Raw genomic sequence first — 56,501 nt, forward strand, 5'->3', positions numbered from 1 at the left:
CGATGGCGCGGACTCCTGTTTTAACCGTCTCATGACGGCCGGGTCAGTGCACCTGCTAGATGCGGATGCGGCCAAGCTTGTCCGGGTTCCGGATGAGGAAAATTTCGCGGACCAAGCCCTCATCGATCCGGAAGCCGGCGACCGTGTCCACCGCACCGTCCGCGTCAACGGCCACCAACCCGGGCAGCCCGTTGACGTCGGCGACGTGCAGGTGGAAGGGGGCGTCCGGCTTGCCGGTGATGCCGAGCAGGAAGCGCAGCACCTTCTCCACCCCGAAAATGGGCCGCAGCGCCGAGGTCTTCTGTCCGCCGCCGTCGCTGGTCAGCACAACGTCCGGGGCCAGCAGGCCCAGCAGAGGCTCGATGGCCCCGGTGTTGGCCGCCTCCAGGAACTGTTCGGTGATGCGCCGGTGCAGGGCCGGATCCACCTGGTTCCTGGCTTGCCGGCTGGCGACGTGGCCGCGGGCACGCGAGATCAGTTGCCGCACCGCCGCGGGCGAGCGGCCCAGCGTCCGGGCAATCTCCGGTGCCGGGTAGCCGAAGACCTCGCCCAGGATGTAGGCCGCACGCTCCAAGGGGGAGAGCTGTTCCAAGACCACCAGCATGGCCAGCGAAACATCGTCGGCCAGCACGGCGGCGTCGTCCGGCGCGATGGCGGTCGGGGCACCCGGCAGGGAACTGACCGGCTCGGGCAGCCAGGGCCCGACGTAATTTTCGCGACGGCGCTGCTGGACGCGGATCTGGTTCAGCGCCAGATTGGTTACCGTTCGAAGCAGGAAGGCGCGCGGTTCCCGGACATGGTCCTGCGGCACGTCGGAGAACCGCAGCCATGCCTCCTGCAGGACGTCCTCCGCGTCGGCGGCGCTGCCCAAGAGGCGGTACGCCGCCCCAAAGAGCAGCCCGCGGTGCTGCTGGAACACGGCCAGGTTTGCCTGGGTCGCCGTCATCTCAACCTCCTACGCTGCAGGTTTCCGTGAAGCCCTGGCTGGCCAGGCCTAGGCCTAACGCGGCGTTGACCCTCGACCGCTGGTGCTCCACACACCGAGCACATCGCGCTCAAGCTGAGTGTAGACGGTAGCCGGTGTGCCAGCGCGGAACCTCCCGCAGTTTCTCCGGGTCCACGCCCTGGTGATGAAATTCCCAGTATCCGAAGTCGAGACACTGGAGCCCGGAGAGGGGAGTGGCCGGTAAAATCGCTGGAGCCGCGGCACGTTTGCCGGCAAAGAAAAATGCAGCCCGGTCGATGACCGGACTGCATTTCGTTGGTGCGCCCAGAGGGATTCGAACCCCCGGCCTTCTGTTCCGTAGACAGACGCTCTATCCAGCTGAGCTATGGGCGCTTGGCCTCGCGGCCGGATACAACTGTAGCGTGTTTGCCGGACAGTCGCCAAATCGAGGGAGCCCCGCCCGCCTCCGCCCCGGAATTCCGCGCATCGCTGCTTGTGGGAGCGCCACCTCACCCCCCGAGGCCCGTCTGCCTGACCCAGAGGAGTCGCCATCGCCGGCCCGCCGGACGGCCGCTGATCGCGGGAAGCCGCGTCGCGCAGCCCCTGAAGGGGAAACATGAACTAGACCGGTCTATATGACCTTAATCACACCTGTGGGCCTTGACACGTAGAAAAAGCCCGGATTTCCGGGCTCAACCCATCTAGCCAGACCTATTTTCCTTTTTCTGCAGCCCGCTGGTCTAGCCATCGACCCATAGCATCTAGAAACACCACTGGCCCAGGAAAGGGATGAGTCATGGGCGATATCACGCGTCAGCCGGTTCTTGAGGAAACACTTATGGATGCCCCAACTACACACGCAAAGCTTCTGGCCTGGGTTGCCGAAGTTTCGGAGCTGACGCAGCCCGACTCTGTCTATTGGGTGGACGGCTCCGAAGAGGAGTACGCCCTCCTGACCGACCAGCTGGTCGAGGCCGGGACGCTCAAGCGGCTGAACCCGGAGCTTTTCCCGAACTCTTTCGTGGGCTTCTCCGACCCAAAGGACGTCGCCCGGGTCGAAGAGCGGACCTTCATCTGCTCCGAGAAGGAGGCAGACGCAGGGTTCACCAACAACTGGATGGACCCCGCGGAGATGAAGTCGATCCTCACGGAGCGCTTCGCCGGCAGCATGCGCGGACGCACCATGTACGTGATCCCCTTTGTCATGGGGCCCCTGGACGCGGAACAGCCGCAGTACGGCGTTGAAATCACCGACTCGGCCTACGTGGTCGCCTCCATGCGCATCATGGCGCGCATCGGCACTGACGTGCTGCGCAAGATGGAGCAAGAGGACGCCTTCTTCGTCCCCGCGCTGCATTCCGTCGGCGCCCCGCTGGAACCAGGGGAAGCCGACGTCGTCTGGCCGTGCAATGAGGAGAAGTGGATCGTGCACTTCCCCGAGGAGCGGTCCATCTGGTCCTACGGCTCCGGCTACGGCGGCAACGCGCTGCTCGGCAAGAAGTGCTACGCCCTGCGCATCGCCTCGGTCATTGCCCGCGACGAAGGCTGGCTGGCCGAGCACATGCTGATCCTCAAGCTCACCAGCCCGCAGGGCAAGGCGTACAACATTGCGGCCGCCTTCCCCTCGGCCTGCGGCAAGACCAACCTTGCGCTGCTGGATCCGACCATTGAGGGCTGGAAGGCCGAGACTCTCGGCGACGACATCAACTGGATGCGCATCGGCAAGGAGGGCGAACTGCGCGGTGTGAACCCCGAGTACGGCCTGTTCGGCGTCGCACCGGGCACCGGCTGGAGCACCAACCCCAACGCCATGCGCGCCATCGCCAAGGGCAACTCCATCTTCACCAATGTTGCGCTGACCGACGACGGCGGCGTCTGGTGGGAGGGCATGACCGACGAAGTGCCCGATCACCTCATCGACTGGCAGGGCAACGACTGGACGCCTGACTCCGGCCGGCCGGCGGCGCACCCGAACTCGCGCTTCTGCACGCCGATCTCACAGATCGACATGCTGGCCCAGGAGTACTACAGCCCCGACGGTGTGGAGATCCATGCGATCCTCTTCGGCGGGCGCCGCAAGACCACCATTCCGCTGGTTACCCAGGCCCGCTCGTGGACCAACGGCATCTTCATGGGCTCCACCCTGTCGTCGGAGACCACCGCCGCCGCCGCCGGCGAAGTAGGTGTGGTCCGCCGCGACCCGATGGCCATGCTTCCGTTCATCGGTTACAACGCCGGCGACTACCTCAAGCACTGGGGCACCATCGAGGGCAAGGCCAACCCGGACCGCCTCCCCAAGGTATTCCTGGTCAACTGGTTCCGCCGCAATGCCGACGGCGGCTTCGCGTGGCCGGGCTTCGGGGAGAACTCCCGCGTGCTCAAGTGGGCCATCGAACGCATCGAGGGCACCGCGGACGCCGCGGAAACCCCGATCGGCTACATCCCGACCGGCGACTCCATCGACCTGACCGGGCTGGACATGACCCAGGCTCAGGTGGAAGAAGCCGTCAAGGTGGATCCGGCGGAGTGGAAGGAAGAGCTCAAGGGCATCGAGGAATGGTACGCGCAGTTCGGCGATTCCCTGCCCGATGAGCTGGACGCCGAACTCAAGCAGCTCCAGGCCCGCTTCGCCTGAGTGACTGAAGGCGGGACGCCATCACAGGCTCCCGACATGAGGCCCCCGCGCACCTGCGCGGGGGCCTCATCCGCTTAACTGCGGCCACACCGCGCGTCCGGTCTAGACCGGCTGCCCCGATTCCGCGCTCCCAACCCCGAAAGCGCTTCGGACCGTGGAATCGAATGCCGCTCGTTGGTATGTTGAGCCCTCCCACGCACGCTAGGAGCAACGACCCAAGGAGGGGCGTCATGGCCGATACCCAGGGCGGGGATGTCATCGATATCCTCACGACCGATCACCGCGAAATGATTGAACTGCTCAGCCAGATCGAGCAGACCGCCGACCCGGGCCAGCGCCGGGACCTGGCCGATACCGTCATCGCCGAGGTGATGCGCCACGCCGTCGCCGAAGAGATGCTCGTCTATCCCGCGATCGAAGAGCACGTGCCGAACGGCAAGGAAGAGGTTGAGCATGACAAGAAGGAGCACGATGAGATCGTCCAGCTGATGAAGCGGATGGAGGACGTTGACTCCTCCGACCCAACCTTCATGGAGCTGGTCAGGGAACTCGAAGGGCAGTTGCGCCACCACGCCAACGACGAGGAGACGGATCAGTTCCCGAAGCTGCGCGCCCACATCCCCCCGGAGCGGCTCGTTGAGCTGGGTGAAAAGGTCCAGAACGCCAAGAAAATCGCGCCGACCAGGCCCCATCCCAGCGCCCCGCACTCCGAGCTGTTCCACAAGACCCTGGGCCCCGGCGTCGGCATGGTGGACCGGCTGCGCGACAAGCTCTCGGGCCGCCAGACCGGTTGAGTCCGTGGTGGTGGCCCGCTGCGGATCAAGCGGGGCGGCGGTTCAGCAATGCCATAAAGACGGGTTCCATCTGCGACGGGTGCGGCAACGAGGACACGACGAGGGGATCCAGTTCGCGGTAAAAGGCCTCGCGGGCCCGGCGCAGCGCCCCACGCAGCGCGCAGTTGTTGTTCATCGGGCAGTCGCCGCTGGCGGACTCGCAATCCACCAGATCCTCCCGCGCGTCGAGGGCCCGCAGCAGGCCGCCCACCGTCGCCAGCCGTCCGGCGGCGCTGATCCGGATGCCGCCGGAGCGGCCGCGCACCGCCTCGACCAGTCCGAGCGAGCGCAGCTTCAGCACCGCCTTGCTGACGTGGTTGTACGGGGTGCCGACGCCGTCGGCGACCGCCTGGGTGGTCATCAATTCGCCCTCCGGCGCCGCGGACAGCAGCATCAGTGCACGCAGGCACACGTCGGAGAAGGCATTGATACGCATGCCGCCAATTTTAGCCGTCCGGCGCGGCCGGAATTGCCGCCGTTCCGCGGTGCGCCGGTGGATCAGCCCCGGGGAGGCCCGCCTTCTGCGTCGGGTTCCTCGTCCGGCCAGACGAGGCGTTCCTGCGGGTCCACGAAGGGGTCCGGGTAGCTCCAGGCGCCGTCGTCGTCGTGATGGTAGGGCTGGATGGCCGAGACCGCGATGCCGGCCGAGTGCTCCACGGCAATCTGGATCGCGTCGGCGTCCTCTTCGGGCAGGAAGATGTCGCTGATCACGGCGATGGCGCGGAAATCGGCGCGGTCATGGCGCAGGGTGGCGTACAGGTCCTCGATCATGCCATCCACGTTGACCTCGGCTGCCTCGGCGTCCAGGTCATCGGGGGAGACCACGACGAGCCGCAGGCCGCCGTCGAGCGTGGTAACCAGGGCCGCGGGCAGGAACGCCCCATGCTCGGTCAACTGTTCCTGCGCCACCCCGAGCCCGGTTCCGAACAGCGTGTCGATATCGGCCAGGATCTCCGCGGGGAGGCCCTCCCGCCACGAGGCACTCATGCTGTTTCCCGGACGCGGGCCAGGACGTGCCCGCGGAGGGTGTCGAGCAGGCCGGGGCTGGTCGCCTCGGCGTTCAGCCGCAGGAAGGGTTCGGTGTTGGACGGGCGCAGGTTGAACCACCAGGTGCCGTCGTCGGCGATCACGGTGGTGCCGTCGAGCCGGTCCACGCCCACCCCGGTGCCCGCGTAGGGGGCCGGGCAGCTGGCGGCGGCCGTGTCGGTTCCGGCCGCGGCGGGGTCGGACGCGAGGGCGGGGGCGAAGTCGGCCAGCACGCGGGCGATCGCGGCGTCCTTGTCTTCGACCTGGGAGTTCAGTTCGCCGGTGGCGTGGTAGGGGTCGTATTCGGCGGCCAGCTGGGACAGCGGTGCGTCCTGCTCGCCGAGGGCGGCGAGCACGTGCATGGCGGCGAGCATGCCGGTGTCGGCGTTGTAGAAGTCGCGGAAGTAGTAGTGCGCGGAGTGTTCGCCGCCGAACACGGCCTTCTCCTCGGCCATGTGCGCCTTGATGAACGAGTGTCCCACCCGGGTGCGGACCGGGCGTCCGCCGGCGGCGGTGATGGTTTCGGGCACGGCGCGGGAGGTGATCAGGTTGTGGATCACCGCCGGGCTGTCTTCGCCGGCGGCGCGGGCGCGGGCGATTTCGCGCCGGGCGACGAGCGCGGTGATTGCCGAGGGGGAGACCACCGCCCCGGTCTCATCGATCACGAAGCACCGGTCGGCGTCGCCGTCGAAGGCCAGGCCGAGGTCCGCCCCGTGCTCGGTGACGGCGGCCTGCAGGTCCACCAGGTTTTCCGGTTCCAAGGGGTTGGCCGGATGGTTGGGGAACGTGCCGTCCAGCTCGAAATACAGCGGCACGACCTGAAGCGGCAGCGCCGGCAGCAGCGTGTCGCCGAGCACGGCGGGGGTGGTCATCCCGGCCATGCCGTTGCCGGCGTCCACCACTACCTTCAGCGGCCGGATGCCGGCCAAGTCCACCAGGGAGCGCAGGTAGGAGGCGTAACCGGCCAGCACGTTGGTTTCGCTGATGGTCCCGGGTTCGGTGCCGTCGGGGATCCCGGTCTCGAGGTACTTCTGCGCCAGGTCGCGGATGTCGAACATGCCGGTGTCGGAGGAGACCGGCACCGCCCCGGGCTTGGCCATCTTCAGGCCGTTGTACTGCGCAGGGTTGTGGCTGGCGGTGAACACCACCCCGGCGGCGTCCAGGGACCCGCAGGCGTAGTAGAGCTCATCGGTGGAGATCAGCCCCAGCATTTGGATGTTGGCCCCGCGGCCGGCCGCGCCGTGGGCGAACGCGGCGGCGAATTCCGGCGAGGACGGGCGCATGTCGCCGCCCACCAGCACGGTCTGCCCGGCCAGGGACAACACGTCCACGAACGCGGCGCCGGTCGCCTCGACGGTCGCCGCCGTAATGGTTTCGCCCACGATCCCGCGGACGTCGTACGCCTTGAAGGACAGGCCAAGATCTATGCTGCTCACTTCACCAGCTTATAAGGGGCTGCTGTGGAAAAGGGCCAGGTTGTCCTCGGCGGCTGCGATACTGGGCAGCATGGCTGAGCTGATCGACGGGACAACGGACGCGGTGACGACGGGAACGGCGGGGCCCGGGCAGGACGACGGCGGGCTGCGCGGGGAGGCCACCGCGCTGCTGCGTGCCCTGGTGGGCAATGACACGGCCCAGTTCCACGAGGGCCAGTTCGAGGCTGTCGAGGCGTTGGTTTCCGGCGGGCGCCGGGCGCTGGTGGTGCAGCGCACCGGCTGGGGAAAATCGGCGGTCTACTTCGTGGCGAGCCTCCTGCTGCGCCGCCGTGGCGCCGGCCCCACCCTGATCGTCTCGCCCCTGCTCGCGCTGATGCGCGACCAGGTGGCGGCGGCCGAACGCGCGGGGGTGCGGGCCGCGGCGATCAACTCGGCGAACCAGCTGGAATGGGGCCAGGTCCAGGAGCAGTTGGCCGCCAATACCGTGGACGTGCTGCTGGTCTCGCCCGAGCGGCTGAACAATCCGCGGTTCCGCGACGAACAGCTGCCGCAGCTGGTGCAAAGCTCCGGCCTGCTGGTGGTCGACGAGGCGCACTGCATTTCCGACTGGGGCCACGACTTCCGCCCGGACTACCGGCGGATCCGGGACCTGATCGCCCGACTGCCCGAGCGGGTCCCGGTACTGGCCACCACGGCCACCGCCAATTCCCGCGTGGTCCACGACATCGAGGAGCAACTCGGCGTGCATGCCGCCCCCGGGCACGACGGCGGAGTGCTCACCATCCGGGGCCCGCTCGCCCGCGCGTCGCTGCGGCTGGGAGTGCTCCGCCTGGCCAGCCCGCGTGCCCGGCTCGGGTGGCTGCTCACGCACCTGGACGACCTGCCCGGCAGCGGAATCATCTACGCCCTCACGGTTTCCGCCGCCGAGGACACGGCCCGGCTCCTCCGCGAGGCCGGCCACGAGGTGGCCGCCTACACCGGCCGGACCGATCCGGCCGAGCGGGAACAGGCTGAGGCGGCGCTGAAGGAGAACCGGGTCAAGGCGCTGGTGGCCACCAGCGCCCTCGGCATGGGCTTCGACAAACCCGACCTGGGCTTTGTGGTGCACCTGGGTGCGCCGAGTTCCCCGGTGGCCTACTACCAGCAGGTGGGGCGCGCAGGACGCGGAACTCCGAACGCCGACGTGCTGCTCCTGCCCGGTACCGAAGACCGGGACATCTGGGAGTACTTTGCCACGGCGTCGATGCCGAACGAGGGCACGGCAACGGCCGTGCTGCGCGAGCTCTCCGTCCCGGGGACCGTGCTGTCCACCGCGGCACTGGAGACGCTGGTGAACCTGAAACGGTCCCCGCTGGAACTCTTGCTGAAGGTCCTCTCCGTGGACGGCGCGGTGCGCAAGGTCAGCGGCGGCTGGGAGGGGACCGGCCAGCCCTGGACGTACGACGCGGAGCGCTACGGACGCATTTCGCAGGCCCGGGTGGCCGAACAGAACGCCATGCTGGACTACGAGAACACCTCCGGCTGCCGGATGGAATTCCTCGCCAGGGCCCTGGACGATCCCGCCGCGGCGCCCTGCGGGCGCTGCGACAACTGCGCAGGACCCTGGTACTCGGACACCATCGCGGCCGAGGCCACCGAAAGCGCCGGCGCCGCCCTGCAGCGTGCCGGCGTCGAACTGGAACCGCGCGCCATGTGGCCCAGCGGCATGAACAAGCTGGGCGTGCCGGTCAAGGGCAAGATCCCGCCGGCGGAGGCCAACGGCAGCGGCCGCGCCCTGGCCCGGCTGACGGACCTGGGCTGGGGCGGAAAGCTGCGCGAAGTCTTCGCGGACGGGGCGCCGGACCGCGAAGTGGACCCGGCCATGCTGAACGCCTGCGTCCAGGTCCTGGCGCAGTGGGGTTGGGCACAACGCCCGGTCGGCATCGTCAGCGTCCCCTCCCGCAGCAGGCCGCTGCTGGTGCAGTCACTGGCCCGCGGCCTGTCCGAGATCGGCCGGCTGCCCTACCTGGGCGAACTCACCGTCCCGCACGGCGGACCCCGCAGCGGCCCCGGCGGCAACAGCGCCTTCCGGTTGGCCGATGTGTGGGACCAGTTCCAGGTCCCCGAGGGCGGTGAAGCCTGGTTGGCGCAAAACCGCGGCCCCGTGCTTCTGGTCGACGACGTCGCCGACAGCCGCTGGACCCTGACCGTGGCCGGACGCGCGCTGCGCCTCGCCGGGGCCGAAGCGGTCCTGCCCTTTGTTTTGGCCCTCAAGGCCTGAGCCCAAGGCGGCCTGGCCGGACGGCCGCCCTGCCTGATACCTAGAGGTGCTAGGGTAATACCTTGCAGATCTAGGTATCAGGAGGACCCTTTGCGCATTGACAAGGACCTGGTCGCCGCTTCGGCCACCCCGCTCGTGCTGGGGATATTGTCGGAGGGCGAACTATACGGCTACGCCATCAGCAAGCGCGTCAGCGAACTGTCCGACGGAGGGCTGGAGTGGACGGACGGCATGCTCTACCCGCTGCTGCACCGACTCGAACGGTTCGGGTATGTGTCGTCCTCGTGGGGCATCTCGGAGGCCGGACGGCGGCGCAAACACTACGCCATCACCGCCCAAGGCCGGGAGGTGCTCGCCGAGCGGCAGCAACAGTGGACGGTGGTCGCCGAGACGCTGCGGCGGGTGTGGCAGGCAGTGCCGCCGCCCGCGGCCCCGGTCGAGGGGTGGGCCTGATGGAACCGCATGCCGAGTTGGAAGCACAGATAGACCGGTGGCGCGGGTATGTCCGGCGGCGGCAGGCGATCTCACCCGCGGACCTCGATGAACTCGAGGACCACCTGCGCGGACAAATCGCCGACCGCCAGGCGTCAGGGCTGGACGACGAGGAGGCCTTCCTCGTCGCGATCAAGCGCCTGGGCAATCTGGATGCGATCTCGCATGAGTTCGCCCGCGAGCACTCCGACCGGCTGTGGAAGCAGTTGGTGCTCGTCCCGCAGGACGCCGACTCCGCAGCGCCGCCATGGCGGGAGCTCGCTGTCGTCCTCGCGCTCGCCGTGGGGGCAGGGGTGGCCGTCAAGGCAGGCACCCTGTGGCTCGACGGCGCGGTCCTGGCGCGCAACCTCGGCCTCCTCGTCTTCCCGTTCCTTGCCGCGTACTTCGCCTGGAAACGCCGGTTGACGGTGCCCAAGGCGGCTGCGCTGCTCGTCCCGTTCACCGCGCTGGCCGTGCTGCTCAATGCCTATCCGTTCGCGGCCGCCGGTTCCACCGAGGTGCTCGCCGTGCTGCACGCCCCGGTCGTCCTGTGGCTGCTGGCGGGCGTGGCGTACGTTGGCGGCAGGTGGCGGGAGCACAGCCGGCGCATGGACTTTGTCCGGTTCAGCGGTGAGCTCGCGATCTACTTCACGCTGCTGGCCCTCGGCGGGGCGGTGCTGATCGGGCTCACTTTCGGCGCGCTGCAGGCTGTCGGCGTCGACTTCGAGCCCGCGATGGAGGCCTGGATACTGCCGTTCGCCGTCCCGGGTGCGCTGGTCGTGGCCGCCTGGCTGGTCGAGGCCAAGCAGAACGTCGTCGAGAACATCGCCCCGGTGCTCACCCGCGTCTTCACGCCCCTGACCATCGTGATGCTGCTGGCCCTGCTGGCGGTACTCACGGCGGCAGGCGGCCTGGTGGACGTCGACCGGGGGCTGCTCATCCTGATGAACGCGATCCTCGTGCTCGTCCTGGCCCTGCTGCTGTACGCGATTTCTGCCCGCGACGCGCTGGCGCCGCCGGGCTTGTTCGACGGCCTGCAATTGGTCCTCGTCGCCGCCGCGGTCGCGGTCGACGCCGTCATGCTGACGGCGATGCTGACCCGGATCGCCGAATTCGGTACCAGCGCCAACAAGGTCGCCGCGCTCGGCCTGAACCTGCTGCTGTTGGTGCATCTGGTGTGGGCGGCGTGGCTCACCGTCGGGTTCCTGCGCGGGCGGCGGCCCTTCGCGGCGCTGGAGCGCTGGCAGACAGGGTACCTGCCGGTCTATGGCGCCTGGGCCGCCGTCGTCGTCGTGGTATTCCCGCCGGTTTTCGGCTTCGCCTGACCTGCGGGGCCGTAGGTCTGCCGCCACTTCCAATGTAGCGCGCACCGGGGGGCTTGCTGCAAGGCCCCCCTCATGCCCCAAACTGGCCCGGACGTGCGCTGAAGAGGCGCACGAAAAGGCTCGGAGAGGCGGGGTCGTGATGGTGGAGGTCATCGTTGCCGGGGGCGGTCCGTCGGGGCTGATGCTTGCCGGTGAACTGGCGCTGGCGGGCGTGGATACGGCGATCGTGGAGCGCCGCCCGACGCCGGAGCTGGTGGGCTCGCGCGCGGGCGGCTTCCACTCGCGGACGATCGAGATCCTCGAGCAGCGCGGGATTGCCGACCGGTTCCTGGCCGAGGGCCAGCCCGTCCAGGCGGCGTTTTTCGGGAACACGATGCTGGACGTCAGCGACTTTCCCACCCGCCACCCCTACACGCTCGGGCTGTGGCAGAACCATATTGAGCGGATCCTGGCCGGCTGGATCGAGGAACTGGGTGTGCCGGTCCATCGGGGCCTCGAGGTAACCGGCTTGGTCCAAGACGCCGCCGGTGTCGACGTGCATCTCGCCGACGGCGGGCCGATGCGCGCGCGGTACCTGGTCGGCGCCGACGGCGGACGCAGCGCGGTCCGCAAGGCGGCCGGCATCGGGTTCCCCGGCTGGGATGCCACGAAAAGCAGCCTGATCGCCGAAGTGGAGGTAACCGAGGATACGCCGTCGGGCATGCGCATCGACGAGGTGGGGGTCCACGGGCTGCACCCGATGGAGGACGGGCGAACGGTGCGGGTGGTCGTGACCGAGAAGCAACTGGGGCCGGCGACCGAGCCCACGCTGGCGGACCTCGGCACGGCGCTGTCCGAGGTCTACGGCACCGACTTCGGGATCCACCATCCGACCTGGATCTCGCGCTTCACCGACGCCACGCGGCAGGCCGCGGCCTACCGCAGCGGACGCGTGCTGGTGGCCGGGGACGCCGCGCACATCCATGCTCCTTCGGGCGGGCAGGGGATCGGGCTCGGCATCCAGGACGCCGTGAACCTCGGCTGGAAGCTCGCCCTGGTGGTCCGGGGCAGTGCCCCGGACAGCCTGCTGGACACCTACCACGCCGAGCGGCACCCCGCCGGAGCCCGCGCGCTCAAGCACACAATGGCGCAGTCGCTGATGCAGCGGGCCGACCCGCGCGTCGGCGCCTTGGCCGACACGGTGGCCGGACTGCTCACGATCGACGAGGCCCGGAAGCGGCTGGCTGCACTCATCTCCGGCCTGGACGTCCGCTACGACCTCGGCGAGGGGCACCCGCTGCTCGGGCGGCGCATGCCCGATCTCGACCTGGTCACCGCCAGGGGCCCGCTGCGGGTGTTCACCCTCCTGCATGAAGCCCGCGCGGTGCTGCTGAACCTCGGCGCGCCGGGCAGCATCGGGTTGGGGCAGTGGGCGGACCGGGTGCAACTGGTGGACGCCAGGTACGACGGCGGGTGGGAGCTTCCCGTCATCGGTTCGGTCAGCGCGCCGGCCGCGGTGTTGATCCGGCCCGACGGGCATGTGGCGTGGACGGGGGACGGAACTCAGTCGGGACTGGAGGACGCGCTCGCCCGCTGGTTCGGGCCTGCGCGGCCGTGACGCCGCGGCGGGGAGGAGGCGGGCCCTCATCAAGCGGCCGGGCCGCCGGAACGCGAGGCCCAGACGCAAAAACTCCCCCGGTTTCCCGGGGGAGTTGACGCGGAGACGGGGGGATTTGAACCCCCGGTCGAGTTTAACCCCGACCCTTCATTAGCAGTGAAGTCCATTCGGCCGCTCTGGCACGTCTCCATACGCTATTGCTAGCCACACAAGACTACCCAGAATCCGGGGCCAAGAGCAAAACCGCGAACGGCTCAGCCGGTCAGCGCGCGCCACAGGAACGCGTGCGAGAGCGCCTGCAACCGGGCCGTCTGCTTGTTGTCGCTGGCGCCGGCGTGTCCGCCCTCGAGGGCTTCGTGGAACCAGACGTTTTCGATCCCGAGTTCCTGCATCCGGGCGGCCATCTTGCGGGCCTGCACCGGGCCCACCCGGTCGTCCGAGGTGGCGGTCCAGATGAGTGTGTCGGGATACTCGGTGCCGGGCTGGAGCAGGTGGTAGGGCGAGAAGGTGCGGATGAACTCCCACTGTGCCGGGTCCTCGGGGTCCCCGTACTCCGCGATCCAGGAGTAACCGGCGGAGAGTCGGGTGTAGCGGGCCATGTCCAGCAGCGGCACCCCGCACGACACCGCGCCGAAGAGGTGCGGGTAGCCGGTCAGCATGTTTCCCACCAGCAGGCCGCCGTTCGATCCGCCGGCGCAGCCCAGCCGCTCCCGGCGGGTGACCCCGCGGTCCATCAGGTCCTGCGCCACCGCGGCGAAGTCCTCGTAGGCGCGGTGCCGGTTGGCCTGGAGCGCCGCCCGGTGCCAGCCCGGGCCGTACTCGCCGCCGCCGCGGATGTTGGCCACCACGTACACGCCGCCGCGCCCCTCCTCGCTGCGCTGTTCCAGCCAGGCCCGCCCCACCGTGCCGCTGTAGCCGGGCGTACGCGCGACTTCGAACCCGCCGTAACCCGAGAGCAGCACCGGGTTGCCGCCGTCGTACGCAAGATCCTTGGGGCCCACCTGGAAATAGGGGACCTGCGTGCCGTCCTTGGAGGTGGCGAAGTGCTGCTGGACCTCGTAGGCGGAGGCGTCAAAGTACGACGGCGATGCCTTGACTTCCAGTGCCGGCCCACCGATGGTGCCGCGCGAGAGGGTCGACGGGGTGAGGTAGCCGGTGGCCACCAGCCAGTAGTCGTCGGATTCGTCGTCGTCCACCCCGGATGCATCCACGGCGTGCAGCGCCGGGCAGTCACGGAGTTCGGAGGCGGCCCACTGCGCGGCCGGATCCAGCACCAGGATCCGGGACGAGACGTCCTGCAGCAGGTTGAGCAGCAGGTAGTTCCGGGTCCAGCTCCAGGACTGCAGCGAGGTTGCCGCGTCGGGGGCGAAGAGGACCTGCAGGGAACGGTCGCCGGCCAGGAACGCCTCCAGATCGGCGGCGAGCAGGGACCCGGCCGGGTGGACGGTGCCGTCCAGTTCCCAGTCGTCCCGCGGCCGCAGCAGCAGCCACTGGCGGTGGAGATCCACGTTCACGTCGGTGGGAACGTCGATGGGCAGCCACTCGCCGTCGCGCCGCAGGTAGGTGCGGTAGTTGAAGAAATCGATGACGTCCACCGCCACGTCCCGTTCGAAGCCGGGGGTGGAGTCGTGGCCCACCTGGGCCAGCATGTGGTCTTGGGGGACGTCGAAGTACTCGGTGGCAGCCTCCGGAGCCTGGCCGCGGCGCAGGATGCGGCTGGTCCGCGGGTAGGAGGAAGTGGTCAGCGAGCCGGGGCCGAAGTCGGTGCCCAGCAGGATGTGGTCCTCGTCCAGCCAGGAGACATAGCTCTTGGCCACCGGGATGTCGAAGCCGCCGGGCACGAAGGCGCGGTCCTCGACGTCGAACTCGCGCAGCCGCACCGCGTCGCCGCCGTCGGGGGAGAGCCGCAGCATGGCACGCCGGTAGCTGGTTGTGTCGGCCGGGCGCAGGAAGGACGAACCGGCATAGACCCAGTCGACGCCCTCGGCGGCGGCCAGCGCGTCGACGTCCAGCAGCACCTCCCAGTCCGGGGAATCGGTCAGGTAGCTCTCCCAGCTGGTGCGGCGCAGCAGGCCGCGGGGGTTGGCTTTGTCCCGCCAGAAGTTGTAGTAGTGCGGGCCGCGCTTGATGACGGCCGGGATCCGGTCCTCCGCGTCCAGGACTTCCAGAATGCCGGCCTCCAGCGCCGTGAACGAGTCGTCCACGAGCTTGGCCTCGGTGAGCCGGTTTTGTGCCTTCGCCCACTCCAGGGGCTTGTCGCCGTAGATGTCCTCGAGCCAGATGAAGTCGTCCTGGGGCAGATGCGCGGTGTCCTTGGCCATGGACCCATCCTAGGCATGCCGCCACGGGGAGCCGGTTTCCAACCCGTAGGCTAGACGGATGGACAATCCGGGCAGTTACCGTGTGGCGATCGTGGGCGCCGGCCCGCGGGGCACCTCCGTGCTGGAGCGGCTGCTGTCCAACCACCGGGCCCACGGCGGGGCGCGCCTGCGGATCCACCTGATCGATCCCTATCCTCCCGGCGCCGGGCATGTCTGGCAGCCGGGCCAGTCCCGGTTGTTCCTGATGAACACCCCCTGCCTGTTCCCCACGGTGGTGCCGGCCCCGGGGACCCCACAGGTGGGCCCCGATCCGGTGGCGGGCATGACCTTCGAGGCCTGGCGCTCCGCGGTCGCGGCCGGCAGCTTTCCCGAGGTGCCGCAGGACGACCGCGAGGAGGCCGCTGCGCTGGGGCCGGCCGATTTTCCCAGCCGGGCACTCTACGGGCGCTACCTGACCTGGACCTTCGCGCAGCTGGCCGCCCGGACCGGGGCGGACGTGTCCCTCACCGTGCATTCGGCGGAGGCCACCGGTCTCTCGGAGCACGACGGCGAATGGCAGCTTGAGCTGGCCGACGGTGCCACCGTGGCGGCGGACGCCGTGGTGCTTGCCCTGGGGCACGTTCCCGCGGCGCTGAATCCGGAGCAGCAGCAGCTGCAGGATGCAGCGGCCCGGCACGGCCTGAACTACCTGCCGCCGAATGTGCCGGCCGACGTGGACTGGGACAGGCTCCCGCCCGACCGCACGGTGCTGGTGCGCGGCATGGGGCTGAACTTTTTCGACCTGATGGTGCAGGTCACCGAAGGCCGCGGCGGAAGGTTCCTCCCGGCGACGGACACCGAGCCGTTGCGCTACGTCCCTTCGGGGAAGGAACCGCGGCTGGTGGCTGGCTCCCGGCGGGGCACGCCGTACCGGGCGAAGGCCAGGATCGACAGCTACATCCCGGCCGGCGTGGAGCTGCGGCATTTCACCACGCACGCGGCCAGCCTGTATGCCGAAGCCGGCGTGCAGCCCGGCTTCGACCACGACCTGTGGCCGATGCTGCACCGCGACGTCTACTGGGCCTACTACTCCACGCTCGCGCGGGTGGAACCGGAGTGCCTGAGCGTGCCGCCGGAGGAGCTGCTGGCCGGGCTGGAGCGGCTGCTGGCGGAGAAGACGGAGCCGGGCAGCCGCACCCTGCTGGTGCGTGCGGGGGCCTACCTGTCGGAACGGGTCGCCGGGCACCGGTTGCTGGACGTGGAGGCACTGGCCAAGCCGTTCAACGGGCGCAAGTTTGCCTCCGCGGCGGACTACGAGCAGGCCGTGCTGGACTATCTGGATGCCGATGCCATGGGTTCCGCCCGCGGCACCGACGATCCGCTCAAGATGGCCATCGGGGCTCTCAACGCCGGGCGCTCGCTGTTGAAGAAGATTGTGGCCGACGGCGGCATCACGGAGGAATCGTGGCTTGCCGAACTGCGCGGCTGGTTCGAACCGCTGGTCGAAGGGCTGGCGAGCGGACCGCCGGCCCAGCGCATCGAGCAGTTGGCCGCCCTGGCGCGGGCCGGTATCGTCCGGTTCGCCGGGCCGGAACCGGTTTACGAGGTGGACCCGGACAGCGGCCGGTTCCGGGTGACGTCGCCGTGGGTCGACGGCGCCGAATACACCGGCGCGTACCTGGTGGAGGCGATGATGCCGGCCAACCGGGTGGCCCACAACCGGTCTCCGCTGCTGCGGCGGATGCTCGAGGACGGCTTGGTCCGGCCGAGGTTGATGATCGGGCCCAACGGACAGCCGGTGACCTCTTCGGGCCTGGACGTGACGCTGCCGCCTTACCGTCCGCTGGACCGAAACGGCCATCCGGCCCGGAGCCTGTATGTGATCGGGCTGCAGCTGTCCTCGGTCCAGTGGGGCACGTCGATCGCCGCCGAGGCCGGGGCGCCGGGCGACACCGGCGGCCGTACGCTGCAGGATGCGGACCGGATAGCGCGCGCCATCCTGGCCGCAGCAGACAACAGGAGCCTGGCCGGCCCCGCACAGGCGGGCACCGACGTCGTCGCCAGCGGGGTGCCGGGGTACTGACCCCGGCCACGGACGCGCGTAGGCCCTCCCCGGCGGGGGAGGGCCTACGCAGTGGTTTCTAACCGGCCTTGCCGCCTTACTTGTCTTTGCCCATGTCCAGGCCCACGATGATCGGATCGTGGTCGCTGGCCCGGTAGGGGTCCGGCGCATAGAAGTCGGTGGCGTTGTAGTTGTACCGGCTGTACTCCAGCGCGATCGACTCCACCGAGTTGATGTTCCAGATGTCGGCGCCCTCGACCTTCGCGTCCGCGGCGGGCGAGGCGAAGATGTAGTCCAGCGAACCGACCATGCCGCCGAAGCTGTAGCTGTGCTCGCCGGTCTTGGCGCCCTGGTCGACGTACCCGGCGTCGGTCAGGACCCTGATCGGGTCCTCCTTCGCGTAGGAGTTGAAATCGCCGGTCAGGAGCACCTTGTTGGTCCGGAACTGCTCTTGCAGCCGATCCGCAAAGTCCACCAGGGAATGCGCCTGCGCGGTGCGGGCGGCGTTCCAGGCGCCCTGGCCGTGGTCGGCGTTCTCGCCCGACTTCGGGCCGGAGCCCTTGGACTTGAAGTGGTTGGCAATCACGATGAAGGTATCCGAGGCGCCGTTCTTGGCCTTGAACGCCTGCGCCAGCGGCTTGCGGGCGTTGGCGAAGGCTGCGGTGTCGTTGTGGATCACCGACTCCCGCACCGTCTTTACCTCGTCCTTCTTGTAGATGAAGGCCGTGCGGATGAAGTCCTCATCCGCCAGCGCCGGCAGCTCCTCCGGCGACCGGACGTAGTCCCACCCGCCGTGCTGAGGCCCCTTGCCCGAATGCTTGCCGTGGTGGCGGGTGTCGCCCAGGTCCGCATTCAGTGCCTCGGTCAGCGCGGCCAGGGCGGCGTCGCGGTCCTTGCCGAACTGCGCGGAGTTCTCGATCTCCTCCAGCGCCACGATGTCCGCGTCCAGCGCATTAATGGCCGCAACGATCTTGGCCTGCTGGCGTTCCAGGTTCGCCGCGTCCCAGGCGCCGCGGGCGTCGCAGTTCCGGGCCGTGACCGGGTTGCCATCGCGGTCCGTGAAGGCACCGCATCCCGCCACCTGATCGCCGGTGGTGGTGAAGTAGTTCAGCACGTTGAAGGAGGCCAGCTTCACGCCGCCAACCTGTTCCGGAGCATCAGTGCGGGTGTTCTGGAACGACGCCGGCTGGACGCTTTCCGCGTTCTTCACCGTCAGATGTCCCAGCGGCTGGAAACGCCAGAGATCGAACCGGTAATCCAGCACTACGTTGGTGGTGAATGTGGCCGGGGACCCCACCCGGACCGGATCCTCGGCGGAGAGGTAAGGCAGCGGGATGTCCTTGTTGGCGTCGGCGCCCAGGTAGTTGACGCTTGAGCCGTCGTCCAGCGTGACGGCCAGGGCGGCGTTCTTCTCGGTTTCGGCCCAGAACGCGTCCGAACCATAGGTCCCGACGGCGGTCGGCTGCACCAGCGGGGAGTTTCCGGCGGCCAGGCCGATTTCACCGTACTGGTTCAGGGAGTAGTTGTCGGTGACGGTGAAGCCGCCCTGGGGAGCCAGCAGCATGCCCTCGAACTTCTCGCGCTCGTCGTCGCTGGCGGGCCAACCGATGGCGGCCGCCTTCGGGGCCGCTGCCGCCTCGGTGAGCAGCTTCAGTCCGTCGGCGGCCACCGTGAGCTCGGTCAGCCCGTGGAACTCGCTGACCTTGCCCGTGACCTCCACGAAGTCGCCGGCCTCTACCTGGCCGACGGTGGCCGGGGAGTAGACGAAGACGGCATCGGACGCCGTCCGGGCTGCCGCGTCGGTGTCGCCGCCGGTGCCTTCCGTCTGGATGTAGTAGCCGTCAAAGCCGCCCGTGGCGTAGGCGGCGGTGACCACGCCCCGGGTGGTCACGGTCTGGCCGGCCAGCGGGGACTGCATGCCGGTGCCTTGGATGTCGGCGATGGCCACGGACCGCGGCAGCGGTTCGGGATCACCGCCGCCGTCGCCCCCGCCGGTGCCCTGCGGGGTGATGTCTTCGCTGAGGCTGAAGTCCGCGGAGTTGTTGTCGGTGTCCGTTCCTTCGGCGCGGTTCAGCGACCGCACGTCCTGGTTGTTGTCCGGCGCTTGGGCCGCTTCGGTTTCAAAGGTGTTCGAGGTGCCGTAGCCCAACAGGTCCACCACGTTGGCACGGTCGACGACCGAGCCGGTGCCCAGGTCCGCCACCGCACCGGCCTGGTTCGACAGCACCAGGGTGCCTCTCGTGCCGGACGGGGCCATGCCGGTCACCAGGTCAGGCTCCGGCAGGTCTTCGCCGGCGCTGCCGTTGGAGTTGGCCTGCACCAGATAGTGCCCGCCGGCCTTGATGCTGCCGGACAGCTCCGCCACGGCACTGGGGTTTCCGGTGCCGGTGGCCGAGCGGTACTGCAGCGACCAGCCGTCGAGGCTGATGTCGGCGTCCGTGGGGTTGTACAACTCCACGAACTTGTTCCGGTAGGCCGCGCCGGCGCTGCCGCCGGACAGATAGGCTTCGTTGATCACTACATGGCCGGCGCTGGTGTCTCCGGCGATGAGGGTGGTGGGCAGCCGGAAGGTGGTTCCGGACGCATCCGCGGTCAATGTGAAGTAGCCGCCGTCCAGCGCGGACGGTGCGGTGAACTCAATGGAGGCAGCGCCGTCGGTCACCGGGAAGGTGCCCAGCGTGGTGCTGGTGCCCGCGGCGTCGACGTAGGCCAGCGACACCTCGGTGGTCACCGGGGCGCCCAGCGACGTGAGGTCCAGCTTGGCCACTTGCACGCTGACCTTTTCGCCGGGACTGACGGACTCCGGCGCGCCGGTGAGCTGCACGCTGCGCCGGGCGAAGTCCGGGGACAGCGGGCTGTTGCCCCGGAGGTAGGCAATCCACGCGTCGCGGTCCACCAGGCCCGAGTCGCGGGTGTCGGTCCCGTCGTTGAAGATGTGGAAGTTGTCGCCGCCCTGGGCAAGGAAGCTGAAGGTGCCCACGCGGTAGCCGCGTTCCGGGTCCAGCGGTTCGCCGTTGACCCAGACGCCGGTGATGCGTTCCCCCTCGGGCAGGGCCGGGTCGTATGTGTAGTTGACGTTCTTGCTCAGGCCAAGCTGCAGGTAGGCGCGGCTCGGCACGTCGCCGGAGGCGGTGCGCTGCCACTGCTGCTCCAGCATGGCCTCGACCTGCGCGCCGGTCAGCGTGGTGGTCCACAGGTTGTTCAGGAAGGGCAGCACCGCGTTGGCCTCGGCGTAGGTGACGGTGCCGTCGGGCGCGTAGTAGAGCTCGTTGCGCAGGCCGCCGGGGTTCACCACGCCGATCTGCGCGCCGCCGCGTTCGGCGGAAGACAGCGACGCCAGCAGCGAGTCGGCGACGAGGTTGCCCAGCGTCGATTCCGAGGCGCGGTCGTCGCGGTCCGGCTCGGTGCCGGCATCCGGCCCGTCGGGCAGGAACGCGGTGGTGATGTCGGCGGTGACGGAGCCGACCGGCTGGGCGCCGATCTCCGCGGCGTGCTCGAGTGCGGCCTGGACGATCGAGGATACCGCGGCCACCCGCGGGTACGCGGCCGCCAAGTCACCGTCCGCGGTCTTGGTCCGCGGCACCACAGCCCCAGTGTGCGCCACGACCTCGTCCGACGCGGCGTCATAGCTCAGCTGCACCTGGCCGATGTTCTCGCCGTAGGAGCCTGCCTGCACCGCGGGCCGGGTCTTGCCCTCCGCACCCGGGACCGGGGCGTCGAAGCTGTAGGCCTGGTGGGTGTGGCCGTTGAAGATGACGTCCACGTCCGGGCTGGTCTCGTTAACGATCCGGTTGAACACGGCGCTGGCGCCCACCGCGCCGCCCAGATCGGTGTTGGTGTTCGCTCCCTCGTGGAAGGACGCGATGATGACGTCGGCTTCGTCGCCTTCGCCGTCGGTCAGCTGGGCCGCCACCCGGTTGACGGCGTCCACCGGGTCGCCGAACTCCAGGTCCGCGATCCCGCCCGGGGACACCAGCGAGGAGGTTTCCTCCGTGACCACTCCGACCACGCCGACGCTCACGCCGTTGACCGTGACCAGCTCGTACTCGGGCAGGGCCGGATCCGTGGTGCCGGCCCGGTACACGTTGGCGCCCAGCTGCGGGTAGTCGGACGCGGCGGCCACGCGGTCGGTCAGGTCGGCGAAGCCGCCGTCGAACTCGTGGTTGCCCACCGCCGTCGTCGCCAATTCGAGGGCGTTGAGCACATCGATGGTCGGCTGGTCCTGCTGCGTGGAGGACGCGAAGACGGAGGCGCCGATGTTGTCGCCGGCGGAGGTGAACAGCGTCCCCTCGGGGTTCTGCGCGCGGAGCTGCTCCACGGTGCCGGCGAACTTGACGGTGTTCGCGTCGATCCGGCCGTGGAAATCGTTGATGCTCAGCAGGTTCAGCTCGACCGGGTCGGCCGCGTGCGCAGGCAACGCGGCGAAAGGCGCCGCCACCAAGCCTGCCGTCAGGACCGCCGCCAGCGCGGTCTTCGGTGATGAAGTAGCCATGTGGCCCTATCTCTCAGGTGGAAGTAATGCTCCTCGAACCGCAGGGAAGGGCTGCGGCACGGCTGGTTGCACGGTGCACAGAGCGCACCGCCCCCAGTCCAGCGGGCACGGATGAACGGGAGGTTACCCGAGGGCCAGAAGCAGTGGAAGACTTCTGCGAAAGAACGTTTAAATTCGCCGCGGAACGGCTCCCGCTCTTGACAGGAAGGGTTGGGGCGGCGTCCGGGTAGCTAGCTTTGGGAAGCTAGGCGGAGCTGCCACCGGGAAGGTACATTCGGGGCGACGGCCGGGACGTTACCGCCGGGCGTCCTTCAGCGTGCCGGTGACGGGCTTCGAGCCTTCCTCCCCGAGCAGGCACAGCAGCTCCCGGTCCTCCTCGCCGGTCCAGCTGGCCTCGGTCGGGTTGAGGTAGGTCAGCTCCAGTGCCGAATCGTCGTAGGGGATGCCGGCGAAGGCCTCGAACTCGGCCACGCAGAACTCCTCGGCCTTGGCCGCCACTTCCTCGTCGCCGGGAAAATCGCCCTCCGGCAGGTTGCTGGCGGCGAACGCCTCCAGCTCGTGGGCCTGGTCGCACGGCACGAACTCCACCTCGGTCAGGCGGTCGGTGTCCGGATTGTTCAGGCAGTCGCCCACCTTGATCGCGTAGGCGCCGGCCGCGGCGGCCTCCGTCACCGCACCGGACTCATCCCGCGGCGGTTCCTCCGTTTCACCCCCGCAGCCACTAAGCAGCGCCAGAAGGACGACGGCGGTGGCCGCCTTGAGGGGGCGGCGGACGGGTGCTGGCTGGCTGGGCACGGGTGGACTCCTCAAGCTTTGGTGCGAACGACTCCTAGCCGAGGGTATACCGGGGGAGCGCCGGGCCAGAATACTTGACGCCGGATGGCCGGCGTCCGGACCATGCGCCCGACGGGACCGGGACCGCGGCCCGGTGTGGGAGCCAAATGCAGCAGGTGCCCGGGCGAAACGGCCCGGACACCTGCTGGAAGCGGAAGGTATGGGATTTGAACCCATGAGACGGGGTTACCGCCTACTGGTTTTCAAGACCAGCTCCTTCGGCCGCTCGGACAACCTTCCTCACCTTGTAGTCTGACACGGAGGGGTCTACCCGGGCAAAGCGCGCAGGCACCGGGGTTTTGATGCCCCGGACAAGGCGAAAGGCTGGTATGAAGGCGGTTTTCTACGACGGAGCAGGCGGACCCGAGGTCCTGAACATGCGGGAGACCGAAGCACCGCAACCGGCCGAGGGCGAGGTGGTGATCGACGTCGCCGCCGCGGGAGTGAACCGCGCCGACGTCCAGCAGCGCCTGGGCGTCTACCCGCCGCCGCCCGGTGCGTCCGAGATCCCCGGCTTGGAAGTGTCGGGCCGGGTATCGGCGGTCGGCACGGGGGTCGGCGGGCTTCGGGTGGGCGACGAAGTATGTGCCCTCCTGGCCGGCGGCGGCTACGCCGAGCAGGTGGCGGTTCCGGCGGGTCAGGTGCTGCCGGTCCCGCGGGGAATCGATGTGGTGACGGCCGCGGCCCTGCCGGAGGTGGCGGCCACCGTCTTTTCCAATCTCTTCATGGCCGCGGGCGTGCAGGCCGGGGAAACGGTGCTCATCCACGGCGGCGCCGGCGGCATCGGCACGATGGCCGTCCAGCTGGTTGCCGCTTTCGGCGCGATCCCTGCCGTGACGGCCGGCAGCCGGGAAAAGCTCGACGTCGCGCGCGGGCTGGGTGCCGAGGTGCTGATCAACTACCGCGAGGAAGACTTCGTGGAACGGATCAAGGACGCCACCGGAGGCCGGGGCGCCGACGTCATTTTGGACGTGGTGGGTGCCAAATACCTGCAGCGCAACGTGGACGCGCTCGCCACCTCCGGGCGGCTGGTGGTGATCGGGCTGCTGGGCGGGGCCAAGGCCGAACTGAACCTCGGCCAGTTGATGGCCAAACGGGGTGCGGTCATCGGCACGACCCTCCGGGCCAGGCCCGCGGAGGAGAAAGCCGCCATCGTGCGGGCGGTCGCCGAGCATGTCTGGCCGCTGGTCGTCTCCGGCGACGTCAAACCCCAGGTGCACCGCACGTTCGCCCTGTCGGAGGCGGCGGCGGCCCACGAGTACTTCGATTCCGGCGAACACACCGGCAAGATCCTGCTCACTACCTCCTGAAATCGACCTTCCCGTTCCCTCCGAGCGGCGTCGCTGCTACGGTGCTTCGTAAAAGCGGACGGCGTTCCATGAGGGGAGCATCATGAGCGAGAAATTCAGCGGACCCCGGCCCGGGCAACCCGAAAGGAATGGTCCCGGATCCGACGTCCTGGTGCAGGATCCCACCCTCCCGCCGGTAGCGCTGGATCCGGCCGCGGACGCCGAGGCCCACAGGTGGACCCCGACCAAGATCGTGATCTGGGTGGCCATTGCCCTGCTCGGGGCCGTGAGTTGGAGCATTCTCGCGTTTTCGCGGGGCGAAACGATTAACGCAATCTGGTTCGTCTTCGCGGCCGTCTGCACGTATTTCATCGCCTACCGGTTCTACTCCAAGTTCATCGAGAACAAGCTCACCCGCCCCAACGACCTGAGGGCGACGCCGGCGGAGTACAACGCGGACGGCAAGGACTTCGTCGCAACGGACCGCCGCGTGCTTTACGGCCACCACTTCGCCGCCATCGCGGGCGCCGGTCCGCTGGTCGGACCTATCCTCGCGGCGCAGATGGGTTACCTGCCGGGCACCCTGTGGATCATCGTGGGCGTGATCCTGGCCGGGGCGGTGCAGGACTACCTCGTGCTGTTCTTCTCCATGCGCCGGGGCGGCCGTTCCCTGGGCCAGATGGCCCGCGAGGAACTCGGCGTTATCGGCGGCACCGCGGCCCTGATCGCCACGCTGACCATCATGATCATCATCGTGGCGATCCTGGCCCTGGTCGTGGTAAACGCCTTGGGCGAGTCGCCCTGGGGTGTCTTTTCGGTGGCGATGACCATCCCCATTGCGATCTTCATGGGCATCTACCTGCGTTTCCTCCGGCCGGGCAAGGTCAGCGAGGTCTCCCTCATCGGCTTCGTGCTGCTGATCGCCGCCATCATCGGCGGCGGGATGATCGCGGACACCGAGTGGGGCGCGGCGGTCTTCACGCTGGACCGGACCACCATCGCCTGGGGCATCATCATCTACGGCTTCATCGCGGCGGTACTGCCGGTGTGGCTGCTGCTGGCCCCGCGCGACTACCTCTCCACGTTCATGAAGATCGGCACCATCCTGATGCTGGCGCTGGCCATCGTGCTGGTGCGCCCGGAGATCAACGTGCCGGCGTTCAGCGAGTTCGCCGGCCGCGACGACGCGCCCGTGGTGGCAGGTTCGCTGTTTCCCTTCCTCTTCGTCACCATTGCCTGCGGCGCACTCTCGGGATTCCACGCGCTGATCTCCTCCGGGACCACGCCGAAGATGGTGCAGAAGGAGAGGCAGACCCGCTTCATCGGCTACGGCGGAATGCTGATGGAGTCCTTCGTGGCCATCATGGCGCTGGTCGCGGCCATCTCGATTGACCGCGGCATCTACTTCGCAATGAACGCTTCCGCGGCGGCCACCGGCGGCACGGTGGAAGGCGCGGTCGCCTTCGTCAATGGCCTGGGCCTGGCCGGCGTCAACCTGACACCGGACATGCTCACCGACCTGGCCAGCAACGTCGGCGAGGAATCGGTGGTTTCGCGCACCGGCGGCGCGCCCACCCTCGCCGTCGGCCTCGCACACATCATGCAGGGACTGATCGGCGGCATCGGGATGATGGGCTTTTGGTACCACTTCGCCATCATGTTCGAGGCGCTGTTCATCCTCACCGCGGTCGACGCCGGAACCCGCGTGGCCCGCTTCATGCTGCAGGACACCGTCGGCAACGTCCTGCCGAAGTTCAAGAACATGTCATGGCGCCCCGGCGTCTGGATCTGCACGGCCATCATGGTGGCGGGCTGGGGCTACATCCTGATCCTGGGCGTCACCGATCCGCTGGGCGGCATTAACACGTTCTTCCCGCTCTTCGGCATCGCCAACCAGCTGCTGGCGGCCATCGCGCTCGCGGTCTGCCTGGCCATCGCGGCCAAGCGCGGGGCGTTCAAGTATCTGTGGATCATCGGGCTGCCGCTGGCCTTCGCCGCCGTGATCACCATCTGGGCCTCGATCCTGAAGATCTTCAGCTCGGATGTGAAGGTGGGCTACTGGGCAAACCACATCGCCCACCGCGAAGCCTTGGCTGCCGGCGAGACGAGCCTCGGAAACGCCGCCTCAGTGGCGGAAATGGAGGCGGTGGTCCGCAACACCGCGGTGCAGGGCACGCTGTCCATCGTGTTCGTGGTGCTGACCATCATCGTCATCGCCACCGCCCTCATCGCCACCTACAAGTCCTGGCGGCTGGGCGGGGAACCCTCGCACGAGGACCCCGCGGTGGTCTCCGCCATCTACGCGCCGGCCGGCCTCCTGGCCAGCCGGCCGGAGAAGGAACTGGAAAGGCAATGGAACGAACTGCCGGCCGACACCGGGCGGGCCAAGGCGGGCCACTGATGTCCGGCGTCATCTGGCCCCGCGCCCGGAGCGGCTGGCAGAGGTTCGCCTGGTTCTTCCAAGGGGTGATGGGCGAGCACGCCTACCAGGACTATCTTCGGCACCACCGGCGGGCACATCCCGGCACGGAGCCGATGAGCGAGCGCGAGTTCTGGCGGGACAAGACGGACCGGCAGGAGAACAACCCGCAGGGACGCTGCTGCTGACCGGGGTCGGATATGCTCTGCGCCCGCTGTCCGTCTCTGGCAAGATGAAAACATGAGCGAAGAGCAGACGCCGCAGCCGGCAGAACCGGTCATCCTCCCCGCGCTGCCCAGCGGCCACAGCCCGGCCGGCGGAGAGCCCTCGAGCCCGGGGCCCGGTCCCGCCGCGCGGCGGCCAGGCCGCGGCAATTCGGCGCTGGCCGACCTGGTCGATGAACCGGCGAAGGTTATGCGGATCGGCACGATGGTCCGCCAACTGCTCGAGGAAGTGCGCAGCGCCCCGCTGGACGACGCAGCCCGGGTCCGCCTGGCCGAAATCCATGAGCGGTCCGTCAAGGAGCTGGAGGACGGGTTGGCACCGGAGCTGATCGAGGAACTGCACCGGATCAACCTGCCGTTCACCGACGATTCCACGCCGTCGGACGCCGAGCTGCGCATCGCCCAGGCGCAGCTGGTCGGCTGGCTGGAGGGCCTCTTCCACGGCATCCAGACCGCCATCGCGGCCCAGCAGGCCCTCAACCAGCAGATGGCGGCCCGCATGCAAATGCGCCAGCTGCCGCCCGGCACCATGATCGCGCCCGGCGTCGTGATTGGCGACGACGGTGAACCGCGACGGGCCACCGGAGCCGAGGGGGAGAACGCCGGCTCGGTGCAGGGCGGCGAACGGCACGCCGGACCCGGACAGTACCTGTAGGGCCGGTGGCGCTCTTCGGTGCCGCCCGGCAGGCCCGCCGGGAGGATAAAGAACTCGGCAAGGGCATTTGGCGCCGCGCGCACGACCGCTTCCGGCGCGCCCTGGAGCGCTACCACCAGGTCCTCGAGGGTGTGGAGGACGACGGCCTCTACGGCGAGCTGCTGCCGGTAGCCGACCAGCTCGCCGGCCTCCTGCCACGGGTGCGCAGCTGCTGCACGACCGCCCAGTCGCTGCATCCCACCGACGGACTGGATATTCCCGGCGGCGTGCTGGCAGATGTCCACCGCAGCCTTTCCAGGGCAGGCAACTCCCTGGCGGCGGCCGCACAGGCCGCGGCGATGGTCAGGCTCGGCGGCAGCCAAGGCTACGAAGCCGGCGTCGAGAACGTGCGCCGGCGCGCCGCCGTCGTGCTCGCGGACCTGGCCGATGCCGAGCGCCTGCTGGCCGGCCTGAAACACTGACCCACAGCCTGCCTACGCGGCGGAAGCCGGGAAACAAAAAAGCCCTCCGCCGGCTGCCTGCCGTGCGGAGAGCTTCGATGGAGCCCCCTGCCAGAATCGAACTGGCGACCTTTTCTCAACAGGTAAGGGGTTACCGGCCAGTACCGTTGCTTACCGAAAAACCCTCTTTCCGCAGAATCTAGGGGATTTTCGCCCCAGCACTCTTACCGGGAGTTACCGGGAGTTACCAGTCAAAACGTGTCGCAAAGCGTGTCATGACGAGTTCAACCGAAAGCGCAATACCCGTTTTGGATCCGGCTGCATAGAAGCGGTCATGCAGGAAAACACATCACAAGAGCCCACCACTTGGATGACCCGCAAGGAAGCTGCCGAGCAGCTCCAGTTGAGCACCCAGACCCTCGCCAACTGGCATTCACGGGGAGTGGGCCCCATCGCCTACCGCCCCAACCGCGGGCGAGTCCTGTACCGCCGGGCAGACGTCGACGCATGGGTCACCGCCCGGGACCGGAGCGCAGCCTAATGGGGCGGGCAAAAACACCTGCCTGGTCCCCTCAGGCGATTACTGCTGTCCGCGAGGCCGAGGGCGTTTGGGTTGCCCGGGCCCGTTACCGCAACGACGAGGGGAAGCTGAGGGAGGTCAAACGGAAGTATCGGACAAAGGGCGGCGCCGAGCAGGCGGTCCGCGCTGCGATCAAGCAGGCCGAAAAAGACGCGCACAGCGCGGCAGACAAGGTGAAAACTGGGCTGACCGTGGACGCCCTGGTCCATGCCTGGCTGGAAAACAACAGGCCGGCACCAGAGCACATCGATCCGCACAGCCAGTCGGGCTCCTCGCCGACAGAGGGGCTGCGCCCTCAGACGTGGAGAAAGTACGACAAGAACCTCCGGCATCACATCCTGCCGCTGCTGGGCGCCGTCTCTGTTGCGGACCTTTCAACCCCGATGTGTGAAGAAGCCATCCACAGCCTCTACGACAAGGTGGCGGGGAAAGGATTCCGGACCGCAGATCTCGCCAAGGGGATATTCCAGCAGGTGCTTGATTACGCAGTGCGCCAGGGTTACCGGAACGACAACCCGGTCAAGTCGGTTTCGCGTGTGCCGCAGAAACGCCGGCGGCCGGCAGCTATGGATCCGGCAACGGTAGCGGCCGTTCACCGTGCTGTCGAGCAACGCCAGGTCGAGCCAGGGGTTGGCGGACCGAAGCCTACCAGTCGGACGGGGGACATTGTTACGTTGTTGGCAGCCACGGGGATGCGGATCGGGGAGGCGCTGGCTGTCCGCTGGGAGGACGTCGCTTTTTTGGACGGCATGGTGACGGTGACGGTGAGCGGAACGCTCGTGGAGGATACGAGCTTTCTTCCGCCAGGAATTCGGCAAGTCGGCAAACGCAGAGCGGACCTTCCAGCTGACCGAGCACTGGGTGACGGGAATGCTGCTGCGCCGCTGGGCAAACGCCCTGGCAACCCCGACGGGGGCGGTGTTCGCAACCCGCAACGGAACGTTCGTGCGGCCGTCCAACTTTCGCAAAAACCTCGCCCGGGCACTTAACGCGGCGGGGATCACCGAAAAGATCACCCCGCACCTCTTCCGCAAAACCGTGGCTACGCAGCTGGCCGAGCATTTTGACGCCAAATCCGCTTCGCTGCAGCTGGGTCATGCCTCGGAGGCTACGACCGCGAAGTGGTACATCGCTCGCGCAGCCCTGGTCCCGGACTACTCAGCAGGGCTGGCCCGGATGGCGCCGCACAGAACCGCAGAGGAGTTGGCATGAAGCCGACGTCGGAGTCGAGCACTTCGAAACCCCGCCCGGTGCTGATGCCGCCGCCCAGATGTCGGCAGCCAGTCCTGTGAGCGGTAAGGCCGATTATGTGAGGGTGATGGCACCATTCAGGGCTTCGTAGGCGAGCGGATACTTGTAATGGGGAGTTTGATGTCGGAGGTGCGCGCACGGACTAGAGGTATTGATTTCGCCCTTCGCGTCGGAGTCGACTGCTTGTAGGACTTGCCCAAGGCGAGGTTGCCGGGCCACAGGTCGGTGTTGTATCTGATATAGGGAATGCCGCGGGCGGAAGGCCTGAGTTTCCCGACCTCGCGCTTGTTATCGACCTAAGTGGACTTGGCGTAGGAGATGCTGGCCTCGGCGGGCAAGAGGCATCGGCAATGTGGAACTGATCCACAGCTTCGTCCAGGGTGATAACCGAATAGTTCAGTTCTTCTGAAGCGGTGCGGTAAGCGCGAAAACCCCGTGTGGGGGCACATCCTTTGCGTAGTTCACTGAGGATGTAGGCGCGGGATTCATCATCGATCTCCTTGGCGACAGCCACGGACGTACGGGAGCTTCGAGCGGCCGAAGCGACTGCCAAGCTGTATAGGCCCCGAGCCGAGGAGCGGGGCAGTGTGACGATCACAGTCGTGGATGTCTTCTTGAAGGACAACGCTTTGCCCGCAAAGCTGACCTTGGTGACCTCGCCAAACCTTGCGTCACGGTGACTCGGCGGGTTACGGCCGCTAGTTCAAGAGGGAAGAAAAATTTTCTTGCACTTTTCGTCTTCCCCTCACATAAGTAAAAAATGGTTGGGTCCAAACCTTTGCTCTGGACCCAACCTGTTGATTCTATTTCTTCGTTCTCACCTATTTTACACGGGCACCTGATTCGGGCAGGGCATTAGACCGCCCATTCCGTTGCTGGCCCAGCAGACGCCGTTAGAACCGCCATCGGGGAAAAGGATAACACCCCCACCTCTTCCACCATCGCGCTTAGGTAGCGGGTACGTCTTCACAGTTTTACGAACAGCGGAAGATGATTTCTTATGCTTCCCGTCAGCAGATTTAGCGTTCGCTTTCACGTACACCGTGTAGCTGGTGTTCGGCTTCAGCCTCGTGAAAACCACATCGGTGCCGACTGTGGTGTGAGTCTTAACAGTTTTAGCTCCCTGTTTCAGAGTCAAGGTGTAGCCGGTGATTTTGCCGGTAACAGCAGGCTTCTTCCAAGAAACCTCCATATTCCCGTTACCGGCTGCTGCTTTTAAAGATTTCGGCGCAGCCACTTTCACAGGTAACACAGCCGTCTTCACTGTTTTACTCGCTGTTGAAGACGACTTCTTCAATTTGCCGTTCAAAGAGCTAGCATTAGCTTTAACCTGCACGGTGTAACTGGTGTTATCTTTCAATCCGGTGAAAGTTTGTGAAGTCTTCGTAGTGGTGTAGGTTTTCACAGTTTTGCTGCCTTGCTTCAATGTTACAGTGTAGCTTGTGAGCTTTCCGGTAACAGCAGGCTTGCCCCATGAAGCAGTGACACTTCCAGTTGAAGAGGAAGCTTTCACTGAAGATGGTGCGCTTACAGCCACCTTCCAAGGATTGATGGTAGTCATTTGCTTGTACCCAGCAGCGGAAGACTTCTTATACTTTCCGTTGACGGAAACTGCGTTAGCTTTCACATAGACCGTGTAAGTGAGACCTTCCTTCAATCTCTTGAAAGTCATTGCGGTGTTGGTGGTCGTGAAAGTTGTGGTGTTCTTATTTTCGTACCGTCCCTGAGCATATGTGCCTTCCTGCAAAGTCACAGTGTAATTGACAATCTTGCCGGTCACAGCCGGTTTGCTCCAGGCCGCAGTTGCAGTGTTAACGGTAGTGGAAGTTTGCGTGATGACAGGTGCAGCTACCTTCACCTGAGAAGCAGCAGTAAAGCCTGTGCTCACATATTTACCGCTTGATTCCAGAGCTTTATGCTGACCGTCATCAGAAACAGATTCAACGAACACTGTCACATAGTAGCTAGTGTTTTCCTTCAAACCTGTAATCAGTTGTGAGGTAGCATTCGGGCTGATGCCGTTGATGGTTTTAACAACCTTGCCGCGCTCTTCAACTGTTACTCGATAACCGGTGATTGTCCCGTCAGTTGCAGGCTTCTTCCACACCATTGTGAGCCGGTCCCCGAGGACATTAGCAGGTGATGCTGAGAAATTGTAAATGTTCGCAGCAGGGTTCTTCAGAGTAGTGAATTTGACAACCTTCGGAGCGGAAGAAGCTTTCTTTCCGCTAGGAGAAACAGCGTTAGCGACTACCTCCGCAGTGTAAGTAGTGCTATGAGTCAAACCATCGTACTGAAACCACACACTACCAAAAACCCCACCCCCCGGCTGCATGCTAGCAGTTTTCACAACTTTGGTGCCTGTCTTGATGGTGACAGTGTAATCAACCAGTTTGCCAACATAAGCGGGCGCTGCCCAAGTCAAGTCGACAGTATTATTTGTAACCCCACCCGGATGCCGGGGGCTTCCAAGGAAACTCACTTCCGGGGTTTTCACTGATACCGTGTCAGCTTTCACAGTGGTGGTGAAACTAAGGGTTGCGGCGGGTGATTGAACGAGGTCGCTACCACCCCAGGCGTCAGCAGTAACTTCCGCAGTGTAGGCTGTGTTTTCAGTCAAATCTCTGAGAGAGAACGAAACAGTGTTGGAATTAGCGTTGAGACCAGTACTGAGAACAATGTTTCCGTTCTTCTTCAAAACCACACTATAGCCGTAACCTTCCCCGGCCAGTCCTGCTGGTTTGTTCCAAGTAAGCACAGCAGAGTCAAAGGACATTTCTGATGCTTGTAACGAGGTTGGAGCGTTTGGCGCTTGCGGCAGGACAGTAGCTGCGTAGGCCGGTGGAGCAGTGAAAGCTGTTGCGGCAACGCCGCCGCCAGAGCAAAGGACAGCAGCCGCTAAAACCAGCGGCATCCCTTTTCTGAAATTCATGTAGATTCCCTACTGTAGATGGAGTATTCGTGTGAGCCAGGTAGATAGAAGGCAGATTGTTGTATCCTAACGCAGCGCTGTGGCGTGTTAAGGCGATCATGGCCTAGGGCCTGGGCCTCAGTCTGGCTCCTTCGAGCCCACCCCAGAATCGCGGTCTATTCCAAGCTCGGCTGCCAGCGATGACAGTGATTGTGCAGATTCAGTGTGGATCCGGCGGGCGGACTAAATCCTCCAGCTCCAACTGATCGCTCTCGGGTTCTTCGCAGTCCATGCCTCCGTCATGGCCCGAAACGCATTGCATTACTCGAGACGCATCACCCGTCATAAGTTTCGTTTTCCAGCGCCGATTGCACGCTGCTACGACCGCGTTGTATTCGCAGGCCCGAATGGCCGCGATTGGAGTTTTGTAGTCCGTGCGGGGATTTGGTGAGAGGAGGAACCGCTGCGCTGCAGCACGCTCGTGATGCCCCTGTATGCACAGGAAGGCCTCCCAAGCGGTTTCCAGTCGCTGCCGCTCGTCGGCGTCCGGCGCAGCCAAACCCGTCGCCCAGCGGCGAACAACCCCCGGGTCATCCGGATGTCCCGCGATGCTGGCGACCATGAGTTCGGTCAGGGCGTCGACCATATCGCTAACGCCCTCTGGGATATCGGCTGTCATTTCAGATTTCCTTTTGCAAGCCAGCGGGCGTATGCCCAGCGGCTTAGCAGCATTCCCGTCACCCAGTCCTCGGTCAGCTGGAAGGTCCGCTCGGCGTTTGCCGACTTGCACGAAATGCCCGGTGGAATCGGCGTCGACTTTGCTCATTAAGCTCTTGCAGGATCCTGGCCGGCGCCGAGGTCGAGGATGCGCCCAGGGATCGGGCCCTGCGGGTGAAGGCCGGTGCTGCCCTGGACTACATCGGGGCGACCCGGGGCGACTTTCCGGCCGTCGACGCGCCGGCCGATCAGCAAAAGGCTTGGCTGGCCAGGCTGCGGGCCCAGTTGGGCCGGCGCGCCTTGACCGACGAGGCCGCGGAGGTCTTCCGTGCCGAGGCCGAGGCCCGCCTACTCTTCCGCGGGCACGGCGAACGGGCCGCCGCGAATGCTGCTGCCTGGCTCCTGCGCAGCCCCGAGGCTGCTACTGCTACCGCGGCCTGAACCACCGCTTTTGACCGCCGGGTCCAATAGAGTCCTGTCCGAAGCATGCGGTCGCTGGGCTCCTCCCCAAACAGCCGGACCTTTGCAGGTGTGAGGCGGCCCTCCGCCCAGCGAAGATCGACATCCTCAAGCTCCGACTTCAGTGGCAAGACATCGGCTGGCGCACCGCCCTGTCTAACCACCGTCAGCACTCGGCCGATTGTGCAGAGAAGCAGCCGCAACATATTGACTACGACTCGGGGCAACCCTTTCAGCGTTGGGGAAACACGATGAAGAAATTCCGCATGGGCGCCGCCATGGCAGCCCTCTCCGTACTCGCCGCGTGTCTGACGGCCGTACCCGCAGAGGCTGCCATCGCGCTGCCAGCCGGCTGCGTCAACCATGATAAAGATGCGACCAGCATTGACGAGGTTGGTCGCATGACCTGCAGGACCCTTCCTAACGGTGTCGACCTGAGCAGATTCACCGGCCTGTACCTCCTTGAGCTAGGGGAACTGGGCGGATCCGAGACGTATAACAATCAAAACACCACTTTGACCAGGCTGCCTACCCTGCCTGCGTCCCTCAAGTTCCTCGGTATTAACGCCTCAAAGCTCACGGACTTCAGCGGACTGAAAGCGGCTCCGAACCTTGAGGACCTGACGGTATTCAACGTGCCAGTGAAGGACCTGAAGGGCCTCGCTGCAGCCGTGCCCAACCTGCAGACACTCGAGCTCATGGACGACGGCTATCAGCAAGCAAACTTCCGGCCTCTGTCCGCGCTCAAAAAGCTCCAATACTTTTCGGTGATCTCGCAGGACAGCGGGTGGACCAAGCACACCGAGGGCTCCTGGGCCCCGGGCGGCTTCGCCCGGGACTTGGATGGCAATTGGGTCCTACCTGAGAACAAGACTGTGACCAACTCCGCTGGCAAGAAAGTCCCGACATACCAGTTCGACGCCGCCACTGGGCGCATCAAGTACAACATTGGAATGAGCGACGGACAAAGCATCGTGTCCGACAAGCTGCCCAAGTCGATGCCATCCGTCAAGGGTGTTTTCATGCTCATCTGGAACTCTGTAGACGTCGCGGGCCAAGCCGAATGGTTCCACAACCAGGGCAGAGCGATGAAGGTCACCGGAACACCAGCCGTCGGGAGCACGCTGAAGGTCACACATCCCTACGCCGACCTGTTCCAGTGGTACCGCAACGGCAGCGTAATCAAGGGCGCGACTAAAACCAGTTACAAGCTGGCCGCCGCCGACGTCAATTCGAAGATCACTGTTCGCGGCACAGACACGAAGCCGACCAAGAATCCCTACTACGCATCCCGGACCGTGCCTTATTCGCAGACCGTCACGGCAGCTTCCAGCGTCGGCCTGCCCTTCAGCAAGACTTACGCTCCCAAGGTGACCGGCAGCCTGATCCCCGGCAAGACCCTGAAGGCCGCGGTTAAGGGCTGGACACCGAAAGCCACCAAAGTCTCCTGGCAGTGGAAGCGTGACGGCAAGGCTATCAAGGGAGCGACGAAGTCCAGCTACAAACTGACTTCAGCAGACAAGGGGCGGAAGATCACCGTGACCGCCACGGGCAGTCGCAGCGGGTTCGGCACGGTGTCGAAGACCAGTCCCACGGTTTCAGTGCCGAAGTCCATGAAGAATACGAGGCGGCCGGAAGTACGCGGGACTCCCTTCATGAGCTACACCGGTGGCGGTTTCAAGCTCACTGCCACGAAGGGCTCTTGGGCCGGCCCTGCGACCTCGTACAAGTACCAGTGGTACGTCAACGGCAAGGCCGTGCGCGGGGCCACGAAGTCCTCCTACAGGTTGGACCAAAAGGGCACCTACAAGGTCAAGGTCAAGGTGACAGCCAAGCGCTCCGGCTACGGCTCAGCAATTGCCCACTCATCCGAGACGACCTATCGGATCGGCTAACGCCGTGGCATTGGAGAGAGCGAGCCGGGAACGGGAAAGAACCGAATGCCCTGATGAAGCATCAGGTGGCGGCGCTGAACAGTGCTCTGCCATCTGCCCTCTGCAGCGGTGGCGGTTGAGGCCTTCTACCGCAGGGCGGCTACCGTCGCAGAGGCTCTGACTATGTCATCCTGTGCCGCAGCGCATCGGCACGAAGCCGCCGCCAAGTCACTCTCGTCGGGGCGAACTGGACGGTATCAATTGATCGCCTCGTGGTTCCGACGCGAACTCAAGAGCCAGGAGGAAGGCCCACTGCAAAGTTAAACGTTTCACTACATTAAGCTCCACTCACAGACCAGCAGAAAGCGAAAAGCACCGAGATGCTCCGTAAGTCAATGAAAACCCTCCCCCTGGCGGCCGCAAGCGTTGCGCTTGTCCTTAGCGGCTGCGCTGGTTCCGGTGCCGAAGCCAAGGCCGACACCAAGTTCGAGAACGGCGCTCCCGTGGATCCACACGCGGGGAAGGGCGTTTTCGAGTTTCAGACCTCGCGCTACGGCGCCGAGGGAGAACTGACCGTCCGCATCCCCGAGGCTCTGATCAAGGCCGCCGGCGCGGACGCTGACAGGTTGCTCATCTCCGAGGTCAAGGCGAAGGCCCGGGATCTGAATTCGTCCAAATACTGCGCCGCCGACCTCGCCATTACCTACCGCGGAGCCGGACTCGATGAGCTGTCCAGGCCCGTACAGACCGAGGCGGAATACAACCAGGAGATCGACGGATACCGCCAGGAGGCAGCCGAAGACCTGAGGGGCTTCCTGCGGAGCGAGTTCGGAGTCGATTCCCTCGAGGAGTGGGCGGCTACCAAGCTCAAGGAAGGGGCGGATCCCGCATATGTGGATGCGTTCGTCGAAGATTACACGCCGTCGGATGCCGAGTATCGTCCATACGAACCGAAGAGTTCCTGGGGGCTACTCGATTCGGTGCCATCCGTCAACGAGCTCGATCTGGCCAACACCGAAGAGGGCTGGTACTTCTCCGATGACCATAAGACGCTGACCATCGTGCAGGGTTGCGCCCTCTCCCCTGTGTCTGATGAAGACACGGCCACCTTCGACTTCCAGGCCACCGGCGATGATGGCAAGGTCAACCAGCACGCGCCATTCGCCTCCTTCAGCTTCAACATCATGAAGGGCGGCGCGCTAAACGTCACGGAGGCCGAGGTCTACGACTACCAGCGCGATACGAACGGCAACTGGATCGGTGGCTGATTGCCCAGGCTGACGAGACCACGAAGACGCCGAGGTCATGCAGGAAGCTCGCCGCGATCCTCGCGGCGGACAGCCTGATTCTTGCCGGCGGCACCACCGCCGTCTCCGAGACCGCGGCCAACCCTAGCGCGGAAGAGACCGCCCGGTCATGCCGTTGCCCTCGACGAGAGCGCTAATGCCGCCGCGGCTGCAAAAGCGTCCGACCAAGAAATGTGACGCACCACCCACAGATGGGCTCTCCAGTCGGGAGTCCGTTGCAACTCTCAGGGGAACATTTGAAGAAGATTCTGGCACACGTTATTGCCCTCGCGGCAGTCTTTGGCATGGCAGGTTGCGCCGTTGTATCCGGTCCGGCCGAGGCGCAGTCCCAGTCCTCTGAACCATCCGCCGCACCGGTCGTAGACCCTTTGGACCGGCTGCCCAAAAATCCGCTCAATATGGTTGACAACGATGTTGAGATCATCAGCATCGAGCAGGCGGCCAAGGACCCGAAGTCGGCGTTCTACTACTTGTTTGAGCCCGGCGCAGATCAAGAGGGAGTCGACCTGGCCGGGGCAATCCGGACTGCTGCGCAGTTGCGCTGGGTGGGCTTCGAGCGCAACACGCTGATCGACGGGGCAACCGTAGAGGTGGCCGAGGGGCACATCAAGGACATTGAGCACTTCGTTGCCAAATCCTCGAAGAAGGCCTTCATGAAGCACGCCCGGAAAACACTCGATCACCTCAAAGCCGAGGAGGCCGGCAAGGCGCCGAAGCTGGCGGACGGCGAGAGTCTCGCGTACTCGATCCACCCCGGTTTTGCGGCCCAGGGCGGGGAGACCGATTACCCGGATTGGCCTGGGTACGAAGATGACGCTGTCTGGTTCCACATCAAGGCAGAGGATGCCTGGATCCCGGTCAAGCACGGTGCAAAGCCGGAGATGCAAGGGCCTTACTACCTCATCAGCCTCACCGATGCACCTCGGGAAAACGATCCCACGCACGCGGTGGTGCTGACTACCCAAGACGACAATACGGTGGAACTGGCTGATGGCCGGACCGGATCAATGGACATCCAGTCGCAGTACACCTTGGGGTTGGAAGACGGCCGCTGGAAGATTCAGGATTACTCCTGGGAAGTGGTCGGAGACATCCAGGTCAGGTAGCGGGCCAAGCGTCATTCTGGGGGGCTTCCTGTTTCGGTGCGCGGGGCCGCTCCTATTGAGACGATTCAGGGCGTTCCCCTACGCCCGCCTTGATCTCGGTGAACTCTTCCTGAGTGATCAAGTTCTGACGTAGGCGGCGACTACCGGGTACCTGGTACCCGGTAGTCGCCCGTCATGTGATCCGGGAGCGTCGACGCCGAAGCCTCAAGGAAAGTTCTTTAGCGCTTGGATCAGCTCTTGCCGTGGAAATCCGTCGACGTATGCTCCCAGAATCAGCTCCCGGGGGGTGAGCTCAAATGCGGGATCTGCGCCGCGAAGGGTTGCAATGCGTGCCAGCAGATCGCTGGCCCGCTGTCGATCCATCTCTGCATCCATGACAAGACAGAGTAGCCATCCGCGCCCACAACTAGGGCAAGTGTCTGTCAGCGGCAACTGGAAGAGGGTGGATTCATGCACACCATCACAGTGACCAAGTTGGGGCGTCATGCCTGGCACTATCTCCGTCAGGCGACACGGGGCCGGAGCTTTCTCATCACTATGAAGGGGCAGCAAGCAGTCGTTTTGGTGCCTGCCCAGGAAACGGCGTTCCGGCACCGGAGGCGGCTATGAAGGCGATGGTCTTGCAAGCCGTTGCTGTGAAGCAGAACGACGGGACCCTCTTCGCGGCAGTCGAAGAGCTGGGTCTGATGGCGGTCTGCCAAAGAGGAGAACCCCGGAAATCCCCGGAAATGGAGCCCCCTGCCAGAATCGAACTGGCGACCTTTTCATTACGAGTGAAACGCTCTACCGACTGAGCTAAGGAGGCGGGGATTGTGACCGTTTCCGGGCCGAATCCACGAAGAACAACTATATGGGAGCCGTGCCGGGCCGGTCAAAACGACCGGCCCGCGTTGGCTCAGGAGCAGACGGTGCCCTCGGCCGGCATGGTGCCGTCGGCGAAGTAGCTGTCCACCGCATCACGGATGCAGGTGTTGCCGCGCCCGTACGCCGTGTGGCCTTCGCCCTCGTAGGTCAGCAGCGTGGCCGACGCCAGGTCTTCGGCCATGGATTCCGCCCACTCGTAGGGGGTGGCCGGGTCGCCGGTGGTGCCGATCACCAGCATCGGCGCGGCCCCCTCGGCGTGGATCGGGGCGCGTTCACCGGTGGGCTCGTACGGCCAGTTCTTGCAGTTCACCCCGCCGTAGGCCAGATAGCGGCCGAGGGTGGGGGAGGCCTGCTCCAGCTCCTTGGCGTCCTCGCGCATGGCGGCCAGATCGGTCTCCATCGGATAGTCCAGGCAGTTGACCGCCATGAAGGCGAACGTGCTGTTGCTGGTGTAGCGGCCGTCGGAATCGCGGCCGGCGCTGCTGTCCGCGAGCAGCAGCACGGCGCTGGGGTCGCCCTGGAACGCGCTGGCAAGCGCCTGGGTGAGGATCGGCCAGCTGGCGTCGTCGTACAGCGGCACCAGCAGGCCGGAGACAAAGGTGCCGACCGGGACAAGTCGGCCGTCCGATGCGGTGAGCGGGCTCTCCTCGACGGAGCGGATCAGGTCGCGCAGCTGGGCCACGGCGTCGTCCACGCCGCCGCTCATCGGGCAGCCGGCATTCTCCAGGCAGAACTCCGCGTAGGCGTGGATGGTGTCCTCGAAGGCGGCCGCCTGGCCCAGCGTGATCTGCTCGTTGCTCAGCGAGGGATCCAGCGCACCGTCCAGCACCATTCGGCCGGTCCGCTCCGGGAACAGCCCCGCGTAGGTGGCACCCAGGAACGTGCCGTAGGAGAAGCCCAGGTAGTTCAGCTTTTCGTCGCCGACGACGGCCCGGATGATGTCCATGTCCTTGGCGGCGCTGACCGTGTCCACGTGGCCCAGGACCTCGCCGGTCTTCTCCGCGCACTGGGCGGCGAGCTCGGCCGCATCGTCGATCGCCCGCTGGAGGTCCTCGGCCGAGTCGCGGTCGTACTCCGTCTGCCGGGACTCGTCGCGTTCGGCGTCGGTCTGGCAGGTCACCGGCGCCGAGCGTTGCACGCCGCGCGGATCGAAGCCGACCAGGTCGTACTCACTCCGCAGCTGCTCGGAAAACATCGTCTGGAGGCCGTCGCGCAGCAGGTCGTAGCCGGAGCCGCCTGGCCCGCCCGGATTGACCAGGATTGACCCCTGCGCCGAACCGCCGGCGTCGCTGCGGATGGCGGCGATCTGGATGCTTTCGCCGCCGGGGTCCGCGTAGTCCAGCGGCACGTCGACGTCCGCGCACTCCAATCCGCTCTCGCACGGCTGCCAGTCGACGTCCTGCGTGTAGTACGGCATCAGTTCTTCGGCCACCCCGTTGGTGACCTGCGCCGGGTCCGCGGCCTCGCGCTCCTGTTCCGGGGCGATCACGGAACAGCCGGTGCCCAGCAGGAGGACGACGGCGGCCAGCACCGCTGCTGGGGAACGGCGCGTTGAAGCGGGGTGCCTGGGGCGGGTGCGGGGCATGCGGGCGGCTCCTGGATAGTGCTGCGTGCGGGTCCGGGGACTCAGAGCAGGCTGACGGCCATGGCTTCCATGGCCAGGACGGGGGCAACGTTGGTGCCCAGGCGCTGCCTGGCCTGGGCAATGGCGTCCATCCTGCCCAACGTCTGTTCGGGGGTGGATCGTTCCGCGTAGGCGGTCAGATCCTGGCGCAGGTATTCGTTGACCAGTTCGGTGCCGGTACCCAGCTGGAGGCTGAGCACGTCGCGGAAGAACGTGCTCAGGTCGATCATCACCCGGTCCAGCGAGTCGCTGACACTGCGCTTGGCGCGGCGTTTCTGGTCTTCCTCCAGCCGCTTGAGCTGGCTGCGGATGGCCGGCGGCATGGCGCCCTTCTCGGGTGCCCCGAGCGCGACCAGCAGCGCCTCGCGCTCGGCCTCGTTGCGCTGTTCGGAGGCGGCCGCGGCGTCGGCATTGGAGATCTCCACGAGTTCGCCGGCGGCGGTGACGGCGTCGGCCACACCGCGCAGCCGCAGCGGCAGGCGCACTATCGTGTCGCGGCGGTGGCGGGCATCGGCGTCGGTGGCCAGGCGGCGGGCCACGCCGATGTGGCTTTGGGAAACCCGGGCGGCGAAGCCGGCCAGCTCGGGATCCGCGCCGTCCCGGCGGACCAGGAGGGCGGCGACGTCGTCGGGCGGCGGAATGCGCAGGCTGACCGGGCGGCAGCGCGAGCGGATGGTCACCAGCACGTCCGCCGGGCTGGGCGTACACAGGATCCAGATGGTCCGCGGCGGCGGTTCCTCGATGGCCTTGAGCAGCACGTTGGTGGTGCGCTCGGTCATCCGGTCCGCGTCCTCGATGATGATCACGCGCCAGCGCCCCGAGGACGGCTTGTCCTGCGCCTTGCCGACCAGTTCGCGCATCTCCTGAATGGAGAACGTCACGTTCTCGGTGGCCACCAGGGTGGCATCGGCATTGGAACCGGCCAGCACCGTGCGGCAGGCATGGCAGGCCCCGCAGCCGCGTTCGGCCGGATCCGCGTGGTCGCACAACAGCGCCGCGGCGAAGGACTTGGCGGCGTTGCTGCGGCCGGAGCCGGGCGGGCCGGTAAAGAGCCAGGCGTGCGCGGGGCGTTCGGCGGCGGCCGCCCGGCTGAGCTGTTCGATTACCGCGGCCTGGCCGGGCAGGTCGGACCAGACGCTCATGCCAGCAGCTCCCGCACCCGGGCCATGATGGCCCCGGTCAGGTCGTCGCGGTCGGCGGCGGCGTCCAGGACCAGGTACTTCTCCGGGGCTGCGTCGGCCAGTTCCACAAAGGCGTCCCGGATCCGGGAGTGGAAGTCGTCGGCCTCTGACTCCAGCCGGTCCTCGGCGGCATCCCCGGCCGTGCGCCGCTCGCGGCCCTGCTGCGGGGCAACGTCCAGCAGCACGGTCAGGTCGGGCAGCAGCCCGTCCGTGGCCCACAGGTTGAGCTCCCGCACCGCCGCCAGTCCGAGCCCGCGGCCGGCGCCCTGGTACGCCACCGAGGAGTCGATGAACCGGTCGCAGACCACCACCTCGCCGCGCTCCAGCGCCGGCCGAATGACCTGTTCCACGTGGGCGGCCCGGGAGGCGGAGAAGATCAGGGCCTCGGTGCGGGCGTCGATCTCGCCGTGGCCGTGTTCGAGCACCAGCGCGCGCAGCTTTTCCCCCACGGGGGTGCCGCCGGGTTCCCGGGTACGTAGCACCGTCCGGCCCATCCCCTGCAGACGCTGTTCGACGGCGGCGGCCTGGGTTGATTTCCCGGCCCCGTCCCCGCCTTCGAATGCGATAAAGAGGCCGCGTGCGGTGGCGGGCTGGCGGTCGGAACTCACCTGATTAGCCTAGCGGGAATCGCCGGGGCCCGCGGGACGGTCACAGTTAGCGTGTGGATGGCGGTGGTACTAATGTGCTCTCATGACCGACGCCTTCTCCCACGGCCGCCAGGATGCCGGGCAACTCGCCCCGGACACCGTTGTGGTTTCCTCCGGACGGCCGCCCCGCGACCACGACGCACCGGTCAACCCGCCGCTGGTGTTGTCCTCCACGTTCTTCGGCCGGGGCGAAGTGGTGCAGGGGGACCGCGCCTACGGCCGCTACTCCAACCCGACATGGGATCCGTTCGAAGAAACCCTGGCCGAGTTGGAAGGCGCGTCCCTGCCCGGACTGGTCTTCGCGTCCGGGCTCGCGGCCGTTTCGGCCGCGCTGTCGCTGCTCCCTCCCGGCGGCGTGCTGGTGATGCCGCGGCACAGCTACCAGGGCAGCCTGGCCATTGCCGAGGAGTTGGCCGGGCGCGGGGAACTGGAGTTGCGCACGGTGGACATCGCGGACACCGCCGCCGTCACGGCTCAGTTAGCCGGCGCCGACATGCTCTGGCTGGAAAGCCCGACCAACCCGATGCTCGAGATCGCCGAAGTGGAGGTGCTCGCCCGTGCCGCCCACGCGGCCGGCGCCCTGGTGGTCGCGGACAACACCTTCTCCACACCCTTGGGCCAGCGTCCGCTGGCGGCGGGGGTCGACGTCGTCGTGCATTCGGTGACGAAGTACCTGGCCGGCCATTCGGACGTGGTGCTCGGCGCCCTGGTCACGTCCGACGAGGACCTGCGCTCGAAGCTGCTGGTGCACCGGTCGCTGCGCGGCGCCATCGCCGGACCGTTCGAGACCTGGCTGGCACTGCGCGGCGTGCGGACTCTGGCGCTGCGGGTGGAACGCTCCCAGGCCACTGCCGGCGAACTGGCCCGAAAACTGCAGCAACACCGGGCCGTGGAGGCCGTGCGCTACCCCGGCCTGCCCGAAGATCCGGGGCACGCCCGCGCCGCGGCGCAGATGGACGGCTTCGGCTCCATCATCGCCATTCAGGTCAAGGGCGGGGCAGCGGCCGCGGACAAGGTCATTGACGCGCTCAGGCTGTGGCTGCCGGCGACCTCGCTGGGCGGCGTGGAATCGCTGATCGAGCGGCGCCGCCGCCATGTCAACGAACCCGGGAGCGTTCCGGAGAACCTGCTGCGGCTGTCGGTGGGAATCGAGAACCCCGCCGACCTCTGGGCGGACCTGGACCAGGCACTCGCCGCGGCGGACGTGTGAGGCTGCCGAAACGCACCCCCACCGGTTAGGCTTAAGCCGTGCTACTCGCCTACGACATCCAATACTGGCTCTACACGGTCCTGGGGCTGGTCGCCCTGGTGATCGAGATATGGGCGCTGGCGGATTGCGTGGGCCGCAAGGCCGACTACTTCCAGGCCGCATTCAAGAAGACCAAGGGGTTCTGGGTTGGCGTGCTGGCAGCCTCCACGGCGGTCGGGGCCCTGGCCGCGTTGGGCGCCGGCGGCCTGGGCACGTGGATGATCTTCCAACTGGCCGCCGTTGCCGCTGCCGGCGTGTACCTGGCGGACGTCAAGCCCGCCCTGATCGAGGTCAAGGGCGGCGGGTCCGCCTACCCCTGGTAGGTTCTGCCGAACTCACCCCGCGGGCGCGACGGCGTGCCACGCCACGGTGACTTCCCCCAGCCGCCACCTCGACGGCCCGTCGAGAAGCGGCCACCCGGCGTCGTGCATCCTCTGGCACATAGCCAGCCAGCGCTGCCGGGTTCCGAACGCGGCCAGCGGAGCCGCGTCTGCCCACGCGCGGTCCAGCGCCTGCAGGTAGCAGTGCACCCGCTCGCCGGGAACATTGTGGTGGATCAGCGCCTTGGGCAGCCGCTCGGCCACCTCGGAGGGCCGGCAGAAGGCGCCGAACCGCAGCGAGATGCTCAGCGAGAGCGGCCCTTCCGGCGCCACCGCGATCCAGGTGGCGCGGCGGCCGATCTCATCGCAGGTGCCGTCGATGAACAGCCCGCCCGGCGCCAGCCGTCCCCGCACCGTGTCCCACGCGGCGCCGTACTCGGATTCCGGGTACTGCCGCAGCACGTTAAACGCGCGGACCACTGCTGGCCGTCGGCCTGCCACCGGGATTTCGAAGCCGCCCTGCCGGAAGGTCAGGCCAGGCCGCTCCAACGCCTTGGCCACGGCGACGCGTGCCGGCTCAATTTCGATCCCGATCACCTCAATGTCGAGACGCACCCGGGACAGGCGGTGGTGGAGTTCGACGGCGGTGGTTGGCGCCGCCCCATAGCCCAAGTCGATGACGAGCGGGTCCGCCGACCGGCGGAGGCAGCCGGCGGCCGGACCGGCCAGCCAGCGGTCCGCGCGGCGCAGCCGGTTGGGACTGGTGGTGCCGCGGGTGGCCGTGCCGATGGGGCGGCGGACGGGACGGCTGGCGGCGGCGGTCGTCTGAGGCACGAGAAAAAAGAATAGGGGCACGGCGGGCCCGCACAGGCCGCTACGGGCCGGATGTGCGCAAGGTCACTGGCGGGAATTGCGGGGCTGCCCCCGGGTTTGGCCCCGTAATGTCATGCCGCTGCCGCCGGTGCCGCGCGGTGCTCCGCTAGGATGGCAGCCATGACTTCCACCTCGAAACACACGCTGGTCCTGTTGCGCCACGGGCAGAGCGACTGGAACGAAAAGAACCTGTTCACCGGCTGGGTCGACGTCCCGCTAACCGACCTGGGACGCAAGGAAGCGCACCGCGGCGGCGAGCTGCTGGTCGAGCACAATCTGCTTCCCGACGTCCTGTACACCTCGCGGCTGAAGCGGGCCATTGTCACAGCCAACCTCGCGCTGGAGGCCGCCGACCGCAGCTGGATCGACGTCAAGCGCAGCTGGCGGCTGAACGAGCGCCACTACGGCGCCCTGCAGGGCAAGGACAAGGCGCAGATCCGCAATGAGTTCGGCGAGGAACAGTTCATGGTCTGGCGCCGGTCCTACGACACGCCGCCGCCCGCCCTGGACGACGCCAGCGAATGGTCGCAGGCCAACGACCCCCGCTACGCGGATCTGGGGGACGCCGTGCCGCGGACCGAATGCCTGAAGGATGTGCTGGAGCGCTTCCTGCCGTACTGGGAATCGGACATTTCCGTGGACCTCAAGGCGGGCAAGACGGTGCTCGTGGCCGCGCACGGCAACTCGCTGCGCGCCCTGGTCAAGCACCTGGACGGCATCAGCGACGAAGACATCGCAGGGCTGAACATCCCTACCGGCATCCCGCTGGTGTACGAGCTGGACGAGAACCTGAAGCCCGTCACCGCCGGCGGCACCTACCTGGATGCCGCGGCCGCGGCGGAAGCCATCCAGGCCGTGGCGAACCAGGGCAAGAAGTAGCCACACGCCAAGAAGTTGCCGCACGCTTAAGCAGGAAGGCCGGCTCCCCGCGGGGAGCCGGCCTTCCTGCTTAAGGTCCTGCGTTACACGGACTGGCCGTTGGGGCGCCATTCGCCGGTGACCAGATAGGTCACCTTGCGGGACACGGAGACGCCGTGGTCGGCGAAACGCTCGAAGTAACGGCTCGCCAGCGAGACGTCCACGGTGGTCGGCCCGGAGGAGTTCCAGGCCGGATCGGCAATCGCCTTGAAGACGCCGGCATGCAGCTCATTGATGCGGGAGTTGTACGTGTCGATCTGGGCGGCGAGGTCCAGGTCGCGGGTCTCGAGCAGTTCGGTCAGCTTCTCGGAGATCGCAATGTCCTTCTCGGCGAACTCCCGGAACGTGTCGCGCAGCGATGCGGGGATCACGAGGTCCGGATAACGCAGCCGGACCAGTTGCGCGATGTGCCGGGCGAGGTCGCCCATCCGCTCCAGCGAGGCGCTCATCCGCAGGGCGCCGACAATCATCCGCAGGTCCGAGGCGACCGGACCCTGCAGCGCCAGGATGTCAATGGAACGCTCGTCCAGGTCCGTCTGGAGGAAATCGATCCGGGCGTCGGCGGCAATGACTTCCTGGGCCAAATCGATGTCGGCGGTGTCGAGCGCCGTGGTTGCCTTCTGCATCGCCTCGGTGACCAACCGGGAAATCTCTACCAGCTGCTCTCCGACTTGATGGAGTTCGGCTTGGAAAACCTTGCGCACTGGCGTCCTTTCGCTTGTGTACGTGGAGCATAGGGGTCCTAGCATCCCACTGGCTTCATACCCTCTCAGCCCGCGGTGAACTATTACGCCACCTCAAGTGAACGTTAGTTGAACGGGGAGGCGATTGCTACCGGAACGGCCCTGGCACGTGCCCGGCTGCGCCTAAGCTAGAGGCGTGGATCCACTGATATTCGGCTTGCTGGCAGGGCTCGTGGGCTTGGTGCTGGGCAGCTTCGGTGTGCTCGCCTTCGGCCTGAGCGATCGCCAACGGCGGCGCCTGCAGGAAGTGGACGAACCGACGCTGCCGGACGGTGCCGCCGAGGTGCTTTCCGTCGTCGGCCGCGCCTATGTAGTGGTGGACGCGATCGACGGCGTGGTCCGGGCCAGCCCCGCCGCTTATGCCTTCGGTTTGGTCCGCGGGCACACCGTGGTGCATTCCGAGTTGCTCGACCTGACCGCCCGAGTGCGCCGCGACGGCGTGATCGAGGAGCGGCAACTGGAGCTGCCGCGCGGTCCGCTCGGCCAGGGCACCATTGTGGTCCAGGTGCGCGTGGCACCCATCGGCGAGGAGTACATCCTGCTGCTGGCCGATGACCGGACGGAGATAACCCGCACCGAAGCGATGCGCAACGACTTCGTGGCCAACGTGTCCCACGAATTGAAGACCCCGGTCGGAGCCATCTCGCTGCTGGCCGAGGCCATCGACGACGCCGCCGACGACGAGGAAGCGGTGCGCCGCTTCGCCGGCCGCATGCACAAGGAGTCGCGCCGGCTGGGCGCCCTGGTGCAGGACATCATCGAGTTGAGCCGGCTGCAGGGCGCGGACGTGGTGCAGGACGGTACCGAGGTGGACCTGAATGCCGTGGTGGCCGAGGCCGTGGACCGCAACAAGCTGATGGCCGAAAGCCGGCACATCGAACTGTCGGTGGGCGGGAAGATTGACGGGCCGGTCTTCGGCGATGCCGAACTGCTGACCACCGCGTTCCGGAACCTGATCGACAACGCGATCCGCTACGCGCCCGAACGGAGCAAGGTGGGTGTGGGGCTGCGCGTGCGCGAAGGGCTGGCCACTGTCTCGGTGACCGACCAGGGCCCGGGCATCACCCCCGATCAGCAAGACCGCATCTTCGAACGGTTCTACCGGATCGACGATGCCCGCTCGCGGCAAACCGGGGGAACCGGCCTGGGCCTGAGCATTGTCAAACACGTCATCTCCCAGCACGGCGGGGAAGTATCGGTGTGGTCGCAGCCCGGACAGGGCTCCACCTTCACCGTGCGGCTGCCGGAAATGGAGCAGGAAGACGGCGGCACCACAGAATCCGTGGAGCCGCGCACGCAGGGCGCCGGTGTGGCGCATGAACAAGGAGTCGGTGCTTGACCCGCATTCTGGTCGTCGAAGATGAAGAATCGCTGAGCGATCCGTTGAGCTATCTGTTGGGCAAAGAGGGCTTCGAAGTCGAGGTGGTGGATAACGGGTTGGACGCCATCGTTGCGTTCGACCGCTCCGGAGCGGACCTGGTCCTGCTGGACCTGATGCTGCCGGGACAGTCCGGAACCGAGGTGTGCCGGCAGCTGCGGCAACGCTCCGCCGTTCCGGTCATCATGCTCACCGCCAAGGACTCGGAAATCGACAAGGTGGTAGGGCTGGAACTCGGTGCCGACGACTACGTCACCAAGCCCTACTCCTCGCGCGAGCTGGTGGCCCGGGTCCGCGCGGTACTGCGCCGCCAGGCCGAACCGGAAGAACTGGTGCCCAATGCAGTCTCTGCCGGACCGGTGCGGATGGACGTGGAACGCCACGTGGTCAGCGTGGACGGCGAGCCGGTGTCGCTGCCGCTGAAGGAGTTCGAACTGCTGGAGATGCTGCTGCGCAACTCCGGCCGGGTCCTGACGCGCGGGCAGCTGATCGACCGCGTCTGGGGCTCCGACTACGTCGGCGACACCAAAACCCTGGACGTGCACGTCAAGCGGCTGCGCAGCAAGATCGAACCCGATCCGTCTGCGCCCCGCTACCTGGTTACCGTGCGCGGGCTCGGCTACAAGTTCGAACCGTAAACCGAGGGCGTCAGCACGGCAAAAGGCCGGGCAGCTTCCCCCGAAAGGGAAGCGGCCCGGCCTTTTGTGAAGCGATGGGCGGGTTAGGCGCCGGCCTCTTCGGTGGGCTCGCCGGTCGGCTCTTCCGCGGCGCCGTCTGTCGGTGAGGCGGTCTCGGCAGGCGCCGCGGTTTCCGTGGGCTCGGCCGACGGAACGAAGTCCCGGTACTCCGGCAGCGTGCCGTCGAGCACCGGCACCAGCACGTCGGCGGACTCGTTGTTCACGCGGACGGTGATGTCCACCAGGGCGCCGGGAGCGGCACCCGGGCTGCCGACGATGGTCTCGTTCTCATCCTCTTCGAAGATGACCTTCCCGTCTGCCGGGATGGTGACGGTGGCGGTGCTGCCCGGGCCGGTCAGGGCCATCTGCACGGGAGAATCGGAGGTGTTGAAGGCGGTACCGAGGACACGGGCGGGGGCGTCGGCAGACTCTGCGACGACCAGCAGGTTGCGCAGTCCGATCGAGCCGACGTTGGCCACGATGCCGTCGCTGGCGGAGTAGGACTTGGTGGTGGCCTGTTCGTTGATTGCGCCGCATCCGGTCGATGCGAGCAGGGTGAGCGCGGCGGCGCCTGCTACAAGGGTGCGCTGCACACGGTTCTTCGGCGCAATCTTCACGGCAGAAACTCCTCAGTCAAAGTCAGGGTGCGGTGCTGCAGATCTAGGCAGCTTGCCTCGCCTAGCCTATCGGCAAACCGGTGAAAAGTAGGATTCGACGCCGGTAGGTACCCGCGGGCGAAGCACCAAATCCGCTATCCGTCAAGGGGGCAAAGCGCGGCATTCTGACGCTCGGACGGGCGTAGAGGCCTGCAAACTCGCGGAAGTGGCCAAACCATCCGTGATAAACTGGTGGTCGGGAAAGGGGATACTACAGATGGTATTTGAGGTCGGCGAGACAGTTGTTTACCCTCACCACGGTGCCGCAAAGATCGAAGAGATCAAAATGCGCACCATCAAAGGTGAAGAGAAGATGTATCTCAAGCTCCGGGTTGCCCAGGGCGATCTGACGATTGAAGTACCGGCGGAGAACGTGGATTTGGTCGGCGTCCGCGATGTGGTGGGCAAGGAAGGCCTCGAGCATGTGTTCGATGTGCTCCGTGCCGAGTTCACCGAGGAACCGACCAACTGGTCCCGCCGCTACAAGGCGAACCTGGAAAAGCTGGCCTCCGGCGATGTCATTAAGGTGGCGGAAGTTGTCCGCGACCTGTGGCGCCGGGACCACGACCGCGGCCTTTCCGCGGGCGAGAAGCGGATGCTGGCCAAGGCGCGCCAGATCCTGGTTTCCGAACTCGCCCTCGCGGAGAAGACCGACGAAGACAAGGCAGCAGAGGTCCTCGACGAGGTTCTCGCCTCCTGACCGCGCTCCAAGCGGCCGGCATCCAGCACTGGAAGCCGGCCGCTTTTTCGTGGCCAAACCGCCCGGCCGCGGCCCCATTAGGCTAAAGGGGTGAGCACAGCAAGCACTTCCCTGGGCGTGATCATCGTGGCGGCCGGCTCGGGCACCCGCCTCGGCTATGGCCTGCCCAAGGCCCAGGTCCCGCTGGCCGGCGAACCGATCCTCTCCCACGCGCTGCGGGGCGTGCTGGCGGCCGGCATCGCGTCACGGATCTGTGTGGCCGTCCCGGCCGGCGACACCGCCCTGCGGCAGCTCTGCGCGGGCTTCGCCGCGCAGTATCCCGACACCCCGATCTCCGCGGTCGACGGCGGTGCCACCCGGGCCGCCTCGGTCGCCGCCGCGCTCCGCGGGCTGGGCGACGGCATGTCCGGGGTCCTGGTGCACGACGCGGCCCGGGCGCTCACCCCGCCCGAGGTCTTCGAACGGGTCGCCGCCGCGCTGGCGGACGGCGCGCGCGCCGTCGTTCCTGCGGTGCCGGTGGTGGACACCATCAAGGAGGCCGCGCCGAGCACCGGCGCCGGGGCAGAAATCTCACCCGAGAAGGTGGCGGCCACCGTGGACCGCACGCGGCTGCGCGCCGTCCAGACACCGCAGGGGTTCGACGCGGCAACCCTGGCCGTGGCGCACCGGAGCCTGGCCGGCATGGCCCCCGAGGAGGCCGCCGCCATCACCGACGAAGCCCTGTTGCTGGAGCGCCACGGCATCGACGTGATGCTGGTGCCCGGCTCCGCGCGGGCCCTGAAGATCACCACGCCGCTGGATCTGACCGTGGCGGAGGCCCTGCTGGCCGCCGGCCGGCCCCGACCCGTCATGAAAGGCTGACCGTGCCCGACTTCCCGTTTCCCCTCCCGCGTACCGGAATCGGAGTGGACGTCCATGCTTTCGCCCCGGACTCCGACCCCCAGCCGTTGTGGCTGGGCGGCCTGCTGTGGGAGGGGGAGCGAGGCCTGGCCGGCCACTCCGACGGAGACGCCGCCGCCCACGCCGCCGCGGATTCGCTGTTTTCCGCGGCCGGGATCGGAGACCTCGGCACGCACTTCGGCACCGACCGTCCCGAGTACGCCGGCGCCTCGGGGGTCCGGTTGCTGTCAGAAGCGGCGCGGATCGTCCGCGAGGCGGGGTTCGAGATCGGCAATATCGCGGTTCAGTTGGTCTGCAACCGCCCCAAGTTCGGGCCGCGCCGGTCCGAATCCGAGGCGGTGCTCAGTGAGGCCGCCGGTGCGCCGGTCAGCGTTTCGGCGACCACCAGCGACGGGCTGGGATTCACCGGCCGCGGCGAGGGGATCGCGGCGGTGGCCACCGCCGTCGTCGTGAAGCTGCCGTAGCAGGGTGCGTTCGCACCGGCGTGGCGGCCGCGGCTAGGCTAGAGCGGTGAGCCTGAGATTCTATGACACCGCCACCGCGCAAGTCCGCGACTTCGTCCCGCTGGCCCCGGGCAAGGCCGGGCTCTACTACTGCGGGGCCACGGTGCAGGGCGATCCGCACGTCGGCCATATCCGTTCGGCCATCGCCTTCGACCAGCTCACCCGTTGGCTGCGCTACAGCGGGTATGACGTCACGGTAGTGCGCAACGTGACGGACATCGACGACAAGATCCTGGTCAAGTCCGCCGAATCCTTCCGCCCCGGCGCGGCCGAAGACCCGATGGTGCCGGTGCCGAACGAGCCGTGGTGGGCGCTGGCCTACCGCTACGAGCAGGAATTCGCCAAGGCCTACGACATCCTGGGCGTGGAACGGCCCACCTACGAACCGCGCGCCACCGGCCACATTCCGGAGATGCACCGCCTGATCCAGCAGTTGATCGACCGCGGCCACGCCTACCCGGCGCTGGACGATTCCGGTGACGTGTACTTCGATGTGCGCTCGTGGCCGGAATACGGCTCGCTGACGCATCAGCGGATCGAGGACATGCAGGCGGCGCCCGACGCCGGCCCGCGCGGCAAGAAGGATCCGCGCGACTTCGCGCTCTGGAAGGGACACAAGGACGGCGAGCCGGAGACGGCCAGTTGGTCCAGCCCGTGGGGAGCCGGCCGCCCGGGCTGGCACCTGGAGTGCTCGGCCATGGTCACCAAGTACCTGGGCACCGAGTTCGACATCCACGGCGGCGGGCTGGACCTGCGGTTCCCGCACCACGAGAACGAGATGGCCCAGTCCCGGGCGGCCGGGCACGGGTTCGCCAACTTCTGGATGCACAACGGCATGGTCACCTTCGAGGGCGAGAAGATGTCCAAATCGATCGGCAACATCATCACCCCCGCGGAGATGCTTCAGGACGCCAGGCCGCTGGTGGTCCGCTACTACCTGGGCCAGGCCCAGTACCGGTCCGCGCTGGACTACAACCCCGGCTCGCTGGTGGAAGCGGGCGCCGCGGTGGAGCGGATCGAGGGATTCCTGCAGCGGGCGCTGAAGTTCCTCTACGGCGAGCAGTTCGGCTTCGTCGTGACCGAACGCGTCCCGGAGGCTTTCGCCGCGGCCATGGACGACGACCTCAACGTGCCGCAGGCGCTGGCAGTGGTCCACGAAACGGTGCGGGCCGGCAACACCGCGCTGGACGCCCGCGACAAGGAAGCGGCCACCCGCGCGCTGCACCAGGTCATGGCGATGACCGACGTGCTGTACATCAACCCGCTGGATCCGCACTGGAGCAGCGGCGGCGCGGACCCCGCGGCCCTTCAGGCCCTGGACGTGCTGGTCAGCGCGCAACTGGAGGAGCGTCGGCTGGCCCGCGAGGCGAAGGACTGGGCCCGCGCCGATGCCATCCGCGACACCCTGGCGGCCGCCGGGATCGTGGTGGAGGATTCGGCCGAGGGCGCCAGCTGGAATCTCGGCTGACGGCAGCCCGCACCGTTGGGCGGTACCCTTTAAAGCAGACGATTCCCGTCGGGCCTGCCGCTCACAGCCGGTGCGCCGCGCGTGGGAACGTATCTTCCCCAACACAAAGGTAGTTTTTCGATGGCCAACAAACCTCGCCCCGGAGCGGTGCGCAAGTCCAAAAAGGGACCCACCGCCGGAACCGGCGGACACGGGCGCAAGGCGCTCGAAGGCAAGGGGCCGACCCCGAAGGCCGAAGACCGCCCGTACCACAAGGCGTACCGCACCAAGCAGCTCTCCGAACGCTCGGCCGCCAAGCGCCCGGCCGGCCAGCGCGGCCCGGCGCCCCGCCGCGGCAAGTCCGCCGGCGAGATGGTAACCGGACGCAACTCCGTGGTGGAAGCCCTGCGCGCCGGTGTTCCCGCCAAGGCGCTGCACGTCGGGGTCCGGATCGAGATGGACGACCGCGTCAGGGAATCCCTGAAGATCGCCGCCGAACGCGGTATTCCGGTGCTCGAATCGCACAAGCCGGAACTGGACCGGATGACCGATGACGCCGTCCACCAGGGCCTGGTGCTGCAGATCCCGCCCTATGACTACCAGGACGCCCTGGAACTGGCCGAGGAAACCATGGCCAAGTTCAAGAAGGGCTACATCAACAACGCCCCGCTGTTCGTGGCCCTGGACGGCATCACCGACCCGCGCAACCTCGGCGCCATCATCCGTTCGGCCTCGGCCTTCAGCGGCCACGGCGTGATCGTGCCCGAGCGCCGCTCGGTCGGGATGACGGCCTCCGCGTGGAAGACCAGCGCCGGCGCGGCGGTGCGCGTGCCGGTGGCCAAGGCGGGCAACCTGACCAATACGCTCAAGGCTTTCCAGCAGCTGGGCATCTTCGTGCTCGGCCTGGACGGCGGCGGCGACGTCTCGCTGCCGGACCTGTCGCTGGCCACCGAACCGGTGTGCCTCGTGGTGGGATCCGAGGGCAAGGGCCTGTCCCGGCTGGTCCGCGAACACTGCGACCAGATCGTCTCCATCCCGATCGACTCGGCGATGGAGTCGCTCAACGCTTCCATGGCCGTGGGCATCAGCCTGTACGAGATTTCGCGGCAGCGCGCGCGCTAGGAGCAGGTGGACCGTTGTGGCCCGTCACGCCAAGAGCCTTTCCCCTGAGCGTCCGACGCGCCAGGCCCGGCTTTCGCGTGCCTTCCCGCTCGGCGTGAGCGACGCCGCCCCGGGCCTGCCGCCGATTCCCGGCGCGGTCAACGTGGCGGTCTTCGCCCCGGACTTCGGTTCGGTGGACGTGCACTTCCAGGACGCGGCGGGCACCTGGCGGCGCGTCGAACTGACGGCGCTCACCGACGGCGTCCACCACGGCACGGTCGAGGGACTCGAGGCCGGCAGCCGGTACGCCTTCTGGCCCCACGGCGAGGAACTGCCGGCGTCCGGGCAGTTGCTGCTGGACCCCTACGGCCGCGCCATCGACGACGACGGCGGTGTGCTGCGCTCGGTGTACGTCACCGGCGGTTTCGACTGGGGGAACGACGCCCGGCCGCACGTGCCGTGGCGGGACACGGTGGTGTACGAGTGCCACGTCAAGGGCCAGACCGTGCTGCACCCGGACATCCCGGAAGAACTGCGCGGCACCTACGCCGGGCTGGCGCACCCGGTGATGGTCGAGTACCTGCTGGAGCTGGGGATCACCACGGTGGAGCTGCTGCCGGTGCACTACCACCTGGACGAACCGCACCTGCAAAACCTGGGCCTGGCCAACTACTGGGGCTACAACACGCTCGGCTTCTTCGCCCTCTGGCCGGGCTACGCCACCGCCGCGGCGCAGGCCGCCGGACCGCGGGCCGTGCAGGACGAGTTCCGCACCATGGTCAAGCAGTTGCACGCCGCCGGACTCGAGGTGGTCCTGGACGTGGTCTACAACCACACGGCCGAGGGCGGCAAGGACCAGGACACGTATTCCTTCCGGGGGCTGGCGGACCACGTGTACTACCGGCACGACGGCCACGGGAATTACCTGGACACCACCGGCTGCGGCAACACCATGGACTTCAACGAGCCGCGCGTGATCCAGCTGGCCCTCGACTCGCTCCGCTACTGGGTGGAAGAGTTCCACATCGACGGGTTCCGCTTCGACCTGGCGGTGTCCCTGGCCCGCGACGGAAACAACCATTTCAATCCCCGCCATCCGTTCCTGGTAGCCGTGGGCGCCGACTCGGTGCTCTCCGGGGCAAAGCTCATCTCGGAACCGTGGGACGTCGGCGACGGAGGCTGGCAGACGGGGCACTTCCCGCCGGGCTGGGCCGACTGGAACGACCGCTTCCGCGACACCGTCCGCGATTTCTGGCTGGCGGACCAGGCCGCGTTGGCGGGCGGCGGGCAGGTCGGGACGGTGGCGCGGCTGGCGGGTTGCCTGGCCGGCTCCACCGAGCTGTTCGCCGGGTCCGGCCGCACCGCGCTGGCCTCGCTGAATTTCGTGACCGCCCACGACGGCTTCACCCTGGCCGACCTGACGGCGTACAACCGCAAGCACAACGAAAACAACGGCGAAGAAAACCGCGACGGCCACGACCATAACCGCAGCTACAACCACGGCATCGAGGGTCACACGGGGGACGGCCGGGTCCTCGACGCCCGGGACCGGAGCGCGCGTAACCTGATGGCTACCCTGTTGCTGTCGCTCGGGGTGCCCATGATCTGCGCCGGCGACGAGATCGGCCGCAGCCAGCAGGGAAACAACAACGCATACTGCCAGGACAACGAGCTGGCGTGGACCAATTGGCAGCTGGACGAGCGCGAACACCGGATGTTCGATGCCACCCGCCGGCTTATCCAGATCCGCCGGTCCTTCCTGGCGCACCAGCCGTATAACTACCCGGCACGGGCGGACAGTTCCTACCTGCTCTGGTTCAACGCCGACGGCGAACCGATGACCCCGGACGACTGGAACAACCCGGACTGCCGCCTGGTCCAGCTGCTGATGGGATCGCCCCAGGGTGTGATCGATGGTCTGCTGGTGATCAACGGGGCGTGTCAGCCGCAGAAAATCGTGATGCCGGCCCCGCACGCGCTGCAGGACTTCGGCAAGCACCGCGGCGGGAACCACGTGTTCGAACTGCTCTACACCACCGCGCATTCCGAGGAGCAGCGGCGCGGCGCCAAGGTCCGCAGCGGCGAGAAGGACATGGTGGCCGCCAACAGCCTCTCCGTCTACCGCTCCTGACTTAACGCAGCCGGCGCCGGGAAGGCCCTCAAAGCCTTCCCGGCGCCGGCATGCCGGCCGTTAGCCGGCGTGCACCCAGGGGTTAGATCTGCCGGGGCTCCTCCTGGACGTTGCCGCGGGCCTCTTGGGCCCGTGCCTTCACGTCCTCGGCGGCGGACGCTCCTTCGGACTTCACCCTGCCCGCCGAGTCCTGGGCCGAGGACTTCAGGTCTTCGGCTGCCTCGCGGGCCGGCTCCTTCATGTCCTGGGCCACCTGGCGGGCGGAGTCCTTGACTTCCTGCACCACCGGTTCGGCCTGTTCCTTGACCTTGTCGGCTGCCTGCTGCTCCACCCGGCTGGCCGGGAACAGCGAGGACAGCAGCCAGCCGGCGCCGAAGGCGATCAGGCCGGCCGCCACCGGGTTGCCCTCGGTCTTGCGGGCAAGCTGGTGCGGGGCGTCGCTGGCCATCTCGCCGGCGTCGTGCATCATGGAGCGGGTGCCGCCGGTGGCGTCGTCAGCCGCGCCCATGATCTTCTCCTTGACGCGGCCCACGGAATCCTTCACTTTGTCCGTCTGCCGGTGGACGATGTTCGACGGCGACGCTTTTTCCGCCACGGCGTCCACATCCGTGCCCAGCCGGGCGCGGGTACGTTCGATGTCGGCTCGGATTTCTTCGGGTGACTGGCTCATAGCGCTTCCTCACTTGGCTTCAATGTTTCCGGAATCTGCTTCACTGACTCGGTGGTCCGGGGCATCCCTTCGACCGTCTTCAGCTGCTTGCGGCCAACCGAATACAGAATGGCCGCGATGATGGCCCAGATGACTGCCACAATCAGGCCGGACCAGGCCCACCCGATCCCGCCGGCGATGAGCGCCCACAGGGCCAGGGACAGGAACAGGAGGACGAAGTGGCCGGCCACGCCGGCTCCGCCCAGCAGGCCCGCGCCCTTGCCGGCTTTGGTGCCGGTCTCCTTGAGTTCGGCCTTGGCCAGCTCCACCTCCTGGCGCATCAGGACGGAGATGTCCTTGCTGACCTGGCTGAGCAGATCGCCCAAGGATTCGTTCTCGGCCTTGATTTCCGCTCGCGTTGGCTCGGCGCCATCCTGGCCGGGCACGCGTTGATTGCTCGGGCCCGGCATTTGCTGGTGACTCATCGAGTC

The 56,501-nt window shown here is 67.0% G+C and carries 50 protein-coding genes and 4 tRNA genes (1 of these 54 only partly in view); 31 read left to right on the plus strand and 23 right to left on the minus strand.

Annotated features, from left to right (window positions below; all coding sequences use genetic code 11):
• Positions 1-55 precede the first annotated feature (55 nt).
• Together sigJ and AC5RTY_RS12125 are read right to left on the minus strand one after the other, a co-directional pair.
• Positions 56-946 carry an RNA polymerase sigma factor SigJ gene (gene sigJ / locus AC5RTY_RS12120; protein ID WP_494024338.1) on the minus strand — a complete coding sequence of 297 codons (891 nt, stop codon included), beginning with the start codon at positions 944-946 and terminating at the stop codon, positions 56-58.
• Positions 947-1,262: 316 nt separating this feature from the next.
• A tRNA-Arg gene (locus AC5RTY_RS12125) sits at positions 1,263-1,339 on the minus strand.
• Positions 1,340-1,742: 403 nt separating this feature from the next.
• Here AC5RTY_RS12125 and AC5RTY_RS12130 point away from each other — a divergent pair.
• On the plus strand, positions 1,743-3,581 hold the full coding sequence (locus tag AC5RTY_RS12130) for a phosphoenolpyruvate carboxykinase (GTP) (protein ID WP_494024337.1): 1,839 nt from the start codon (positions 1,743-1,745) through the stop codon (positions 3,579-3,581).
• 230 nt (positions 3,582-3,811) lie between these two features.
• Positions 3,812-4,375, plus strand: a complete 564-nt coding sequence (locus tag AC5RTY_RS12135) for a hemerythrin domain-containing protein (protein WP_494139602.1) — start codon at positions 3,812-3,814, stop codon at positions 4,373-4,375.
• Between the two features lie 25 nt (positions 4,376-4,400).
• On the opposite strand, the gene AC5RTY_RS12140 is transcribed toward AC5RTY_RS12135, so the two are convergent.
• From AC5RTY_RS12140 to AC5RTY_RS12150, 3 genes are all read right to left on the minus strand, one after another.
• A complete protein-coding gene (locus AC5RTY_RS12140; protein WP_494139603.1) occupies positions 4,401-4,850 on the minus strand; it encodes an RrF2 family transcriptional regulator in 450 nt (149 codons plus the stop codon).
• Positions 4,851-4,912: 62 nt separating this feature from the next.
• Positions 4,913-5,401: a hypothetical protein gene (locus AC5RTY_RS12145; RefSeq protein ID WP_494024336.1), complete on the minus strand. Its 489-nt coding sequence runs from the start codon at positions 5,399-5,401 to the stop codon at positions 4,913-4,915.
• Positions 5,398-6,876, minus strand: a complete 1,479-nt coding sequence (locus tag AC5RTY_RS12150; protein ID WP_494139604.1) for a phosphohexomutase domain-containing protein — start codon at positions 6,874-6,876, stop codon at positions 5,398-5,400. Before AC5RTY_RS12150 ends, AC5RTY_RS12145 begins: the two co-directional genes overlap by 4 nt.
• 70 nt (positions 6,877-6,946) lie before the next feature.
• Between AC5RTY_RS12150 and AC5RTY_RS12155 the strand changes: the two genes are divergently transcribed.
• From AC5RTY_RS12155 to AC5RTY_RS12170, 4 genes are all read left to right on the plus strand, one after another.
• Positions 6,947-9,136 carry a RecQ family ATP-dependent DNA helicase gene (locus AC5RTY_RS12155; protein WP_494024334.1) on the plus strand — a complete coding sequence of 730 codons (2,190 nt, stop codon included), beginning with the start codon at positions 6,947-6,949 and terminating at the stop codon, positions 9,134-9,136.
• 90 nt (positions 9,137-9,226) lie between these two features.
• Positions 9,227-9,589: a PadR family transcriptional regulator gene (locus AC5RTY_RS12160; protein ID WP_494002295.1), complete on the plus strand. Its 363-nt coding sequence runs from the start codon at positions 9,227-9,229 to the stop codon at positions 9,587-9,589.
• Positions 9,589-10,932 carry a permease prefix domain 1-containing protein gene (locus AC5RTY_RS12165; protein WP_494048847.1) on the plus strand — a complete coding sequence of 448 codons (1,344 nt, stop codon included), beginning with the start codon at positions 9,589-9,591 and terminating at the stop codon, positions 10,930-10,932. The genes AC5RTY_RS12160 and AC5RTY_RS12165 overlap by 1 nt, the downstream gene beginning before the upstream one ends.
• A 139-nt stretch (positions 10,933-11,071) precedes the next feature.
• Positions 11,072-12,529: an FAD-dependent monooxygenase gene (locus tag AC5RTY_RS12170; RefSeq protein ID WP_494139620.1), complete on the plus strand. Its 1,458-nt coding sequence runs from the start codon at positions 11,072-11,074 to the stop codon at positions 12,527-12,529.
• 100 nt (positions 12,530-12,629) lie between these two features.
• Here AC5RTY_RS12170 and AC5RTY_RS12175 read toward each other — a convergent pair.
• A tRNA-Ser gene (locus AC5RTY_RS12175) sits at positions 12,630-12,718 on the minus strand.
• A 65-nt stretch (positions 12,719-12,783) separates the two neighbouring features.
• Positions 12,784-14,850 carry a prolyl oligopeptidase family serine peptidase gene (locus AC5RTY_RS12180; RefSeq protein ID WP_494139605.1) on the minus strand — a complete coding sequence of 689 codons (2,067 nt, stop codon included), beginning with the start codon at positions 14,848-14,850 and terminating at the stop codon, positions 12,784-12,786.
• A gap of 58 nt (positions 14,851-14,908) precedes the next feature.
• On the opposite strand from AC5RTY_RS12180, the gene AC5RTY_RS12185 reads away from it, so the two are divergent.
• Positions 14,909-16,912: an FAD/NAD(P)-binding protein gene (locus AC5RTY_RS12185; protein WP_494014756.1), complete on the plus strand. Its 2,004-nt coding sequence runs from the start codon at positions 14,909-14,911 to the stop codon at positions 16,910-16,912.
• Positions 16,913-16,988: 76 nt separating this feature from the next.
• Here AC5RTY_RS12185 and AC5RTY_RS12190 read toward each other — a convergent pair whose 3' ends face one another.
• The 3 genes from AC5RTY_RS12190 to AC5RTY_RS12200 all read right to left on the minus strand — a co-directional run bounded on the left by AC5RTY_RS12190 (position 16,989) and on the right by AC5RTY_RS12200 (position 22,457).
• Positions 16,989-21,383 carry an ExeM/NucH family extracellular endonuclease gene (locus tag AC5RTY_RS12190; protein ID WP_494139606.1) on the minus strand — a complete coding sequence of 1,465 codons (4,395 nt, stop codon included), beginning with the start codon at positions 21,381-21,383 and terminating at the stop codon, positions 16,989-16,991.
• Between the two features lie 294 nt (positions 21,384-21,677).
• A complete protein-coding gene (locus tag AC5RTY_RS12195) occupies positions 21,678-22,178 on the minus strand; it encodes a septum formation family protein (protein ID WP_494014754.1) in 501 nt (166 codons plus the stop codon).
• A 191-nt stretch (positions 22,179-22,369) separates the two neighbouring features.
• A tRNA-Ser gene (locus tag AC5RTY_RS12200) sits at positions 22,370-22,457 on the minus strand.
• A gap of 89 nt (positions 22,458-22,546) precedes the next feature.
• On the opposite strand from AC5RTY_RS12200, the gene AC5RTY_RS12205 reads away from it, so the two are divergent.
• The 8 genes from AC5RTY_RS12205 to AC5RTY_RS12240 all read left to right on the plus strand — a co-directional run bounded on the left by AC5RTY_RS12205 (position 22,547) and on the right by AC5RTY_RS12240 (position 29,036).
• Entirely contained in the window at positions 22,547-23,527 is a 981-nt protein-coding gene (locus AC5RTY_RS12205; RefSeq protein WP_494014753.1) for an NAD(P)H-quinone oxidoreductase, read from the plus strand.
• An 82-nt stretch (positions 23,528-23,609) separates the two neighbouring features.
• Positions 23,610-25,907 carry a carbon starvation CstA family protein gene (locus AC5RTY_RS12210; RefSeq protein ID WP_494002303.1) on the plus strand — a complete coding sequence of 766 codons (2,298 nt, stop codon included), beginning with the start codon at positions 23,610-23,612 and terminating at the stop codon, positions 25,905-25,907.
• Positions 25,907-26,113: a YbdD/YjiX family protein gene (locus AC5RTY_RS12215; RefSeq protein WP_494014752.1), complete on the plus strand. Its 207-nt coding sequence runs from the start codon at positions 25,907-25,909 to the stop codon at positions 26,111-26,113. Before AC5RTY_RS12210 ends, AC5RTY_RS12215 begins: the two co-directional genes overlap by 1 nt.
• A 52-nt stretch (positions 26,114-26,165) precedes the next feature.
• Entirely contained in the window at positions 26,166-26,804 is a 639-nt protein-coding gene (locus AC5RTY_RS12220) for a bacterial proteasome activator family protein (protein ID WP_494014751.1), read from the plus strand.
• Between the two features lie 5 nt (positions 26,805-26,809).
• Positions 26,810-27,265, plus strand: coding sequence for a hypothetical protein (locus AC5RTY_RS12225; protein ID WP_494014750.1), 456 nt, complete (start codon positions 26,810-26,812; stop codon positions 27,263-27,265).
• A 313-nt stretch (positions 27,266-27,578) separates the two neighbouring features.
• Positions 27,579-27,785, plus strand: coding sequence for a helix-turn-helix transcriptional regulator (locus AC5RTY_RS12230; RefSeq protein ID WP_494014749.1), 207 nt, complete (start codon positions 27,579-27,581; stop codon positions 27,783-27,785).
• Positions 27,785-28,813: a tyrosine-type recombinase/integrase gene (locus AC5RTY_RS12235; RefSeq protein WP_494014748.1), complete on the plus strand. Its 1,029-nt coding sequence runs from the start codon at positions 27,785-27,787 to the stop codon at positions 28,811-28,813. The genes AC5RTY_RS12230 and AC5RTY_RS12235 overlap by 1 nt, the downstream gene beginning before the upstream one ends.
• On the plus strand, positions 28,695-29,036 hold the full coding sequence (locus AC5RTY_RS12240) for a tyrosine-type recombinase/integrase (RefSeq protein ID WP_494014747.1): 342 nt from the start codon (positions 28,695-28,697) through the stop codon (positions 29,034-29,036). Before AC5RTY_RS12235 ends, AC5RTY_RS12240 begins: the two co-directional genes overlap by 119 nt.
• Before the next feature lie 865 nt (positions 29,037-29,901).
• On the opposite strand, the gene AC5RTY_RS12245 is transcribed toward AC5RTY_RS12240, so the two are convergent.
• Together AC5RTY_RS12245 and AC5RTY_RS12250 are read right to left on the minus strand one after the other, a co-directional pair.
• Positions 29,902-32,007: a fibronectin type III domain-containing protein gene (locus AC5RTY_RS12245; protein WP_494139607.1), complete on the minus strand. Its 2,106-nt coding sequence runs from the start codon at positions 32,005-32,007 to the stop codon at positions 29,902-29,904.
• A gap of 199 nt (positions 32,008-32,206) precedes the next feature.
• Positions 32,207-32,665 carry a hypothetical protein gene (locus AC5RTY_RS12250; RefSeq protein WP_494014745.1) on the minus strand — a complete coding sequence of 153 codons (459 nt, stop codon included), beginning with the start codon at positions 32,663-32,665 and terminating at the stop codon, positions 32,207-32,209.
• 212 nt (positions 32,666-32,877) lie between these two features.
• On the opposite strand from AC5RTY_RS12250, the gene AC5RTY_RS12255 reads away from it, so the two are divergent.
• The 4 genes from AC5RTY_RS12255 (at position 32,878) to AC5RTY_RS12270 (ending at position 37,449) form a co-directional block, all read left to right on the plus strand.
• Positions 32,878-33,144: a hypothetical protein gene (locus AC5RTY_RS12255; protein WP_494014744.1), complete on the plus strand. Its 267-nt coding sequence runs from the start codon at positions 32,878-32,880 to the stop codon at positions 33,142-33,144.
• Positions 33,145-33,413: 269 nt separating this feature from the next.
• On the plus strand, positions 33,414-35,057 hold the full coding sequence (locus AC5RTY_RS12260; protein WP_494139608.1) for a hypothetical protein: 1,644 nt from the start codon (positions 33,414-33,416) through the stop codon (positions 35,055-35,057).
• A 374-nt stretch (positions 35,058-35,431) separates the two neighbouring features.
• Entirely contained in the window at positions 35,432-36,304 is an 873-nt protein-coding gene (locus AC5RTY_RS12265; RefSeq protein ID WP_494014741.1) for a hypothetical protein, read from the plus strand.
• 275 nt (positions 36,305-36,579) lie between these two features.
• Positions 36,580-37,449 (plus strand): hypothetical protein, encoded by an 870-nt coding sequence (locus AC5RTY_RS12270; RefSeq protein ID WP_494139609.1) that lies wholly within the window; start codon positions 36,580-36,582, stop codon positions 37,447-37,449.
• Positions 37,450-37,653: 204 nt separating this feature from the next.
• Here the strand turns inward: AC5RTY_RS12270 and AC5RTY_RS12275 are convergent, their stop codons facing one another.
• Complete coding sequence (locus AC5RTY_RS12275) at positions 37,654-37,824, minus strand: hypothetical protein (protein WP_494014739.1); 171 nt, start codon at positions 37,822-37,824, stop codon at positions 37,654-37,656.
• Positions 37,825-37,899: 75 nt separating this feature from the next.
• Between AC5RTY_RS12275 and AC5RTY_RS12280 the strand changes: the two genes are divergently transcribed.
• A complete protein-coding gene (locus AC5RTY_RS12280; protein WP_494014738.1) occupies positions 37,900-38,058 on the plus strand; it encodes a type II toxin-antitoxin system Phd/YefM family antitoxin in 159 nt (52 codons plus the stop codon).
• A gap of 120 nt (positions 38,059-38,178) precedes the next feature.
• Here AC5RTY_RS12280 and AC5RTY_RS12285 read toward each other — a convergent pair.
• From AC5RTY_RS12285 to tmk, 4 genes are all read right to left on the minus strand, one after another.
• Positions 38,179-38,254 (minus strand) — tRNA-Thr (locus AC5RTY_RS12285).
• Between the two features lie 90 nt (positions 38,255-38,344).
• Positions 38,345-39,898 (minus strand): alpha/beta hydrolase, encoded by a 1,554-nt coding sequence (locus AC5RTY_RS12290; RefSeq protein ID WP_494139610.1) that lies wholly within the window; start codon positions 39,896-39,898, stop codon positions 38,345-38,347.
• Between the two features lie 41 nt (positions 39,899-39,939).
• Entirely contained in the window at positions 39,940-41,079 is a 1,140-nt protein-coding gene (locus tag AC5RTY_RS12295; RefSeq protein ID WP_494014736.1) for a DNA polymerase III subunit delta', read from the minus strand.
• Complete coding sequence (gene tmk, locus AC5RTY_RS12300) at positions 41,076-41,726, minus strand: dTMP kinase (RefSeq protein WP_494002317.1); 651 nt, start codon at positions 41,724-41,726, stop codon at positions 41,076-41,078. The genes AC5RTY_RS12295 and tmk overlap by 4 nt, the downstream gene beginning before the upstream one ends.
• A gap of 82 nt (positions 41,727-41,808) precedes the next feature.
• Between tmk and AC5RTY_RS12305 the strand changes: the two genes are divergently transcribed.
• A complete protein-coding gene (locus AC5RTY_RS12305; RefSeq protein WP_494139611.1) occupies positions 41,809-42,975 on the plus strand; it encodes a trans-sulfuration enzyme family protein in 1,167 nt (388 codons plus the stop codon).
• A gap of 38 nt (positions 42,976-43,013) precedes the next feature.
• Positions 43,014-43,337, plus strand: a complete 324-nt coding sequence (locus AC5RTY_RS12310; RefSeq protein ID WP_493976898.1) for a DUF2516 family protein — start codon at positions 43,014-43,016, stop codon at positions 43,335-43,337.
• 12 nt (positions 43,338-43,349) lie between these two features.
• On the opposite strand, the gene AC5RTY_RS12315 is transcribed toward AC5RTY_RS12310, so the two are convergent.
• The gene (locus AC5RTY_RS12315; protein ID WP_494002319.1) at positions 43,350-44,168 is read right to left on the minus strand and encodes a class I SAM-dependent methyltransferase; all 819 of its coding nucleotides are present in this window, start codon (positions 44,166-44,168) and stop codon (positions 43,350-43,352) included.
• Positions 44,169-44,327: 159 nt separating this feature from the next.
• Here AC5RTY_RS12315 and AC5RTY_RS12320 point away from each other — a divergent pair, with 159 nt between their 5' ends.
• Positions 44,328-45,086: a phosphoglyceromutase gene (locus tag AC5RTY_RS12320; RefSeq protein ID WP_494024318.1), complete on the plus strand. Its 759-nt coding sequence runs from the start codon at positions 44,328-44,330 to the stop codon at positions 45,084-45,086.
• An 83-nt stretch (positions 45,087-45,169) separates the two neighbouring features.
• Here the strand turns inward: AC5RTY_RS12320 and phoU are convergent, their stop codons facing one another.
• The gene (gene phoU / locus AC5RTY_RS12325) at positions 45,170-45,829 is read right to left on the minus strand and encodes a phosphate signaling complex protein PhoU (protein ID WP_494002321.1); all 660 of its coding nucleotides are present in this window, start codon (positions 45,827-45,829) and stop codon (positions 45,170-45,172) included.
• A 175-nt stretch (positions 45,830-46,004) separates the two neighbouring features.
• Here phoU and AC5RTY_RS12330 point away from each other — a divergent pair, with 175 nt between their 5' ends.
• Positions 46,005-47,207 carry a sensor histidine kinase gene (locus tag AC5RTY_RS12330; protein WP_494002322.1) on the plus strand — a complete coding sequence of 401 codons (1,203 nt, stop codon included), beginning with the start codon at positions 46,005-46,007 and terminating at the stop codon, positions 47,205-47,207.
• Positions 47,204-47,884 carry a winged helix-turn-helix domain-containing protein gene (locus tag AC5RTY_RS12335; protein ID WP_494002323.1) on the plus strand — a complete coding sequence of 227 codons (681 nt, stop codon included), beginning with the start codon at positions 47,204-47,206 and terminating at the stop codon, positions 47,882-47,884. The genes AC5RTY_RS12330 and AC5RTY_RS12335 overlap by 4 nt, the downstream gene beginning before the upstream one ends.
• Before the next feature lie 83 nt (positions 47,885-47,967).
• Here AC5RTY_RS12335 and AC5RTY_RS12340 read toward each other — a convergent pair whose 3' ends face one another.
• Entirely contained in the window at positions 47,968-48,540 is a 573-nt protein-coding gene (locus tag AC5RTY_RS12340; protein ID WP_494002324.1) for a hypothetical protein, read from the minus strand.
• Between the two features lie 256 nt (positions 48,541-48,796).
• On the opposite strand from AC5RTY_RS12340, the gene AC5RTY_RS12345 reads away from it, so the two are divergent.
• The 6 genes from AC5RTY_RS12345 to glgX all read left to right on the plus strand — a co-directional run bounded on the left by AC5RTY_RS12345 (position 48,797) and on the right by glgX (position 55,361).
• Complete coding sequence (locus tag AC5RTY_RS12345) at positions 48,797-49,279, plus strand: CarD family transcriptional regulator (RefSeq protein WP_127513280.1); 483 nt, start codon at positions 48,797-48,799, stop codon at positions 49,277-49,279.
• A 90-nt stretch (positions 49,280-49,369) separates the two neighbouring features.
• Positions 49,370-50,140 (plus strand): 2-C-methyl-D-erythritol 4-phosphate cytidylyltransferase, encoded by a 771-nt coding sequence (gene ispD, locus AC5RTY_RS12350; RefSeq protein ID WP_494139612.1) that lies wholly within the window; start codon positions 49,370-49,372, stop codon positions 50,138-50,140.
• A gap of 2 nt (positions 50,141-50,142) precedes the next feature.
• Complete coding sequence (ispF, locus tag AC5RTY_RS12355) at positions 50,143-50,643, plus strand: 2-C-methyl-D-erythritol 2,4-cyclodiphosphate synthase (protein WP_494002326.1); 501 nt, start codon at positions 50,143-50,145, stop codon at positions 50,641-50,643.
• Between the two features lie 46 nt (positions 50,644-50,689).
• Entirely contained in the window at positions 50,690-52,150 is a 1,461-nt protein-coding gene (cysS, locus tag AC5RTY_RS12360) for a cysteine--tRNA ligase (RefSeq protein WP_494128122.1), read from the plus strand.
• Between the two features lie 120 nt (positions 52,151-52,270).
• Positions 52,271-53,251, plus strand: a complete 981-nt coding sequence (gene rlmB / locus AC5RTY_RS12365; RefSeq protein WP_494002328.1) for a 23S rRNA (guanosine(2251)-2'-O)-methyltransferase RlmB — start codon at positions 52,271-52,273, stop codon at positions 53,249-53,251.
• 16 nt (positions 53,252-53,267) lie between these two features.
• A complete protein-coding gene (gene glgX, locus AC5RTY_RS12370; RefSeq protein WP_494139613.1) occupies positions 53,268-55,361 on the plus strand; it encodes a glycogen debranching protein GlgX in 2,094 nt (697 codons plus the stop codon).
• A gap of 82 nt (positions 55,362-55,443) precedes the next feature.
• On the opposite strand, the gene AC5RTY_RS12375 is transcribed toward glgX, so the two are convergent.
• The 3 genes in view from AC5RTY_RS12375 to AC5RTY_RS12385 are tightly spaced (at most 11 nt apart) and all read right to left on the minus strand, a layout consistent with a single transcriptional unit that may run on beyond the window.
• Positions 55,444-56,031: a DUF3618 domain-containing protein gene (locus AC5RTY_RS12375; protein WP_494002330.1), complete on the minus strand. Its 588-nt coding sequence runs from the start codon at positions 56,029-56,031 to the stop codon at positions 55,444-55,446.
• Positions 56,028-56,480 (minus strand): phage holin family protein, encoded by a 453-nt coding sequence (locus AC5RTY_RS12380; RefSeq protein ID WP_494014770.1) that lies wholly within the window; start codon positions 56,478-56,480, stop codon positions 56,028-56,030. The genes AC5RTY_RS12375 and AC5RTY_RS12380 overlap by 4 nt, the downstream gene beginning before the upstream one ends.
• A gap of 11 nt (positions 56,481-56,491) precedes the next feature.
• A protein-coding gene (locus AC5RTY_RS12385; protein WP_494002331.1) for a hypothetical protein crosses the window boundary here: on the minus strand, positions 56,492-56,501 show its 3' end. The gene runs 815 nt beyond the window's last position; only the last 10 of its 825 coding nucleotides appear in the window; the start codon falls outside the window, past its right edge — the gene reads right to left on this strand; its stop codon occupies positions 56,492-56,494.

The sequence above is a fragment of the Arthrobacter sp. Y3224055 genome, assembly GCF_059090825.1.

Excerpts from the sequence above, each read along its gene's own strand:
- AC5RTY_RS12190 (WP_494139606.1), bottom strand. The coding sequence starts at position 21,383 with ATGGCTACTTCATCACCGAAGACCGCGCTGGCGGCGGTCCTGACGGCA.
- AC5RTY_RS12345 (WP_127513280.1), top strand. The coding sequence starts at position 48,797 with ATGGTATTTGAGGTCGGCGAGACAGTTGTTTACCCTCACCACGGTGCC.
- AC5RTY_RS12265 (WP_494014741.1), top strand. The coding sequence starts at position 35,432 with ATGAAAACCCTCCCCCTGGCGGCCGCAAGCGTTGCGCTTGTCCTTAGC.
- AC5RTY_RS12295 (WP_494014736.1), bottom strand. The coding sequence starts at position 41,079 with ATGAGCGTCTGGTCCGACCTGCCCGGCCAGGCCGCGGTAATCGAACAG.
- AC5RTY_RS12240 (WP_494014747.1), top strand. The coding sequence starts at position 28,695 with ATGCTGCTGCGCCGCTGGGCAAACGCCCTGGCAACCCCGACGGGGGCG.
- AC5RTY_RS12280 (WP_494014738.1), top strand. The coding sequence starts at position 37,900 with ATGCACACCATCACAGTGACCAAGTTGGGGCGTCATGCCTGGCACTAT.
- AC5RTY_RS12135 (WP_494139602.1), top strand. The coding sequence starts at position 3,812 with ATGGCCGATACCCAGGGCGGGGATGTCATCGATATCCTCACGACCGAT.
- AC5RTY_RS12375 (WP_494002330.1), bottom strand. The coding sequence starts at position 56,031 with ATGAGCCAGTCACCCGAAGAAATCCGAGCCGACATCGAACGTACCCGC.
- AC5RTY_RS12250 (WP_494014745.1), bottom strand. The coding sequence starts at position 32,665 with ATGACAGCCGATATCCCAGAGGGCGTTAGCGATATGGTCGACGCCCTG.
- AC5RTY_RS12180 (WP_494139605.1), bottom strand. The coding sequence starts at position 14,850 with ATGGCCAAGGACACCGCGCATCTGCCCCAGGACGACTTCATCTGGCTC.
- AC5RTY_RS12170 (WP_494139620.1), top strand. The coding sequence starts at position 11,072 with ATGGTGGAGGTCATCGTTGCCGGGGGCGGTCCGTCGGGGCTGATGCTT.
- AC5RTY_RS12260 (WP_494139608.1), top strand. The coding sequence starts at position 33,414 with ATGAAGAAATTCCGCATGGGCGCCGCCATGGCAGCCCTCTCCGTACTC.
- AC5RTY_RS12210 (WP_494002303.1), top strand. The coding sequence starts at position 23,610 with ATGAGCGAGAAATTCAGCGGACCCCGGCCCGGGCAACCCGAAAGGAAT.
- rlmB (WP_494002328.1), top strand. The coding sequence starts at position 52,271 with ATGGCCAACAAACCTCGCCCCGGAGCGGTGCGCAAGTCCAAAAAGGGA.
- AC5RTY_RS12155 (WP_494024334.1), top strand. The coding sequence starts at position 6,947 with ATGGCTGAGCTGATCGACGGGACAACGGACGCGGTGACGACGGGAACG.
- AC5RTY_RS12290 (WP_494139610.1), bottom strand. The coding sequence starts at position 39,898 with ATGCCCCGCACCCGCCCCAGGCACCCCGCTTCAACGCGCCGTTCCCCA.
- AC5RTY_RS12215 (WP_494014752.1), top strand. The coding sequence starts at position 25,907 with ATGTCCGGCGTCATCTGGCCCCGCGCCCGGAGCGGCTGGCAGAGGTTC.
- AC5RTY_RS12305 (WP_494139611.1), top strand. The coding sequence starts at position 41,809 with ATGACCGACGCCTTCTCCCACGGCCGCCAGGATGCCGGGCAACTCGCC.
- AC5RTY_RS12130 (WP_494024337.1), top strand. The coding sequence starts at position 1,743 with ATGGGCGATATCACGCGTCAGCCGGTTCTTGAGGAAACACTTATGGAT.
- AC5RTY_RS12145 (WP_494024336.1), bottom strand. The coding sequence starts at position 5,401 with ATGAGTGCCTCGTGGCGGGAGGGCCTCCCCGCGGAGATCCTGGCCGAT.
- AC5RTY_RS12185 (WP_494014756.1), top strand. The coding sequence starts at position 14,909 with ATGGACAATCCGGGCAGTTACCGTGTGGCGATCGTGGGCGCCGGCCCG.
- AC5RTY_RS12220 (WP_494014751.1), top strand. The coding sequence starts at position 26,166 with ATGAGCGAAGAGCAGACGCCGCAGCCGGCAGAACCGGTCATCCTCCCC.
- AC5RTY_RS12380 (WP_494014770.1), bottom strand. The coding sequence starts at position 56,480 with ATGCCGGGCCCGAGCAATCAACGCGTGCCCGGCCAGGATGGCGCCGAG.
- AC5RTY_RS12205 (WP_494014753.1), top strand. The coding sequence starts at position 22,547 with ATGAAGGCGGTTTTCTACGACGGAGCAGGCGGACCCGAGGTCCTGAAC.
- AC5RTY_RS12230 (WP_494014749.1), top strand. The coding sequence starts at position 27,579 with ATGCAGGAAAACACATCACAAGAGCCCACCACTTGGATGACCCGCAAG.
- AC5RTY_RS12245 (WP_494139607.1), bottom strand. The coding sequence starts at position 32,007 with ATGAATTTCAGAAAAGGGATGCCGCTGGTTTTAGCGGCTGCTGTCCTT.
- AC5RTY_RS12275 (WP_494014739.1), bottom strand. The coding sequence starts at position 37,824 with ATGGATGCAGAGATGGATCGACAGCGGGCCAGCGATCTGCTGGCACGC.
- AC5RTY_RS12165 (WP_494048847.1), top strand. The coding sequence starts at position 9,589 with ATGGAACCGCATGCCGAGTTGGAAGCACAGATAGACCGGTGGCGCGGG.
- AC5RTY_RS12320 (WP_494024318.1), top strand. The coding sequence starts at position 44,328 with ATGACTTCCACCTCGAAACACACGCTGGTCCTGTTGCGCCACGGGCAG.
- sigJ (WP_494024338.1), bottom strand. The coding sequence starts at position 946 with ATGACGGCGACCCAGGCAAACCTGGCCGTGTTCCAGCAGCACCGCGGG.
- AC5RTY_RS12235 (WP_494014748.1), top strand. The coding sequence starts at position 27,785 with ATGGGGCGGGCAAAAACACCTGCCTGGTCCCCTCAGGCGATTACTGCT.
- AC5RTY_RS12140 (WP_494139603.1), bottom strand. The coding sequence starts at position 4,850 with ATGCGTATCAATGCCTTCTCCGACGTGTGCCTGCGTGCACTGATGCTG.